The sequence below is a fragment of the uncultured Streptomyces sp. genome (assembly GCF_947488945.1).
In the GTDB taxonomy this organism is placed as follows: domain Bacteria; phylum Actinomycetota; class Actinomycetes; order Streptomycetales; family Streptomycetaceae; genus Streptomyces.
The window spans coordinates 1-57671 of the sequence record NZ_CANLBS010000016.1; the positions used below are offsets into that span (position 1 = coordinate 1).

Consider the following 57671-nt stretch of genomic DNA (forward strand, 5'->3'; position numbering starts at 1 on the left):
TTCTCCCGCAGATGGTGGTCCTGGAGCAGGACAGGACCGCGCGGACCGGCCTTGAGCGAATGATCCGTGTCGTACAGGCGGGCACCCTGCGCCGTCGTCAGATACGCCCCGCTCTGCGCGTTCCGCGCCCGGTCCGCACCCGTCGGCTGCCCCGTCGGACTCACCGTCTCCGGCCCCGACTGATCCGCCTTCGGCGGCAACGGCTCACGCGGCTCCACCGGCTCCGACACCGACGGCGAGACCGGGGCGGGCTTGCCGGGCACGCCCTCCTCGGGTGCGTCGGCACCTGTCAGAGCGTCAGCGGCCTTCTCGGCCACTGCTTTCAGAGGGTTCTTCTTCTCGTTCATGCATCCTCCTTTAGCCGGAAAACACGGTGCAAAACGACATCTGCCAAGGAAAAGAAAGAATGGTCCGATTGTCGCATTCGGTGTGGAGGTGTGTACGGCCGGATCGTCGTCCGCGCGTCCATCGCCGACCTGCCGTCGCCCACAGGGCATCGGCCGCGACATCGGGGGTCCTTCGGAGGGTGGCCCCGGCCACCCCCTTGTGCCCCTGGCGCCGGACCGTATGTCTCCCCGGCCGAGAAAGATCGCGCCTCTGCCGACGGTGGTGCCCGTGCGGAGACGGCGCCGGGCAGGTCCGCGCGGGCGGGTGGTGCTGCCGGGAACGCGGGGCCCGCCTCCGTGCGCGGGGCGGCACGCGGCCGGACGGGGTGGCGGCCCGCACCGCGAGGCGGCAAGGGCGGTGGCGGCGTTCCGGTCGCCGACCCCGCGAAGGGCGCCAAGCCGTTCGCAGCCGGCACGGGGGCGTGGGGAAGTCAGGGATCCACCGGCCGCTCCGTCATCGTCCGCGCATCCGTCATCGCCCGCGAAGAGGGTGTCCGCCCCGATGCGTCGGGGGGATGAGGGCGCCGCGCTCAGGTACAGGCCGGGCAGAGGCCGCGGTAGGTGATCTCCACCGAGCCGACGGCGAATCCGAAGCGTTCCGCTTCGGGCAAGTCGCCCAGTGCGTCGCCGGACGGGTGGACGTCGCGGACCGTGCCGCAGCCGGAGCACACCAGGTGCTGGTGGGGCCGGCGCGCGTTCGGGTCGTAGCGCTTGGCCCGGCCCACGGTCGAGACCTCCAGCACCTCGCCGAGCGTGACGAGTTCCCCCAGCGTGTTGTAGACGGTCGCACGGGAGATCTCGGGCAGCCGTGCGGCGGCCCGCAGGTGCACCTCGTCCGCCGTCAGGTGCACGTGGTCGCCGTCGAGGACCTCCGCGACGACACGTCGCTGAGAGGTCAGACGCCAGCCACGGACCCGCAGTCGCTGGAGGAGGTCGCTCATCCCGTTCACCCGTTCCGCTTCGCGGGGAGCGCGGCGCGCCGGACGTGTCCGACGAGGCCGAGCCCCGGTCGATATGGTTTTAGCGCACTTCTTGACTTGGACGAAGTCCATTGTAGGATCGATCACGGCGACATCCAAGAGACAGGAAGGCTCCGGTACGGCAGCAGAGACACGCGACGCGGCACCGCTCGCCGAGCGCACAGTGACGCCGGTGGCCGAGTACCTTCTTTGTCGCACCGCCCCTGGTCCGGCCGCTCCGTCGACCCGCACGACGTTCGGGCGGCCCGCGGCGAGACCGGCGTGCCCCTTCTGCACGGCCCGCATCCTCCTCCCCCGTTCAGTGCCCCACGACCCGCCGGGGCCGGAAGGATTACTCATGACCGAGAACCACGAGTCGCATGTCTACGACCCCGTCGTCCCGGATTCGCCCGAGACGGCCGTCCCCGAGGCGCCCGCGGCCCAGGCGGGCGGCTGCCCCGTCGCCCACGACCGCGCGCCGCACCCCACCCAGGGCGGCGGGAACCGCCAGTGGTGGCCGGACCGCCTCAATCTGAAGATTCTCGCCAAGAACCCGGCCGTGGCCAACCCGCTCGGCGAGGACTTCGACTACGCGGCCGCCTTCCAGTCGCTCGACCTGCCCGCGGTGAAGCGGGACATCGCCGAGGTGCTCACCACGTCGCAGGACTGGTGGCCGGCCGACTTCGGCAACTACGGACCGCTGATGGTCCGGATGGCCTGGCACAGCGCCGGCACGTACCGCATCAGCGACGGCCGCGGTGGCGCGGGCGCCGGTCAGCAGCGCTTCGCGCCGCTGAACAGCTGGCCCGACAACGGCAACCTCGACAAGGCCCGCCGGCTGCTCTGGCCGGTCAAGAAGAAGTACGGCCAGGCGCTGTCCTGGGCCGACCTGATGATCCTCACCGGCAATGTCGCGCTGGAGACCATGGGCCTGAAGACCTTCGGCTTCGCCGGTGGCCGCGAGGACGTCTGGGAGTCGGAGGAGGACGTCTACTGGGGCCCGGAGACCACCTGGCTCGACGACGAGCGCTACACCGGCGACCGCGAGCTGGAGAGCCCGCTCGGAGCGGTCCAGATGGGCCTGATCTACGTCAACCCCGAGGGCCCCAACGGCAATCCGGACCCGGTCGCGTCCGCCCGCGACATCCGCGAGACCTTCCGCCGGATGGCGATGAACGACGAGGAGACCGTCGCCCTCATCGCCGGCGGCCACACCTTCGGCAAGACGCACGGCGCCGGCCCGGCCGAGAACGTCGGCGCCGACCCCGAGGGCGCCCCGATGGAGGAGCAGGGCCTCGGCTGGCGCAGCTCGTACCGCACGGGCAAGGGCGGGGACGCCATCACCAGTGGCCTGGAGGTCACCTGGACCAGCACCCCCACCCAGTGGGGCAACGAGTTCTTCCACAACCTCTTCGCGTACGAGTACGAGCTGACCGAGTCCCCGGCCGGCGCGAAGCAGTGGGTCGCCAAGGACGCGGAGGAGACCATCCCGTTCGCGCACGACGCGTCGAAGAAGCACAAGCCGCAGATGCTCACCACCGACCTGGCGCTGCGCTTCGACCCGGCCTACGAGCAGATCTCGCGCCGCTTCCACGAGAACCCGGACCAGTTCGCGGACGCCTTCGCGCGCGCCTGGTACAAGCTGACGCACCGCGACATGGGCCCGATCCAGCGCTACCTGGGTCCCGAGGTCCCGTCCGAGGTGCTGCTGTGGCAGGACCCGCTGCCCGCCCGCACCGGTGAGACGCTGGACGCGGCGGACGTCGCCGCGCTCAAGGAGCAGGTGCTCGCCACGGACCTGACGGTGTCGCAGCTCGTCTCGGCCGCCTGGGCTTCGGCCGCGTCCTTCCGCGGCAGCGACAAGCGCGGCGGCGCCAACGGCGCCCGTGTCCGGCTGGAGCCGCAGCGTGGCTGGGAGGCGAACGACCCCGACGACCTCGCCCAGGTCCTGCGCGTCCTCGAAGGGGTGCAGCAGTCCTTCAACTCCAAGGGCGGCAAGCAGGTCTCGCTGGCCGACCTGATCGTCCTCGCCGGTGGCGCGGCCGTGGAGCAGGCGGCCAGGGACGCCGGCGTCGAGGTCCAGGTGCCGTTCACGCCGGGCCGGGTCGACGCCACGCAGGAGCAGACGGACGTGGAGTCCTTCGCCGCGCTGGAGCCCGCCTACGACGGCTTCCGCAACTACGTCGGCAAGGGCACCCGCCTGCCCGCGGAGTACCTGCTGCTCGACCGTGCCAACCTGCTGACGCTGACCGCCCCGGAGACCACCGTCCTGGTCGGTGGTCTGCGTGTGCTCGGCGCCAACTCCGGAGGTTCCAAGCACGGCGTCCTCACCGACCGCCCGGGCACGCTGACCAACGACTTCTTCGTGAACCTGCTGGACCTGGACACCACCTGGAAGTCGACGTCGTCGGCGCAGGACGAGTTCGAGGCCCGCGACGCGAACGGTCAGGTCAAGTGGACCGGCACCCGCGCCGACCTGGTGTTCGGCTCCAACTCCGAACTCCGTGCCCTCGCCGAGGTGTACGCGAGTGACGACGCGCGGCAGAAGTTCGTCACGGACTTCGTCGCCGCGTGGGCCAAGGTCATGGACCTGGACCGCTTCGACCTGGTCTGACCGCCCCCGGGCCCAGCCGTCCGCCGTCGGTCGTCCGTGGGTCCCGTCGGCCCCCGCGTCCGCCCCTCACCGCCGTTCCGGGTGAGGGGCGGACGCGCGTGCGGCGTTCACCGTGCGCGGTCGGCGGGGACCGACCGGTCCGCCGTCCGGTGGTGGTGCCGGCAGTGCGGACCTCCCCCGCGGGGACGGGACGGCGGCCGTCGGCGCCGGCAGCCCGTACTGGGCCGCCTGGGCCGTGAACATGCCACGGTACAGGCCGTCTTCGCGCGCCATCAGCTCCGCGTGCGTGCCGTCCTCGGCGACGAAGGGCCGGGTGCAGCGACGCCACCACGACCGCGGCCGCCGCCATGCCGATCAGCGCGTTGCCCACGCCCACCGACAGGCGAAGCATGTTGCGCGCGGAGTCGGTGCCGAACTTCCTGGCACCAAGGATCCGTTGGACGTCGGGCCGTTCGGTCGCCGCCACCTCGACGTCGGTCACAGCCGTGTGGTAGCGGGCGGAGAGAGGCACCCCGCGCGCGGCGGTGCGCACCGGGGGCACCGCGGCGCTCACGTGGCGTTCACCCGGCGGAGAGCCCGCATTTTAGCCATGTTCCTGTCAATCCGATGGGGTGGCGGCATGGGACACCACCACGGACACCGTCATGACCACGGACACGCGGACACCCACCAGCACGACGAGGCGGAACCGCGTGGCACCGCCAGTCGGCGCACGCTGCTCGCCGCCGCGGCCGGCGGCATGCTCTTCACGGCCGCGGCGCCGGGAAGCGCCCGGGCCGCCGTCACCGGCACCGCGGCCGCCAGGGGCACGGCCGCCCTGGCGGCGGGCGGGGCGGCCCGCGCCTCGCTGATCACCCAGGGCACCACCCTGGTCCACGCGGACCTGCACAACCACACCGCGATGTCCGACGGCGACGGCGACCCCGCGCTCGCCTTCGCGTCGATGCGCAGCGCCGGACTGGACGTGGCGGCACTGACCGACCACAGCGGGGTGTTCACCCTCGGGGGCCTCAGCTCCTCCGAGTGGAAGCGCACCGGGACGCTGGCCGACGCGGCGTACGTCCCGGGCGTCTTCACGGCCGTCCGCGGCTTCGAGTGGACCCACGCGCTGCTCGGACACGCCAACGTCTGGTTCTCCGACTCCTACGTCGACATGTCCCTGGCCCCCGGCATGAACGCCTTCTTCGGCTGGCTGGACGACCAGGACGCGGTGGCCGGCTTCAACCACCCCGGCCGCGAGGTGCTCCGGTTCGAGAACTTCCGGCACAACTCCGCCGCGCACGAGCGGATGGTCAGCCTGGAGATGTTCAACCGCACCGACGACTACCTCTTCGAGGGGTGGTCCTCCGGTATGACCTCACCGCTCGTCGCCTGCCTGAACGCCGGCTGGCGCACCGGACTCACCGGCGTGACCGACGAACACGGCACCGAGTGGGGGCACCCGGAGGGCAAGGGCCGCAGCGGCCTGTGGGTCACCGAGAACACCCGGGCGGGCGTCCTGGAGGCGATGCGGGCACGCCGCTTCTTCGCCACCCGTGTCTCCGGACTCCGCCTGGACGCCACGGCGGCCGGCGTCCGGATGGGCGGCCGACTTCCCTTCACCGCGGGCGACGTGCGCTTCCGGGTGGACCTCGACCGGGGGCCGGAGTGGGTCGGCAGGCCGCTGGACATCCAGGTGCTGCGCCCCGGCACCTCGGCGCCCGAGGTCGCCGACGTCATCACGACGACCGCCGGACGGATCACCGAGTTCACCGTGCCCCTGGACACCGCGGACGGGAACTGGGTGGTCCTGCGCGTCTCCGACCCGACGCGGCCCAACGGTTCACCCGGCCCGACGGGCCACCCGTCCAACGACTGGGGCGTCGCGTACAGCAGCCCGTGGTGGCTCCAGGGGTGAGCCCCGCGGGAGTGCCGGACAAGTCGGCCGCGGCGTCCGTCGGGGGGAGGATCCGCACCCCGCCGCACGCGTCGCTCGGCTGCTTCTCGCCCCCCAGGACGATCAACGGATACGTACGTAAGGCCAGGTCAACCGGCTGTTCACCTTGATCGGCCGATGTTGCGCGAAGTCCCGGTAAAGGGGTGACAGCACCTCGTTCCCCTCGTAGTCTCAGCCTGCCGACGCGGGGCCCGGGGGGGACCCACCGTCCGGTGTCAGGACGGGTTGTACGCGGTCGCGGGCGGGAAACGCCGGCGTCGACCGGGGTCCGGGCGCCGTCGGCCTTCTTCTCTGTACTGGGGGCAACATCATGAATTCCCGAACACGTCGCCGCGCGCTGCTTCTTGCCACCGCGACCGCCGCGACGGCCGGACTCCTCGGCACCTCGGTGCCCACCGCCGCCGCCGCCGACGCCGCACCGGGGCGCATCGCCCTGGGCGGCGAGACCGGCGTGAGCCTCGCGACTCTGGACGGCCCGGAAGCGGGGACCTTTCCCGGCCTCCGCAACCCGGGCACGGCCAACCCGGCCTGGGCGCCCGACGGCAGCCGGGTGGCGGTGGCCGACGGCACCGTCTTCTCCAGCCATGTCTCCTACGACGCCTCGCCCCTGGTGATGCCGCTCGGCGGAGCGGACGCCACCTCCGTCACCTACTGGCAGGACGGCGCCTTCTACCTCTTCACGCAGGCCGGCCGCCTGTGGTACAGCGCCTCGGACGGCACCTGGTCCGAGCCGGCGCGGCTGCTCACCGACGCCCAGGAACCGTCGAACGTGCAGGACTCCGACCCGTCGGTCACCTCCGACGGCCGGGTCTTCTTCACCCGGCACGCGGGCTCCACCGACTCCGTACAGGTCTTCGACCCGGCGGCCGGAACCGTCACCAAGGTCCTCGACGACGCCGCGGATCCGGCCGTCCTGGAGGACGGCTCCCGCCTCGCCTTCACCCGCCCCGACGGGTCCGGCCGGTCCGTCCACACCGCCGACGCCGACGGCGGCAACGTCCAACTGGTGCACCGGAACGTCCTCGACGACTACGCGCCCGCCTGGGACCCCTCCGGCCGGTACCTGGTTCACACCAGCGACGGCGAAGGCTCCACGCACGACGTCGTCTCCCACGACCTGTCCACGGGCGAGAGCAAGACGATCACGTCGACGACGGGCACCAACTCCTACCAGGCGTCCTGGCAGCCGCTGCGCCGCAACAGCATCACCCGCGTGCGGGCCTCCGGCTCCACCACCCTCGACCAGGCCGCCTCCAAGTGGACCTTCGACACCAACGGCAGCCACGTCGAGGGCCTCGTCCGCGCCCGCAGCGCCGTCCTCACCGACAAGGCGGCCCCCACCTACGCCGCCACCGGCATCACCCTCGCGCCCAACAAGCAGGGACCGCTGCTCCACACCTCCGCCGGCACCCTGGACCCGGGCGCGGCGGCCGAACTCAAGCGGATCCTGGCCCCCGGCTCGACGGTCTACCTCAACGGCAACACGACCCGGCTCAGCGCCGCGGTCGCCGACCAGGTCGAGGCCCTCGGCTTCCACCCCCTGCGCATGGACGCGCCGAACCTCGGCGCCCTGTCCGTGCGGGTCGCCAAGCAGATAGGCACCCCCAGCTGGGTCTTCCTCGTCGACGGCGTCGACTACCACGACGAGTACGCCACCGCGGCCGCCGCGGGCGCTCTCGGCTACCGGGGCACCGGTGTCGTCCTGACGACCACCGACGGGAAGATGCCGACGGAAGTCCAGAACTACCTCAACTCCCTCCAGGCGAGCGGCACCAACCTGGTGACGGTCGGCTCCCGCGCGCAGAAGGCGTTGCTCGACTCCTCCCTCGACCAGGAATGGAGCTACTACCCCCTCGTTGCCACCAGCTTCGAGACCACCGCCGTGGCCCTGGCCAAGTTCTGGTGGACCTCTCCCTACTGGTCCACCGTCAACGACATCGGCTCCTCGGCCAACTCCGCGCCCGGCACTGCCGCGACGGCGACCTACGGTCCGGTGCTGTGGGGCGACCGCACCCAGCTCTCCGCGGCTACCGAGGTGTACCTGCGGGGGACGTCGGCCAGCATGTGGGGCGTGCAGACGTTCGGTGACGCGACCTCCTACCCCCAGCCCGTGATCACCTCCCTGGTCAAGGCGATCGGTGCCGGGCCGGAATGGACCACCGCCATCGACGCCCCCGGCGGCGCCCTGCCCCCGGCGGCCCCGGCCGCGCGCTCGCTCGGCACGGGCGGCACCGCCTCCGCGCCGGTGCGCCCGCAGGACCTGGAAAGCACCCACGCCGCGCCGGGCACGTACGTGCCCGCCCCGGTGGGCCGCACCCGCGACTGACGACGCGGCAGCCACCTGCGGGGCGGCGGTACGGCTCCCCGGAGCCGTACCGCCGCCCCGCGGTCGGGGCTCCGCCGTCCGAGCACGCGGAACCGAGGGGGACGTCGTGTCGGGGCAGGGGGCAGGGGCTCAGATCGCGACGGAGAGTAGGTCCACCACGAAGACGAGGGTCGAACCGGCCGGGATCAGCGACGAGGGCGACTGCTTGCCGTAGCCGAGACGCGGAGGAACGATGATCTCGCGCCGGCCACCGACCCTCGTCCCCCTGACCCCGCGGTCCCAGCCCTTGACGACCTTGCCACCGCCCACGGCGAACTTGAACGGCACGCCCCGGTCCCAGGAGGCATCGAACTCCCTGCCGGACTCGAAGGTGATTCCCACGTAGTGGACCTGGACGACCCTGCCCGGCTTCGCCTCCTGCCCGTCCCCGACCACGAGGTCCCGGACCGTCAGCTCCGTGGGAGCCGCACCCTCCGGAAGGACGACCTCGGGCTTCACCGGTTCACTCATTCCCGCCTCTTTCACTCGCCGCCGAAGGCCCTCGTACGGACCCACCGGCGCTCGGCCACCCTACGCGGCGGGTCGCCCGCGGACCGCGACGGCGGTCGGCCCGGCCCGCGTCCCGAGCCGTCGCGCGCGGCGCGCCCGGCCCGCCGAGGAACCGGGCCGGGCGCGTGGCAGTGCACTTCAGACCTGCGCGTCCTGCGGCGTCAGTCCGCGCAGACGCCCGTCGAGTTCGCGTCGGTAGAAGTCGATGAAACCGTCCGGGTCGGGACCGGCGTTCTGCATGACCAGCCGGTCGAAGCCCGCGTCGACGAACGGCTGGGCGACTTCGACGTACCGCGCCGGATCCGGGCCGCAGGCGAACTTCTCGAGGATGTCCTCCTCGCGCACGGTGGTGGTCGCGGCCTCGAAGTTCACCGGGTTCGGCAACTCGCTCATGACCTTCCACCCGGTCAGCGCCCACCGCGACGTCTCCAGCGCCGCAGCGGCGGCGGTGTGCTCGTCGGCCGCCCAGGCCATCGGAACCTCCGCGTACCGCGGACCCGTGCCGCCGGCTTCACGGTACCGGCGTACGATCTCCGGCTTGTCCTCCGTGGCGAACAGGCCGTCGCCCAGCTCCGCGGCGATACGGGTGGAGACCTGGCCGCTGGCGGCCACGGCGATCAGCGGCAGGGTGTCGGGGAGGTCGAACACGCGGGCGTCCTCGATCCGCAGGTGCTTGCCCTCGTAGGACCGGTAACCGCCGCTCCACAGCAGTCGGATGATCTCCAGGGCCTCCCTGAGCAGCTCGTGCCGGGTGCGGACGGCGTCGGGGAAGCCGTGGCCCATGACGTGCTCGTTGAGGCGCTCGCCCGAGCCGACGCCGAGGACGAAGCGGCCCTCCGACAACAGGGCCAGGGTGGCGGCGGCCTGCGCGATGATCGCCGGGTGGTAGCGCACGGTCGGACAGGTCACGCCGGTGGCGAGTCCGATCCGTGAGGTCTTGGCCGCGATGCTCCCCAGCACCGTCCAGGCGAAGGGCGAGTGCCCCTGGTTGTCGAGCCAGGGGTGGTAGTGGTCGCTGATCTCGACGAAGTCGAAGCCCGCCTGCTCGGCCAAGACCGCTTGCCGTACGAGCTCCGCCGGGCCGAACGCCTCCGCTGCCAGCTTGTAGCCGATCTCCATGGTGTTCCTCGCTCCGTTCCTCGTGCGTGTGGGGCTACCCCGTGCGTCCGCACAGAGGTACCCGTCCCGCCCGGTGTGTAACGGGAGGTCGTCGCGCCCACCTCGGGCCGCCGTTCGCGCGGACCGTGGGAACCCGGTCATCGGGGGCCCGGAGCCGTCGGCCGAAGGGGCGCGGGCCGTCCGGCGCCGCGCGGCGCCCCGGTGCCGGCTCGTCGTCACCCGGTGCGCAGCCGGCCGCGACGCGTTCCCCCGCGTGGAGGCGGGGGAGGGCCCTGTCAGTCCTCGCTGCGCACTATGGTGCCGTCGTCTTCCGAGCCGAGCCGGTGATCCGGCTCCCACTTCGAGTCCGTCGTCGCCGGCCGACAGGTGCGGACCCGCTCGTCCAGGTGCGCCGCGCTCTCCGTCGACCCGAACCGCATGCTCATGTCCATGACTGTCTCTCCCGAGTGAGTGGTCCTCCCGTCCGTCCGTGGCGCTCCGAACGGGTGATCTATGCGGACAAACGTGTACCCGCGCACGCGTCGGCCATGCGGCACCCCGGACGGAGCACGGGTCCTCGGGCCCGCCGGTGTGCGCCGCACGGGTTCGGGACCGCGGGATCGGACGGGGCGGCGGACAAGTGTGGCGGGCCCGGTCGGGGGGTGCCGGTCCGAGCCGCCGGTCCGGTCCTGACACGGACCCATGGGTCGATAGGTGTACCCGCCAATCTCCTGGGTACCGGGAGGGCGTCCGACGTCCGGGTCGCCGTCCCGGCCGCCCGGGGCGAACCTGGGGGAGGAGCCGGCCGGCTCCGAGCCGGCGGCGCCGCCCCGGTTCCGAGCCCGCAGCCGGAGGTGGAGAGATGGGCCTGCGCACCTGGATCACCGAGTGGCCCGTGTACCGGCAACTCACCGGTGACGACCCCCTCGGACGCGGTCTCGCCGCGCGGTCCGCGCAGACCGAGGCGCTGCGCCCGCGCACGGACACCGCCGACCGGACCGTGCGGTCGATCTGCCCCTACTGCGCCGTCGGCTGCGGTCAGCAGGTCTACGTGAAGGACGACCGGGTCGTCCAGATCGAGGGCGACCCCGACTCGCCCGTCAGCCGCGGCCGGCTCTGCCCCAAGGGTTCCGCGACCCTCCAGCTCACCACCGGCTCCGGCCGCGAACACCAGGTGCTCTACCGGCGTCCGCACGGCACGGACTGGGAGACCCTGGACCTGGAGACCGCCATGGACATGGTGGCCGAGCGCGTGGTGAAGACCCGCGCGGACACCTGGGAGTGGGAGCGCGACGGCGTACGCACCGCACGCACGATGGGCATCGCCAGCCTCGGCGGAGCGACCCTCGACAACGAGGAGAACTACCTCATCAAGAAGTTGTGGACCGGGCTCGGCATCGTGCAGGTCGAGAACCAGGCGCGGGTCTGCCACAGCTCCACCGTCGCGGGTCTGGGCACCTCCTTCGGGCGCGGCGGCGCCACCACCTTCATGCAGGACCTCCAGCACTCCGACTGCATCGTGATCCAGGGCTCCAACTACGCCGAAGCCCACCCCGTCGGGTTCCAGTGGGTCATGGAGGCCAAGGCGCGCGGCGCGAAGATCATCCATGTCGACCCGCGCTTCACCCGCACCAGCGCCCTCGCCGACCTGCACGTCCCCATCCGCGCCGGCAGCGACATCGTCTTCCTCGGCGCGCTCATCAACCACGTCCTGACGGAGGAGAAGGACTTCCGCGAGTACGTGCTGCGCTACACCAACGCCGCGTCCCTGGTGTCCGAGGACTTCCGGGACACCGAGGACCTGGACGGGGTGTTCTCCGGCTACGACCCCGAAACCGGCACCTACGACCCCGTCAGCTGGCAGTACGAGGGCATGGACGTCCAGGCCCCCGCCGGGGACCCCGACCAGCGCTACGCCGAACGGGTGGAGGAGGCCGGCGGCTCCGAGACGCACGGCTCCGGCGGCGCCCAGACCGAGAGCGTGCCGCCACGGGACGAGACCCTGCGGCACCCGCGCTGCGTGTACCAGGTCCTCAAGCGCCACTACGCCCGCTACACCCCCGAACTCGTCGAGGAGACCTGCGGAGTCCCGCGGGCGACCTTCCTCGAAGTGGCCGACGCCCTCACGTCGAACTCGGGCCGCGAGCGCACCAGCGCCTTCTGCTACGCCGTCGGATGGACCCAGCACACCGTCGGATCCCAGTACATCCGGGCCGCCTGCATCCTCCAGCTCCTCCTCGGCAACATCGGCCGTCCCGGCGGAGGCATCCAGGCGCTGCGCGGCCACGCCTCCATCCAGGGGTCCAGCGACATCCCCACCCTCTACAACCTGCTGCCGGGCTACCTCCCGATGCCGCACGCGCACTCCCACGAGGACCTGGACTCCTTCATCGCGGCGAGCCGCACCGAGAAGGGCTTCTGGGGGAACATGCGGGCCTACTTCGTCAGCCTCCTCAAGGCCTACTACGGCTCCGCGGCGACCGCCGAGAACGACTACTGCTTCGACCACCTGCCACGCCTGACCGGTTCCCACAGCACCTACGAGACCGTCATGGCCCAGCTCGACGGCGAGTGCAAGGGCTACTTCCTCATGGGGGAGAACCCCGCCGTGGGCTCCGCCAACACCCGGCTCCAGCGCCTCGGGATGGCGAAGCTCGACTGGCTCGTCGTCCGCGACTTCTCCCTCATCGAGTCGGCGACGTGGTGGAAGGACGGCCCGGAGACCGAGACCGGCGAGCTGCGCACCGAGGACATCGCCACCGAGGTGTTCTTCTTCCCCGCCGCCGCGCACACCGAGAAGTCCGGGTCCTTCACCAACACCAACCGCTGGGTGCAGTGGCACCGGGCCGCCGTCGAACCCCGCGGTGACGCGCGCAGCGACCTGTGGTTCATGTACCACCTGGGCCGCCGGATCAAGGAACGTCTGAAGGACTCGACCGACCCCAGGGACCGGCCGGTCCAGGACCTGACCTGGGATTATCCCGTCGAAGGCCCGCTGCGCGAACCCGTCGCCGCCGCCGTGCTCGCCGAGATCAACGGCCGCGGGCCCGACGGCGCACCCCTGTCCGCCTACACCCAGCTCGCGGACGACGGCTCCACCTCGTGCGGCTGCTGGATCTACTGCGGGGTGTACGCGGACGGCGTCAACCAGGCCGACCGCCGCAAGCCGCAGGCCGAACAGAGCTGGACCGCCCTGGAATGGGCGTGGGCCTGGCCGGCCAACCGCCGCATCCTCTACAACCGGGCGTCCGCCGACCCCGAGGGCCGCCCCTGGAGCGAGCGGAAGGCGTACGTCTGGTGGGACGCCGACGCGGGCCGCTGGACCGGGCACGACGTGCCCGACTTCATCCCCGACCTCGACCCCGCCCACGTACCGCCCGAGGACGCCACCGGGCCGGATGCCCTGCGCGGCGACGACCCGTTCATCATGCAGGCCGACGGCAAGGGGTGGCTCTACGTCCCCGCCGGTCTGGAGGACGGTCCGCTGCCCACCCACTACGAGCCGCAGGACTCGCCCTTCACCAACCTGCTGTACCCCGGCGTGCCGCGCTCACCGGCCCGCGAGCTCCTGCCGCGGGAAGGCAACCGCTACCACCCCAGCGGCGACGAACCGGGAGCCGAGGTCTACCCCTACATCGTCACCACCCACCGCCTCACCGAGCACTTCACCGCCGGGGGGATGAGCCGGTGGTCTCCCTACCTGAGCGAACTGCAGCCCGAGTTCTTCTGCGAACTCTCCCCGCAGCTCGCCGCCGAGCGCGGTCTGGAGCACGGCGGCTGGGCCACCGTCATCACCGCCCGCAACGCCGTGGAGGCCAGGGTCCTGGTCACGACCCGCATCAAACCGCTGATCGTGCACGGACGGACCGTCCACCAGATCGGCATGCCCTTCCACTGGGGGCCCAACGGCGTCGTCACCGGCGACGCGGCCAACGAGCTGATGGCCATCTCGATGGACCCCAACGCCCACATCCAGGAGGACAAGGCGCTCACCGCCGACATCCGGCCCGGTCGCCGGCCCCGCGGGCCCGCACTGCCGGAACTCGTCGCCGAGTACCGCCGTCGCGCGGGCATCACCGAGCACACCGGAAGGAACCCGCAGGCATGACCACCGACGACACCTCCCGCGCACCCGCGGGCAAGGACCACCCGTCCCGTCCTCGCCACCTCCTCTCGGGCCCCGAGGCCGACCCGGCGGCCGACGCCGGCTACCCGGACGCCCCGGACCGCGTCGGATTCTTCACCGACACCTCGGTCTGCATCGGGTGCAAGGCCTGCGAAGTGGCCTGCAAGGAGTGGAACGCCATCCCCGAGGACGGACTCACCCTGAGCGGGATGTCGTACGACAACACCCAGGGGCTCGGCGCCTCCACCTGGCGCCATGTCGCCTTCGTCGAACAGGACAAACCCGTCCGCACGGGCCCGCCGGAGCCCGAAGGGCGCGCGCTGCTCCCGCTCACCGCCGACGCCCCCGCGCAGGAGGCCGCCCCGGAGGCCGGCTCGACCCGCTGGCTCATGTCCTCCGACGTCTGCAAGCACTGCACCCACGCGGCCTGTCTCGACGTCTGCCCGACCGGTTCCCTCTTCCGCACCGAGTTCGGCACCGTCGTCGTCCAGCAGGACATCTGCAACGGCTGCGGATACTGCGTCCCGGCCTGCCCGTACGGGGTGATCGAGCAGCGCCCCGACGACGGGAGGGCCTTCAAATGCACGATGTGCTACGACCGGCTGGGCGCCGGGCAGGAGCCCGCCTGCGCGAAGGCGTGCCCGACCGACTCCATCCAGTTCGGCCCCCTGGACGAACTGCGCGAACGCGCCGCCCTGCGCGTCGATCAGCTGCACGCGACCGGCGTCCCCGAAGCGCGCCTCTACGGCCACGAACCCGACGACGGTGTCGGCGGCGACGGCGCCTTCTTCCTCCTTCTGGACGACCCCGAGGTGTACGGGCTGCCCCCGGACCCCGTCGTCACCACCCGCGACCTCCCCGCCATGTGGAAGCACGCGGGGGCCGCGGCACTGTCGCTGCTCGCCGCCGCAGGCGCCGCGCACGTCGTACCCGCCCTCCTGGGCCGCCTGTCCGGACACTCGAAGGGATCCCGATGACCGCCTCCGCAGACACCCGGGGACCGCGCGGCGGCGGAGGAGGCCGTCGGCGACGGGGCGAGGAACTCATGGTGCCCCGCGCCGAATTCCGCTCCTACTACGGACGGCCGGTCATCAAGGCGCCCTCCTGGGCCGCCCGTGACATCGCCGGCTACTTCTTCCTCGGCGGTCTCGCCGGCGCCGGCTCCGTCCTGGCCGCGGGCGCGCACGTCACCGGCCGTACCACGACCGCGACAGCCCTGAAGCTCTCCTCGCTCGGAGCCATCGGCCTGTCCGTCGCCGCCCTCGTCAACGACCTCGGCCGCCCCGAGCGGTTCACCCACATGCTGCGGGTGTTCAAGCCGACCTCCCCGATGAGCGTCGGGTCCTGGCTGCTGGGGCTCTACGGTCCGGCGGCCGGGGTCGCCGCGCTGACCGCGGTCGGAGGCCGGCTGCCGCGTACCGGTGCGGCCGCCACCGCCGCCGCCGCCCTCACCGGCCCCGCGGTCGCCACCTACACCGCCGTCCTCGCCGCCGACACCGCGGTCCCGGCCTGGCACGGGGCGCACCGCGAACTTCCCTATCTCTTCGCCGCGTCGGCCACCGCCGCCGCCTCCGGCATGGCGCTCGTCCTCGGACCGGTCCGGGAGGCCGGCCCGGCGCGGGCCGCCGCCGTCCTCGCCGCCGCGGCCGACCTGGCCGCGGGCAACGCCGCCGAACGCCGCCTCGGTCTCGTCGCGGAGACCTGGCGCGAAGGCCGTGCGGGAACCCTGCTCCGCGCCGCCCGCGCCCTGACGGTGGCGGGCGCGGCTGCCGCGCTCTCCTCCGCGCGCCCCGGTCGTGGCTCGAAGCCGCTGGCGGTCCTCGGAGGCTGCGCGCTTCTCGCCGGATCCGCCTGCACCCGCTTCGGCGTCTTCTCCGCGGGCGTCGCCTCGGCCGAAGATCCCCGCTACACCGTGCTGCCCCAGCGTGAACGCCTCGCGGGGCGGGGGACGGAGGAGGAGCCGGCAGACAGCCCTTAGCGGCCGGCAGCGTCCGGCGTCCGGCGTGACGCCGGGTCCAGCCGGGCCTCGACACGGTCGCCGACGAGCCGTGTCCCGAAAGCCGGCTGGGGTGCGGTGGCGGGGCCAGCGACGTTCCAGCCGTCGCTCAGCCGGAAGACGCTGCCGTGCCAGGGACACCGCACGCACCCGTCGCCCACGGTGCCCGCGGAGAGCGGACCGCCCAGGTGGCTGCAGGAGTCGGCGAGGACATGCACGGCCCCGGCGCCGTCGCGCACGACGACGACGGGCACGCCGTCGACCTCGCGCCTGACCGGCTCGCCGTCGGGGAAGCCGCTGAGGGGTCCGACATCGTGCCAGCCGGGCGCGACCAGGTCGGGAACCGCTGAAGCGTGGTTGGCCCCCGACGCCAGGCGGTAGGCCATGTGACCGCCGATCGCGCCGCCCACTCCCACCACGGACAGGCCCGCGAAGGCGAGCACCCTGCCACGTCCCGTGCGTCCGCCGGACCGGGCGACGAACGAGGCGCCGTACAGAACGGTGGCGGTGATGTTCGCCGCCGCGTGGACGAGTCCGACACGCTGCTGCCGCGGCTGCCCTTCCGCCCAGTCGGTCCAGCCGCTCAGCGCGGCGGGCACGGCCGCGCCGAGCCCCATGCCGACCAGCGCGTGCGCCGCCCGCCGTTGGCCGGGAAGACAGTCGAGCACCGCCGCGGAGAGCCACGCGCCCAGGGGAACCTGCGCCAGCAGTGGGTGGAGGGGATGGCCGAGCCAACGGCCGTGCAGCACGTCCCGGCAAGGACCCAGGGGAAGCGCCCGGACCCCCGCGCGCAGGACGGCGACGGGACGGTCGAGTGCGGTGGCTCGTTCCAGCCGGTCCATCCCGCGCAGGACGCGGCCCGGTCCCGAGGGGGAGGGGAGGACGCGCTTCAGCGCCCGGGAGAAGGCGGCCTCCGCACCATGGCGGTCGGTGTGCGAGATTGAGTTCATGAGGGGCGGGGTAACCGGTTCGCGCCGGAGGAAACGCGGCTCGTCGCGCCGCCCCCCGAACGAAGGAGGGCTACGTGGAGGCGTGCGGGCGGTGCCGGACGCGCTCGGGCCGGAGCGTGTGGAAAGCCCGGACACGGGTACCCAGCGATTCATGATCACCCAAGTGCTGAAGCAGGGACTGCTGGCGGGCGCCGCCGGAAGCGTCGTCATGACCGTCGGAGAGAAGATCGAACAAGCGGTCACGCGCCGGCCCGACTCGCACGTGCCGGCGCGGGTGCTGCAACGCCTGACCGGTCTGCCGGAACAAGTGGGTGGCCGGAGCCTGTTGCTGAATTGGGCCATGCACTTCGGCCAGGCCACCGTGCTCGGTGTGCTGCGCTCCGGCATGGCACACGCCGGGCTCCGGGGGCCACTGGCCTCGGCGCAGTTCGCCGTCGTCCGGCTCACCACCGACCAGATCCTGGAGAACGCCACCGGGGTCGGTGCACCACCTTCCACCTGGCCGCGTGGAGAACTCGCCGTCGACCTTCTCCACAAGGCGGTCTACGGCTTCGCCGTCGGCGCCGTGGCCGACGCACTCGCCGCGCGCGGCGGTCCCGGGCCCGGACAGCGCCACGCCGGCGTCCGCCCGGGTCGCCACTCCGGTGTGGGACCGGTCCGCAGCCGTGGCCCGAGGCACACTCCACCGTCCCACTGAGGAAGCCGGTCGCACGCGGCGGCCCCCGGCCGTCGGCCAGCCGGACGACGAGGTTTCCCCCGGGGCTCGGCGTGCGGCGAAGACGGAGGGCGGCACCGCGGCCGGGCCCGGGGCGTGTCCCCGAACCTGATGGAAGGCTTTCAGGGTTCCCGCGTGAGTGTCGCACCCCGTAACTCGTCCTTCGGGCGCCCCCGGTGCGGTAAGCAAGAGTCCGCACGGAGACGTGCCGCTTTCCCGTTGCCGATGCGTGAGGGTCCCATGACTGCGTCAACCACCGAACCGCCGACCCTGGTCCCGGTCGAGAAACGAGGTCGTGGCAGTGTCGTCGTGACCTGGCTGACCACGACCGACCACAAGAAGATCGGGCATCTGTATCTCGCCGCCTCGTTCTTCTTCTTCATCGTGGCAGGACTGATGGCGCTGCTCATCCGCGCCGAACTCGCGCGTCCGGGACTGCAGATCCTGTCGCCCGAACAGTACAACCAGACATTCACCATGCACGGCACGATCATGCTGCTGTTCTTCGCCACTCCGACGTTCGCCGGATTCGCCAATGCCATCATGCCGCTGCAGATCGGCTCCCCCGATGTGGCGTTCCCGCGCCTCAACATGTTGTCGTTCTGGCTGTTCCTCTTCGGCGGACTGATCGTCCTCGGGAGCCTGCTCACCCCGCAGGGGGCGGCGGACTTCGGCTGGACCGCCTACACCCCGCTCAGCGGCGGCGAACGCACGCCCTACACCGGTGGCGACATGTGGCTCATGGGGCTCGCGCTCTCCGGCTTCGGGACCATCCTGGGCGCCGTCAACTTCATCACGACGATCATCTGCATGCGCGCGCCCGGCATGACCATGTTCCGGATGCCCATCTTCACCTGGAACATCCTGTTCACGTCCGTGCTCGTCCTGCTCGCCTTCCCCGTGCTCGCGGCGACGCTCTTCGCGCTGGAGGCCGACCGGCGCTTCGGGGCACAGATCTTCAACCCGGAGAACGGGGGCGCCGTGCTGTGGCAGCACCTGTTCTGGTTCTTCGGGCACCCCGAGGTCTACATCATCGCGTTGCCCTTCTTCGGCATCGTGACGGAGATCATCCCGGTCTTCTCGCGGAAGCCGATCTTCGGCTACGTGGGACTCGTCGGCGCGACCATCGCCATCACCGGACTCTCCGTCACCGTGTGGGCCCATCACATGTTCGCCACCGGTGCCGTGCTGCTGCCGTTCTTCTCGTTCATGACGTTCCTCATCGCCGTGCCGACCGGCGTGAAGTTCTTCAACTGGATCGGCACCATGTGGAAGGGGTCGCTGTCTTTCGAGACCCCCATGCTGTGGAGCACGGGATTCCTCGTCACCTTCCTCTTCGGAGGGCTGACCGGAATCATCCTGGCCTCGCCGCCCCTCGACTTCCACGTCACCGACAGCTACTTCGTCGTGGCGCACTTCCATTACGTCGTTTTCGGCACCGTCGTCTTCGCCATGTTCGCCGGCTTTCACTTCTGGTGGCCCAAGATGACCGGAACGATGCTCGACGAACGTCTCGGAAAGATCCACTTCTGGACGCTCTTCGTCGGATTCCACACCACGTTCCTCGTCCAGCACTGGCTGGGGGCGGAAGGCATGCCACGCCGCTACGCGGACTACCTCGCCGTGGACGGGTTCACCGCTCTCAACACGCTTTCCAGCATCGGCGCCTTTCTTCTCGGCGCCTCCACGCTCCCCTTCTTCTACAACGTGTGGAAGACGGCCAAGACGGGCAAGAGGGTCGACGTGGACGATCCTTGGGGCTACGGACGTTCGCTGGAGTGGGCCACCTCCTGTCCGCCACCGCGGCACAACTTCGTCACGCTGCCGCGTATCCGTTCGGAGTCGCCCGCGTTCGACCTGCACCACCCGGCCATCCGGAAGATGGACCAGGCGCACGTCACCGGCCGCCGCGACGCGTTCGAGCCCGATGAGGGAGCCGCCTCGCCCCTGGGCGGCGACGAGAACGACAAGGCGTGACCGTCCCGCCGCCGGAACGGGGCCCGTCCGCACGAGCGCGACGGGCCCCGTTCGCTTCCCGAGCGCGAGGCGGAGCGCCGCGTCGCCCGACGTGGAGCCGTGCGCGCCTCGACCGGAGGCGTCACGCCACGTGCACGTCCGCGGACCCCGGCGTGAGGGTCGCTTCCTGCCCGCGGCCGCAGTGCACGACCCTCTCCCCGAGGCCGCGCCGGTCCATCTCGTCCAGGAACGCGCTCAGCGGCGACTTCATCACCGTGTAGTCGTCGTAGTGGACGGGCAGCACGCGGCGCGGGCCCAGCCGCCGGGCGAACTCCGTGCCCTGCCGTCCGTCCATGGTGACCACCAGGCCCCCCGGCAGCGTCGTGCCTCCCAGATGCAGGACCGCCAGGTCGGTGTCCGGGTAGCGGCGGGCGATCTCGTCGACACCGTCGAACAGCAGCGTGTCGCCGGACACGTAGACGCGCAGGCGCGCCGGCCCGCCCGCGGGCCCGAACTCGAGGATGCTTCCCATCACCCGCGGGAGCAGAGCGCGCAACGGTCCGAGGGCATGACGACCGGGCGTCGCGGTCAGGCGGACCTGGTGGCCGCTCCTGACGAGCACCCGGTCCTCCCAGGTACGTAGCCCGGTGGCACGGCGGAAGCCCTGGAACGTGCGCAGCGTCCGCGCTGCCTGCGGGGTGGTCAGGACGGGAAGGCCACGGTCGAGATTCCTGCGGGCCACCCGGTCCCAGTGGTCACCGTGCAGGTGGGACAGGACGACGGCGTCGAGGTCGGGAAGCTCCCCGACGGTCAGAGCCGGTTCTCGGAGCCGCTTCGTCAGCAGCCCGTAACCCAGGTGCGCGTGCCGGCCGCGATGCAGGAAGTTCGGGTCGGTCAGCAGGGTCAGCGGCCCGTACCGCAGGAGCAGGGTCGCGTTGCCGATGAAGCGGATCCGTACGGGTGTGTCCACTGCCGGCGTCATGATGCCCCTCTCGTACGGTGTTGTCCGGTAGTCCTCCCGAGTAACCCGTACGCGGCGGTCCACACGGACGGACCCGCAACCGCAGCGCGGAGCGGGTGCCCCTACCGTGGAGCGGAGCACGCCCGCACCACCGTCGACGCCCCGCAATCCCGGAACGGAGCACCGCATGGACCGTCTTGATCGCTTCGCCTTCCGCGCTGCCCGTACCTCGGCCCACCGACGCGGCAGCCGCCCGGCTCTGCACCCCGACGGGGTGATCATGGCAGGCCGACTGGACCTGCCCGCGCGAGCGACCCGCTGGGACGTGCCGTGGCTGGACACGCCGGGCTCGCACGAGGTGACGGCGCGCTGGTCGCGCGCCGCCGGCTTCCCCCGGTCCTGGCCCGACGGCGCGGGGCTGGCGCTGCGGGTGGCGTGCGCCGACGGGCCCGGCCACCACCTGGACCTCCTCATGACGTCCAGCGGCCGCGGCCGCTGGACCCGCCACCTGCCTTTGCCTCGCGGGTCCGCCACCGCCGGTCCGTACTCCACGCTGCTGCCCTATCTCGTCGCCGGGCGGCGCGGTGTGCTGGCCCTGTTTCCCGAGCCGGGCACTCCGAGGATCAGCACCGACCCCGCGGCGGTGGGGGCGGCCGTCGCGCAACGGCCCCTGGCCTTCGCGCTCTGCTTCGGGACGGGAACGGCCTGGCGGCCTCTGGCCCGGTTGATCCTGAACGGCACCGACGTCTCCGCGGGCTCCCGCGAGGGTCTGGCGTTCGACCCCTATCGCAACCGGCTGCCCGGTCTCCGCCCCGTGGGTCTGCTGGGGGCGCTGCGCGTCGCCGCCTACGCGGGCTCCCGTGCGGGGCGTCGTGCCGGGCCGCCCGTGTGACGGGCCGGCCGTGTGGCGGAGACGTCCGACCCGCCGCCCTCCGGCTGCCGGGTTCCGGCCGGCCGCCACGGGTTCCGCCCGACCGGGGCCTTCTCCGGGCCACGAGGCAGGGGGCGGACGGCTCAGACCGCGACGGAGAGGAGGTCCACCACGAAGAGCAGGGTCGAGCCCGCCGGGATCGAGGGCGCGGGCGACTGCTTGCCGTACCCGAGCCGCGGAGGAACGATGATCTCGCGCCGGCCGCCGACCTTCATCCCTCTGATCCCGCGGTCCCAGCCCTTGATGACCCTGCCACCGCCCACGGCGAACTTGAACGGCCTGCCCCGGTCCCACGAGGCGTCGAACTCCTTGCCCGACGCGAAGGCGACTCCGACGTAGTGGACCTGCACCACTCTGCCCGGCTTCGCTTCCAGTCCGTCCCCCACGACCAGGTCGCGGACGGTCAGCTCGGTGGGAGCGTCACCTTCCGGAAGGTCGATCACGGGTTTCACCGGTTCAGTCATCGAAAACCTCATTCGTTCGCGGTCTCACGCGTTCGGCATCCGCGTCCCGGTTCCACCCGGTGGGGCATCGTCCCGGGAGGCAGCCGGCGGTGGTGCCGGGCCGGGGCCCGGACTTCACCGGTCGGCTGCGGCGCGGCGGTTCAACGGGTGTTCCCGCGTGACTTCAGCCGGGTCGTGGGGAGCTGCGGGGCGGGGATGCGGTCCCCGTCGTACCCCTCGACGGCGCCGAAGCGGTCGGAGTGCGCTTCCCACTCCTCGCGGGCGCGGACGACGTCCTCGTGGGTGCGGCCCACGAAGTTCCACCACATGACGATCTCCTCGCCGAACGGCGTCCCGCCCACCAGGACGGCGCGGGCCGGGGTGTCGGTGTCGTTGGCGAGGGTGAGGGTGGGGGCGCCCGGGGCGAGGTAGCCGAGGTCCGAGCGGTGCAGGAGGCGGTCCTGGAGGCGGATGTCGCCGGTGTCGACGAGAAGGGCGTGCTCGAAGTCCGGGTCCACGTCGAGGGTGAGGCCGGCGCGGGGCTCCAGGACGATCTCGGCACCCAGCAGCGGGGTGAAGGTCGGCACCGGAGAAGTGTCGCCGGCCAGGGAGCCGAGGAAGACGCGGAGCGTCGCGCCGTCGCGCCGGACGGGTACGGGGGAATGGTGGCGGAAGTCCCGGCCCGCGTTCCGGTGCTCCTCGGGGAGCGCCACCCAGAGCTGCACGCCGTGCAGGACCGTGGTGTCCGGCGTGGAGACCTCCGTGTGGCTGATGCCGTGGCCACCGGTCATCAGGTTGAGTTCGCCGGGGCGGACGAAGGCGTGGCTGCCCATGCTGTCGCGGTGCTCGATCTCGCCGCTGAACAGCCAGCTCACCGTCTGCAGGCCGGTGTGCGGGTGGGGCGCGACGTCCATCCCGCCGGTCTCCGCGACGTCGTCGGGGCCGTAGTGGTCGATGAAGCACCAGGCGCCGACGAAGGTACGGGCGCGCTGCGGCAGCGTGCGGCGGACCGTCATGGCGCGCAGACCGCCGAGCGGCACGTCGCGCGGGGTCAGCACCTCCACTTCGCCCCCGGGGACCGGGGTCCCGAGGACCTCCGTCCCGGTGTGGGGTGTGACCGGCCCCATGCCGATGCCGTTCATCGCCGGCCTCCCTTTCCCGCCAAAGGTGCTTTCATGTTTAACGATCATGCTCGATACTAGTCCGTCCCCTTCCAGGGTGCACGGTACGACCTGGGACCGTGCGTCCCGGTGAGGAGTCCGCAGTGAACGGCACCGAGGCGGGCCGCGCCCCCCAGCGGGTCTACGTCGACAAGCGCAGCCCCGAGGCGTTCCGCGCCATGACCGCGACCGCCGAAGCGGTGCGCGGGGTCGCCGCCTCGGCGGGCCTCGACCGTGTCCTGGTCGAACTGGTCAACCTCCGGGTCTCCCAGATCAACGGCTGCGCCTACTGCCTGGACGTCCACACCCGCGCCGCGCTGCGCGAGGGCGAGACGACCCGGCGGCTCGGGGTCCTGGCCGCCTGGCGCGACACCGAGCTGTTCACCGGGCGGGAGCGTGCCGCCCTCGCCCTCGCCGAGGCGACCACCACCCCCGCGGACGCCGTGCTCCAGGAGGGCGCCTACGCGGACGCGCGGGCGGTGCTGACCGACGAGGAGATCTCCGCAGTCGTCTGGGTGGCGATCACCATCAACGCGTTCAACCGGGTCTCCATCATGAGCAAGCACCCGGTGCGCGGCCTTCCCCGGCAGTAGGAGTCCCGGCCGGAGCCCGTCGGCCGCACCGTCACACCCGCGCCGCCCGTGCCCGCGCACGGTGGCGCGGGCACGGGCGGCACAGCCGGGCCCGTCAGCGGCCGAGCAGTCCCGGCGGGACGAACCCCGCCGCGGCCAGCCGGTCCCACAGCTCGTCGGGGACCGGGAAGCGGGACGCGGCGGCGTTCGCGGTCACCTCGGTGGCGGTCCGGCAGCCGAGCACCACCGAGTCGACGGCCGGATGCAGGAACGGGAACTGCACCGCGGCCGCCGCCGGCGGGACCCCGTACTCCTCGCAGATCCGTCCGCAGAGCCGCGCCCGCTCCAGCACCTCGTCCGGAGCCGGGTGGTAGTTGTACATGGCACCCCGCGAGGGATCGGCGAGCAGACCGGTCGCGAAGACGCCGCCGACGACCACCTCGGTGCCCGTCCGCCGGCACAGCGGCAGCAGGGTCCGCAGCGCGCCGTGGTCGAGCAGCGAGAAGTGCCCGGCCACCAGCACCACGTCCACGTCGAACTCGGACACGAACCCCGTGAGCGCGGCCAGCCGGTTCATGCCGAAGCCGATCGCGCCGACCAGGCCCTCGTCCCTGAGCCTGCACGCCGCGGCGTACGCGGTGGCCCTGACCTCGTCGGCGTAGTCCTGCGGGTCGTGGAGGTACAGCACGTCCACCGAGGAGCGGCCGAGGCGCTCAAGGCTGCCCTCCAACGAGGTGCGGATACCGCGTTCCGTCCAGTCGGTGATCCAGTGGGGCTCCGAGCCGGCCCCCTCCCGCAGCAGCCAGCCGGCCTTGGTGGAGATCACCGGCCGGGCGGTCCCCGCCGGTAGCAGTCGGCCGAGTCTCTCCTCGGCGAGACCGTTGCCGTAGCGGGGCGCGGTGTCGAACAGGGTGATGCCCTCGGCCGTCGCGGCCTCCAGCGTGGCGGCCGCCTCCCGCTCGGTCACCTCCTCGAAGAGGCCGCCCAGCGGGGCGGTCCCGATGCCGAGCCGGGGGAGTGCCCGGCGCGGTTCCGGCAGGGATCCGGCCGGCGGGTGCGGGGCGGTCACGCGGTCACCTCCCACGGGGACAGATACGTGGCCCCGGCGGCGCGGAGCGTCATCGTCAAGGTCAGCCGCACCCACGTCCCGGCGGGCAACTCCACCGCACAGTAAGGGCCTTCGACCGGCCGGACGTCTTCCTCGTCCACCTGGACCGTGTGCAGCAGGTGCTCGGCGTACGTCCCCGCCTGCACCACCAGCGACCGCACGGCGGTGCCGAGGTTCACCAGCTCGACCACCGTGTGCTCGGGGCGGATGTCGGACACCAGGGCGGCGACGTCCGTCGGCAGCCCCGGCCGGCGGCCCTCCGCGTCGAAGTACCGCAGGTGCAGTTGGGCCAGCCCGCCGTTGTACAGGACCTGCGGCGCGCCGGTGGTGAGCTGGAGCAGCGCCTCGGTGACGACCGGGTTGAGGTGCTGCCAGTGGTGGATGCCGAGGGCGTCGGGTCCGACAGCTGGGTCCACGGTGTCGTTCCCGATCGACTCGACCCGCTGCGCGCAGGAGGCCAGGGCGCAGCGCAGCATCTCCTCGGGGAATCCGGAGTTGCGGCCGTGCAGGTACTCGAACCACGGCTCCTCGTGGCCGGCTTCCTCCTTGATCCGCTGGATGTGCACGGTGGACCAGTCCCAGGCGGAGCCCTCCCTCAGCCGCTCGACGCGCTCGGCGTCCGCCCGGTCCCGGCTGAAGTGCCACAGGGACACCGGGAGCTGGCCCGGCATGACGGTGAAGTCGAACCAGCCCGAGTCGTCGTGGCGTTGCGGCACCATGAGGGTGCGGTCGGCGTCCATCGCGAGCAGGTGCGGCAGCCACCGCTCGCCCAGGGTCCCCATCTGCTCGGCGCTCTTCTGCTCGGCGTGGCGCAGGACCGCGTCGAGGGGGTTGCGGGCCAGGTCGAGGTATCCGGTGTCGCCGGTCAGCAGGGTGGCGTTGGTCGCCCCGACGATCGCGGCGGATGCCACCGAGGACAGGCCGTGCGGCCAGCACCATCCGTAGTGCGCGCCGTACCAGCGGCCCTCCAGGTACTCCCCGACCCCACCGCCCAGACCCACGTTGTCGGGCAGCACCGGGTGCCCGGCGGACCGCTCCTGCCAGGCGCCGACGTACTCCGTCACCCAGTCCGCGTACCGCTGTTCGCCGCTCAGCAGATGGGCGTTGGCGGCGAGACCGGTCGCGGCCAGGTTGACGGCGGTGTCACCGCGGCCCATCCGGTCCCACATCGCGCGCCCGTAGGCGCGGGCCCGGTCGGGGGACGCGGCCAGCTCGTCGAAGGAGGCGGCTTCGTCGATCCAGTCGAGCGGCAGCCCGTACGGCCGCAGGCTCGGGCTCCACGGGAAGTACGTGTCGTGGTCGCTGAAACCGGGGCGGGGGCCGCCGGCGCCGTTGTGCGGGGCGCGGATCACCCGGTGCCCGGGGTCGTAGTTGGGGCCGCCGGGCAGGTAGAAGTCGGCGAACCGCAGGGCCAGCGTGCGCAGTCGCGCGTCGTGCGGGTCCGCCAGGCACAGGGCGTAGAAGAAGAGCATGCCCTCGCCCTGATGGAACCAGTCGTAGCCCCGCTCCATGCCGTCGACCAGCATGCCCATCCCGGTCAGCTGGTCGCTGACCCCGTCCCAGTGGCGGCGCGACGCCGAAAGCAGGTCGGCGCTGCCGCCGAGGAGGTAGAGCGTGGGCCAGTTGAAGAACGGCTCGTAGAAGTCGTCCACACCGTCGCGGTCGTCGAGCCCCTGGCCGAGCGTGTCGCGGAAGACCAGGCGGCCGTCGGTCTCGGTGTAGCGGTCGGCGAAGATCCGCCACGCCTTGTCCTGCGCGGCGAACAGCTCACGCTCCAGCACCGCCCAGCGCGGGACGGCGGCGGGACGGCGGGCCGCCCTCACCCGGGGCGCGCCGGAGGGAAAATCGGTGTGCGTCATCGGCCGGAGCCCTCCGGGGAGTGTTCGTGCGCCCCGCCCGCCGGTCGCGCCGCCACGTCGCGGGCGCACCCCCTCGCCGCCGGTCCGCCGCCGCGCCGCTCGACACCGATCATCAAGAACACCCGTCCCCTCACTATCGCCCATCGATTACCGATTCTTAAACTCTCATAGGTGCACACCGAGGTGTCAATACGCGTCAACACCCGCGAGAGGTAAAGATCTTGATCGACTGCCACGCCCATCTCTGGGACCCGGAGCGGGGTTTCCCCTGGATCCGTCCGGGCACCCCCCACCACCGGCCCTATACCGCCGACGACCTCCGCCGCTCCGCCCCCGGCCCGGACATCACCGGGACCGTGCTGGTGGAGGCCTCGCGCGGGGATGCCGGCGAGACCCTGGCCCTGCGCGAACTGCGCCTGCGCAGACCGGAACTGGTCGCCGGGTACGTGGCCAATCTGCACGTCCACGGGGCCGGTGGCCCGGAGGCGTTCCGGGACTTCCTGGAGGGCCTCGGGGAGACCCGGCCGAACGGGACGCGGCTGGGCGGCGCTTCCTGGGAGGCGACACCGCGGGACGCCCGCGCCCTGGTCCCGGTGCTGGCCGACAGCGGGACGGTCCTCGAACTCAACCTGCACCACCGGGCCTTCGACGCGGCCGCGCGGGTCGCGCGGGCCCATCCGGGTCTGACCGTGGTCGTCGACCACCTGGGCAATCCGCCCCACCTCCACCAGGAGCCGGAGCCGCAGGAGTGGCTCCGGGACCTGCGGACGGCCGCCGGTGTCCCGGCCGTGGTGGTCAAGATCTCCGGTCTGCTCACTCAGCAGCGGGGCGTATCCCCGCACCGGACGGCCGCGTTGGTCCACCGCGTGCTGGACGCCTTCGGGCCGGACCGCTGCCTGATCGGCTCCGACTGGCCGATCTGCCTGACCGGCGGAAGCCGCGCCGCTTCCCTGGCCGCGGCGACCGGGCCGCTGCACCGCCTCACGGCAGGAGAGCGGGACGACGTGCTGAGCGCCAACGCCCGGCGGGTGTACGGGCTGCACGGTTGACAACGTTCGGAGGGCCTTGATTCTCTTCGATGATCGATAGGCGATAAGTGCTTACCAGTCGGCCGTCCGGCCGGCTCCGACCTCCTACGGAGACCGAGCATGGCTTTCTTCGACCTGCCCCTGGACGAGCTGGAGCGCTACCGCCCCGCCCTCGACGAACCCGCGGACTTCGACGACTTCTGGCGGGAGAGCCTGACCGCCCACCGGACCGGCGGGGCCCTGATCGCGTGCGAGCCGGTGCACAACGGGCTCGCCACCGTCGACACCTTCGACGTCACCTTCGCCGGCTACGGCGGCCACCCGGTGCGCGGCTGGCTGCAACTCCCGGTGACCCGCACCGGGCCGCTGCCGGTCGTCGTCGAGTACCTGGGCTACGGCAGCGGACGCGGCGCACCGCACGAGAAGCGGCTGTGGGCCTGCGCGGGGTACGCCCACTTCGTGATGGACACCCGGGGCCAGGGCGCCGAGACCCCGGACCCGGACCCCGCCACCGGGGACGTCGCGGCCCCCGGCTTCCTCACCCGCGGTGTGCTCGACCCCCGCCGCTACTACTACCGCCGCCTCTTCGTCGACGCCGTCCGCGCCGTGGACGCGGTCCGCGAGCACCCGGCCGTCGACCCGGCGCGCGTGGTCGTGACGGGTACCAGCCAGGGCGGCGGGATCGCGCTTGCCGCCGCCGGCCTGGTACCGGACCTGGTCGCCGTCATGCCGGACGTGCCGTTCCTGTGCCACTTCCCGCGCGCGACGACGATGACGGACCTGCCGCCGTACGTCGAGGTGTCGCGGTTCGTCAAACTCCACCGCCAGCACGCGGCGACCGTGGCCCGCACCCTGTCCTACTTCGACGGTGTGCTACTGGGCCGCCGGGCCGACGCACCGACCCTGTTCTCGGTCGGTCTGATGGACCACATCTGCCCGCCGTCGACGGTCTACGCGGCGTTCCACCACTACGGGGCGGACGGCGGGGTCCAGCAGTCCGAGAAGCGGATCAGCGTCTATCCGTTCAACGATCACGAAGGCGGCGGCCCCGCCCACGAGGTGGTCAAACTGGAATGGCTGGCGAAGCGGCTGAAAGGCGCGGCCTGAGACCTCTACCCGCCCCTCGTGCGCGGTGGAATCGGGCCGCTTCCGCATCGGATCGATAGACGATGAGCACGTATCATCACGAGGGGCACCCCCGGACCGCAGGATGGGAATTCATGGCAGTGAACGAGTCGGCGGGGTTCGTCTCCACGCTGGCGACCAATAAGGACCGCTTCCGCCGCACCCTGATCTCCGACCAGGTGTACGAGTTGATTCGCCAGGCCATCGTCGAGGGTGATCTCGGACCCAATGAGCGGGTGGTCGAATCAGAGATCGCGCGACGCCTCGGGGTGAGTCAGGCGCCGGTGCGCGAGGCCGTCAAGCAACTGGCCCGCGAGGGCCTGCTGATGCATGTGCCCCGGCGCGGGAATTTCGTGGTCGAGATCTCCCAGCAGGACGCGGAATACGCTCGTCAGGTGCGCGAGCCGCTGGAGCGTCTGGCCGCGTCGCTCGCCGCCGAGCGCGTCACCGAGGAGAATCTCGGCGAACTCGACGCGCTGGTCGCACGGATGCGGGCCGCGGTGGCGGAGAACGACGTCAGCCTGTTCCGTGACGCCGACATCGAGTTCCACACCGTCGTCGGCCGGATCTCGGGCAACCCGCTCCTGGTGCGCATGTGGGAGGTGCTGGAGCCGAGCCTGCGGGCGCTGCGCGCCATCGCCGACCCGCTTTTCGACGGTGACTGGCACGCGATGGCCGACGAGCACGGCCGGCTGGTGCACCTGCTGCGCGAGGGCGACCCGGACCGGGCCGCCGAGGCGTTCGCCGACCACGCGGCGGGCCGCGGACCGGTGCCGGACGCCCGCACGGCGAAGAGGAACGCGAAACCCACGGTCGCACCCCGCAAGACGGCTGCCCTGGCCGGAACCGTCCCCGCCGAGAACGGCGTGGCCGAAGCCGCGGCCCCGCGCAAGGCAGCCGCGGCCCGTAAGCCCGCCGCCCGCAAGGTCGCGGCCACCGGCAAAGCCGCGGCGCCGCGGGAGAGCTGAACCCCCGCGAGACCCGAACCCCCACGCCGAAGGCCCCGCACCGGATCGAGACGATCTCGCCGGTGCGGGGCCCTTCGCGCTGCCAAGGGGTCACCTGGGGGTCAGCGGCGGGCGCCCGCCGTCCACTTGGGTGCGCCGTACTGGTACGCGCCCAGGCTCGGGACCGGGTCGACGGAGCCGTCGTTGATGCCCGGCAGCGGGATCGCCGCGTTGCGGGCCGGGGACGGCTCGGAGAGGCGGTAGTCGTTGGCCGCGGAGTCGACGAACAGCGGATTCACGTCGGACGGAAGGTTGTTGGAGAGCACCAGTCCGCCGTTGGTGGCGTCGGTCAGCCCACGGATGGCGCCGATGTTGTTGAAGATCCGGGTGCCGGTCGAGGCGTTCGGTTCCTTCACGTAGAACAGCGTCATGCCGCCGGTGTTGTTGTGCACCTCGTTGTCGTGCGAGCCGGTGCCCAGGCCGTTGAGCATCACGGTGCCCTCCAGGTTCTTCCAGCCCACGTTGTCGGCGATCACCAGGTTGCTCTGCCCGTTGTCGGCGTAGACCCCGGCGACGGCGAACGGGGTGACGTTCGGCGTGGGCGTGCCGTCGTGCAGCAGGTTGTGGTCGATGGAGGTGCCCATCATGTCCGCGCTGCAGCAGGTGTAGATGCCGGCGGTGTCCAGGCTCAGCCGGGCGTACTGCGAGATGTCGTTGTGCGCGATGGTGTCCGGGCCGGGGGTGAGTCCCGGCGTGGTGCCCCACTGGAGGTTGATCCCGCTGCGCCCGACGCGGTAGATGGTGTTGTGGGTGACCGTCTGGCTGTTGCCCTGGACGGCGATGCCGGCCGCGTAGGTGCCGAGGTAGTCCACGTCGTGGATGACGTTGTCGGTGGCGGTGTTGTTCTGCCCGCGCAGCGCGACCCCGTTGCCCGCGCTGAGCGACAGATCGCTGTTGACGATTCTGTTGTACGTGCCGTCGATCACGATCCCCGTGTCGCCCACGCCCCGTGTGACGGAGCTGCCGCAGTCGGTCGCGCCGTCCGTGATCTCGGTGTAGTGCGAGAGGTACTTCCCGTCGATGTGGTCCAGGACGTTCCCGGTGGTGGCCGGTCCCGTCCGGATCGTCGAGGCGAACAGGCCGATGCCGCTGACCGTGGTGTGGCTGGTGCCGTTCAGGTCGAAGGCGAGCGGGCGGGTCTTCGCCTCGATGGTGTGCCCGGCCGGATCGTCGGTGCTGTACACGTACAGCTTCCGGGCGGCCGGGTCGTAGAACCACGTGCCCGGATGGGCCAGTTCACCGATCTTGCCGGACAGGGCGTACCGGGTGTCCTTGGGGACGACTTTATGCACGCACGGGGGTGCGGCGGTCAGCTCGACCTGGCCGGCCGGGGAGCTCTTCACGGTGGTGGTGGCCGAGACGTACCAGTAGCCGGTGAGGGCGCGCGCGCCGTCCCAGTAGCCGGCGGGCCTGGTCAGGTCGGCGTCCACGATGGTCGCGTCCGCGCTGCCCGCTCCGGCGTACTGGAGCGCCGGGTCGAGCAGGTCGGTACCGGGGTAGGGCCACTGGGCCTCGATGCCCATCTGCCGGTCGGTGAAGATCTGCACCGTGGTCGGGTCGGCTCCGAGGTCCACGTCGGTGGACCAGACGTCGCCCGCGGCGACCGCGTCGCCGAAGTCGGAGTCCGGGGCGTACGGGTCCTGCTGCCCGATCGCCGCGAGGTCGGCCGCGGTCACCCGCGCGAAGCCGTCGACCCGGCCGGTGCCGCTGAAGGTCACCTCGGCGCCGGGCGCCGCCTTGTACGTGATGGGCTGGGCGGCCGTGCCCGACCGGGCCGGCACCACGGTCTCGGAGTAGGTGCCGGAGGCGATCTGGCAGGTGTCGCCCGGCACCATGACGGCGGCGCAGTCCTGGACGGAGGTGAAGGCCGTGCGCGGGGAGCGGCCGGCCGCCGGTCCCGCGTGGGCGGGTGCCGCGGCGCCCTGCCACTGCGGGGCGACGTAGTACGTCCGGCCGCGGCCGGAGCCCGGATGGGCGGCGGCGGGTACGGCGGCCGCGGCCAGCACGGCCGTGGAGGCCAGCACCGCCACCGCCGCGGGCAGGAACCTGCTGCGGGACCTGGTCAGTAACGTCGTCAGCACGTGGGTGTCCTCTCGGAGTTGCCTGGTACGGATGCCGGCCCGTGCGGATGCCCCGTCCGGCAGGTGTCCGGTCGTACGGGTCCGTCGGGGACGGGGCGCGGGGGCGCCGGGTCAGCCCTTCACCGCTCCGACGGTGAGGCCGCTGATGATGTGGCGCTGCATGTAGATGAAGAAGATGATCACGGGCGCGACCGCGAGCAGCAGATTCGGGAAGACCTTGGTCAGGTCCGTCGAGTACTGGCTGACGCCTGCGTAGATCGCCGTGGTCACCGTGTAGTGCCCGGACGACGGACTGAGCAGGATCTGCGGGCTGATGAAGTCGTTCCAGATGCCGATCGAGTTGAGGATCAGCACCGTCACGACCGCCGGGCGCATCAGGGGGAAGATGATCTGCCAGAACGTCCGGAACCGTCCGGCTCCGTCGATCGTCGCCGCGTGGTCGATGTCCCTCGGGATGGTCCGGATGAACCCGGCGAACAGGAAGATGCTGACCGGCAGGGTGGACGCGACGTCGTGCGCGATCAAACCGGTCACCGTGTTCGCCAGCCCGATCTCGCGGAGTACGTAGATCACCGGAATGATCACCGCGGCGCCCGGGATGAACGTACCGGCCAGGAAGTACAGCAGGACCAGCTGGGTGCGCCGCTTGAGGCTGCGGGCGATGGCGTACGCGGCCGGGCCGGCCAGCAGGATGCAGAACACGTCCACCATGACGACGAGGAACAGGGTGAAGCCGTACCCGCCGATGACGTTGAACTCGGGGCTGTCGATCGCTGCGGCCATGTGCTCGAACGTGAGGCCGGTGAAGGGCAGCGCGAAGGGGCTGCTGAGAATCTGCTGCTGCGACTTGAAGGCGTTCACCACCAGCAGATACACCGGCACGATCATCACCACGGCCAGCACGCCCAGCATCACCCCGCGCAGCAGGGAGCGCGGCTCGCGCTCCGTCACCGACGGGCCCGCGGGATCCCCGGAGAGGTGCGGCGGGGCCTTCTTCGGGGCTTCGCGCCGTTCCCGGGCTTCGGTTTCCATGACGACCACCTTCGGCTCCTAACCTGCGGCTGCTTGGTCTTGACGGTTGCGCAGCGCGGTCACGAGCAGCGCCAGGGCCGCGGAGACGACCATGAGGAACACCGACTGCGCGGTCGCGTAGCCGACCTTGGTGCCCTCGAAGGACCGGGCGAGGATCAAGTAGGAGAACGTCTGCGTCGAGCCGGCCGGACCACCGCCGGTGAGGCTGACCACCAGGTCGTAGGCCCGGATCAGACCGACCAGGTTGAGCACGGTCGCCACCGTCACCACCGGGGCGATCATCGGCACGACGACCTTCATGTTCATCTGCCGCCTGCTCGCGCCGTCGATGGCGGCCGCCTCCAGCAGTTCCGCCGGAACCGTCTGGAACGCGGCGACGAACAGCACCACGTTGAATCCGAACCCGGCCCACACGATGACCGCGATCAGCGACACCAGCGCGAACGTCTCGTCGAAAAGGAATCCGACCGGCTCGAACCCGAACGAGCCGAGCGTGTTGTTGACCGCCCCGTTGGTGCCGAGGATCGCCGCCCACAGGTACCCGAGGATCAGGGCGCTGATGACGTGCGGGAAGTAGGCCACCGCGCGGAAGAAGGAGTTGGACCGGGACCGCCCCTTGAGGACCAGGGCGTAGGACAGACCGAGCCCGACCATGCCCACGGTGCCGACGGCCGCGATCAGCGCCGTCACGTACCAGGACTGCGTCGAACTGGGGTCGTCGAACAGGTGGCGGTAGTTCTCCAGCCCGATGAAGGCGGCGGGGGAGAAGCCGTCCCAGTCGGTGAAACTGAGGTACACCGCGACGCCCACCGGCACCACGGTCATCACCGTGTACAGGATGACCGCGGGTCCCATCAGGCCGAAGGTGACAGCGCCTTCGCGGATCCGGGCGGCCCGGCGGTCCGGCGGCGCACCGTCCTTGCGGACGGGGCCGGCCGCCGGACCGCGCCGGGTCAGCTCTGCGAGTTCCACCACTTGTCCAATCCCTTGGCGACGTCCTCGGCCGAGGAGCCGGTGTACAGGGACTGGATCTGCGTGTTCAGCTCGCTGCTGAAGCCGTCGACGGGCTGGCGGTTCCCGGCCTTCACGAGGATCGAGGGGGCCTTGTCCAGGATCGCCTGGACCTCGGTGCCGAGGCTCGACACCGGGTACGAGAAGCCCTGACGGAGATTGCCGTCGGCGGCGAGCTGGCTCTCGATCGCCTCCGGGTCGGTGACGAGCCACCGGACGAAGTCGATCGCCTCGGCCTTGTGCCGGGACTTGTTGACGACCACGTAGGGGGAGGCGATGTTGCCGAACTGCCCGGAGGGGTACGCACCGTCCGTCGGCATGGTGAAGACGCCGACCTCGTCGCTCTTCTTCGCCGCGTCGGCCGCCGGCACGAAGTACGAACCCATGATGTACATCGCGGACTTGCCGTCCAGGAACGCGGTCTGGCCGTCCGCGTACGTCAGCCCGAGGGCGCTCTTGTCGAGGTATCCCGAGTCGATCCAGGAGCGGTAGCGCTCCAGGTAGCGGAGATAACCGCTGTCGGCGAACGAGCCCTCGCCCTCGTTGCGCTCGGCGGTCCAGTCCGGGTTCTCGGTGAGCACCCCGGCGTCGGCCATCATCGAGAACTGCGACCCGGTGACCCACTGGCCGGCCGTCTGCAGGGGGGTGTAGCCGGCCTTCTTGAGCTTCTTCATCGCGTTGGTGAACTGGTCCAGCGTCTTGATCCGCGCCGCGTCCAGACCCGCCTTGGCGAAGGCGGCCTTGTTGTAGAAGACCAGCGACTGGATCTGCTCGCCGACGCCCACCATGTACCGCTTGCCGTCGATGGCGTACTCGTCCGCGAGCGGCACGTCCTTCGTCCAGGCCTGGTCCGTCAGGTCGGCGAACAGGTCCACGTTCTCGGCCGACGGGGTGATCTGCTGCGCGATGTCCGGCGGGTCGCCCGCGGCGAGGTCCTGGGTGAGCTTGGCGTTCGCCGATATGGTCCCGGTCAGTTCCAGCTTCACCGTGACATCGGGGTGGGCCTTCTCGTAGCGGTCGAAGAGCTTGTTCCAGTAGGCCTGCGTCAGGTTGGGCGAGATGTTCACGATGACACGGAGAGTGGTCTTGCCGTCGGCGTCGCCACCACCGGTGCCGCCGCCGCACGCGGCGGCGGAGGCCATCACCAGCGGAGCGACGGCCATCGCGTAGACCTGGCGCCACATTCTGTTCATTCGGACACGCTCCATTGCGTATGCGGGGATCGATGACGGCCGAGATGGAACCACAGGAATTTCGGTGCGGTCAACAAGGAGAACGCATCGGAACGAGCCCTGAGGAAATCGGAGGGATTCCGGCTCGGGCACGCCGAAAACACTGTCTGAGCGCGGCTTTTGCGCGGCCGTCAGGTCGGTGGTGCATGCCGGTCCCGCGTCCCGTGATTCCGGGCGCGGACCCGCGGATGCCGGGTTGCGGAATCGCGGGTGGAACCGCCGATCAATTCCCGGAGGGGGAATTCACCGGAGGAGAAAACGGGGTTCGGGGAGACGGACCGGTTCCGGGCGGCCTTGGGGTGACGGACCGTCGGTCCGGGGCGATCCGCAGGAGCCGTCACCTCCAGGTATGTTCTATCGTCTATCGATTACTGATGCTAGGGGTGGCCCTCCACATGTCAAGGGTCCCGTCGCAAACCCGTGCGTCCGTCCGGCGGGCGCCACCATGTGCAGCAGTGGCGGGAGTTGGGGGAGGCAGGGGGTGGGGGCAGGGCGGGAGTGCGGGCCGGGCGCCCTTCGGCCGTGGCGGGGCAGGGCCCGCACGGTGCGTCCGTATGGGGGGACCGGTGTGTTCCGGGGGTGGCGCGAGGTCGGCTTCGAGGCCCGTGAACTCGGGGCGGGCGATTGACAGTTGTCGTCGGCGCGCTGTTATCTACCATCGATAGACGATTAACGTCACCGCTGTGTACGTGCGCCGGGAGCGCGCGGAGAGGCAGGGAAATGAACCCGACCGGGGATCAGGGAGCGCCACCGACAGGGGGTCCGGCCGTCTACGAGTCGATGCTGGCGCCGGTCCACACCTCGTCCTTCACGCGGCCGACCGCACGCATGGTGTCGGCCCTGTCGGAGGTGAGCGCGGCGACCGCGTGCGCGAAGCTCCATCAGATGGGCATCACACGGACCTTCATCGACGGGCCGGTCCCGCTGCACCGCGAGCCCGACGTGAGAGTCACCGGCGGCGCCGTCACGCTCCAGTTCCTGCCGCAGCGGGAGGACGTCTTCTCCGGCAAGGACCAGGAGGACGCGGAGCGCAAGACCGCGCTGTGGGGCGTGCTGGAGTCGATCCGGCCCGGGGACGTGCTGGTCGTCTCCGCGCAGGGCAGCCACTTCACCGGCTGTCTGGGCGACATGCTGGTGCGCTACTTCCAACTGCGCGGCGGCGCGGGCATCGTGGTGGACGGCCGGGTGCGGGACGCGGCCAGGATCAGGGCGCTCGGAGTGCCGGTGTGGTGCACGGGCGTGACGCCGCACTACGCCTCGCAGACCGAGCTGTTCCCCTCGGCCTTCAACGTGCCGGTCGGCGTCGGTGGCGCCCTGGTGACGCCGGGGGACCTGATCGTCGCGGACGAGGACGGCGCGGTCGTGGTCCCGCAGGAGAACGCGGTCCCGCTGGCCGAGGACGCGCTGGCCCACCAGGACCGGGAGGAGTTCGCGCGCCGCCGGATCGACGAGGGCGGCAGGCTGTCCGACTACTACCCGCTCACGCGGGAGGGTCTGGCCGAGTACCTGAAGAGCAGGTAGCCGCGCCGTGGCCCCGGCCGCCGGCCGGAGCACCCTGCGGGCTCCGACCGGGGCCCCCGGGTCCGCCGTAAGGACCGGGCCGGCCCGCACGAAGGCGCAGGCCGGTCGCGCGACCGGGCCCCAAGCGTGGATCGCCACGGTGCCGGATTCGGTAACACGACGTACACACGAGGGCGTTGCCCCGGGCGCGCGATGATCATAGGCTCGCCCGTCGGAAGCCCTCGTCATGTGCATGCCTACGTGGGGAGGGCCCGCCGCTCGGTCCGCACCGCCTGCATCATGGCTCACCACCCACCGGAGGAGCATGTGAGAGCACGTCGCGCGGCAGCCCTGGCTGCCTCGGTCCTCGTCAGCACCCTCGCCCTGACCGGTCTCGCCGGCCCGGTCACCGCCGCCGCTGCGGAGCCGGCGCCCCACGCCGGGGCCGCTGCCGCACCGGGTTCCGTCACCCACGAGGAGAACGACCGCGTCCCGGAGGGCGCCGTCTGGACCCAGCACTACTTCCCGTCGTCCGACCGCTCCGGCACCGAACTGCACGCGGACGTCCTGCTGCCCGAAGGGCTGAAGAAGGGCGCGCGGGTCCCTGTCATCCTCTCGGTGGGCCCCTACTTCGGACACGCCGGGCAGACCGACGCCGAGGGCTGGAGCCACACCGGCCCCTCCTCCCGCTTCCAGGACTTCATCGAGGGCACCGACCTCTTCGACCAGGGCTACGCCTTCGTCATGGTGGACCTGCGCGGCTTCGGCGGCTCCACCGGCTGCCTCGACTGGGCGGGCCCCGGCGAACAGGCGGACGTCCGCGCGGCGATCGACTGGGCGGCGGACCGGCCGTGGTCCACCGGCGCCGTCGGCATGTACGGGAAGTCCTACGACGCCTCCACCGGCCTCATCGGCAACGACCTCGACCAGCGCGCGCTGAAGGCCGTGGTCGCGCAGGAGCCCGTCTGGGACATGTACCAGTACATCTACTCCAACGGCGTGCCCCGCCCCAACGTCACCGGGACCGCCAACGCGTACAACTCCATCGCCACGCTCGACGCGCTGCCCGACGACGACGCCCGCTACCGGTCCAACGCCGCCTACGAGCAGGCCCACCCCGAGTGCCTGACCCAGAACGCGGCGGGCTACCTGACGACCGACCAGGACAGCCCGTACTGGACCTCCCGCGACCTGGCGAAGAAGGCCAGGGGCAGCGACACCCCGCTCTTCGTCACCCAGGGCTTCATCGAGAACAACACCAAGCCCGAGGAGATGCAGGAGTTCCTCGACAACCACAAGGGCCCCGAGCGCGGCTGGCTCGGGCAGTGGGAGCACGTGCGCGGCGGCGACCGCACCTCCGACGGCCGCCTCTCCATGGGCCGCGAAGGGTGGTACGACGAGACCCTCGCCTTCTTTGACCAGTACCTCAAGGGCAAGCGCCCCGAGGTCTCCTACCCCGCCTACTCGGTGGAGGACTCCACCGGCGCCTGGCGCGCCCAGCGGACCTGGCCCGGTGAGTCCGTGAGGGTGGGCGTCGCCCTCGGCAGCGGTTCCTACCTGGACGACGGGGGAGCGTCGGCGCGCGCCGCGGCCACCGCGGACGGCGGCCCCGCGCTGCGGCCCTCCACCCAGCCGTCCGGCGAGTGGGACCTGGAGAACGCCCCCTCGCTGGACCCGGCCGCGCCGAGGACCCTGGCCGCGGGCGCGGCCGGACTCCAGTCCGCCGGCGAGGTCACCTCCAGCTTCTTCGTCCGCTCCGAGCCCGTCGCCCGGCCCGTCCGCCTCACCGGCACCCCACGGCTCTCGCTGACCGCGCGGGGCGAGGGCAACCTCATGGTGAAGCTTTACGACGTCGGCCCCGACGGCAAGGCCGTCATGTTTGACGAGCAGGTGTCGCTGGTGGACACCGGCCGGCTTTCCGTCGACCTCAAGTCCACCGACTGGACACTGGCCGCCGGACACGTGCTGGCCGTGGAGATCGGTTCCATCCAGACCGGCTCCTGGCGCGACACCCCGTCGGGCCGGACGATCCAGGTGAAGGACGCCCGGCTCACCCTCGCCCTGGACGACCCGTCCGACGACGTGCCCACGGCCGGTGCGCGCTCGCCGTTCCTGGACACCTACCTGCGCCAGTACACCGTGCAACTCCCCTCCGGTGACGCTTCGTTCAGACTCGCGATCGGGCGTCGCCACTGAGGTGGGGCCGGACCGGGACGGGCGGAGCGCTCGCCCGGGCGACGGCGCCCGCCGGTCCGGCCCTCCCGCCCGTCAGCCCGTCCGCCGCGCCGGCCGGTCCGCGCGGGCGGGGGTGCGCGCACCGGTCCGCGCGGGCGGGTGTGCCCATGCCGGTCCGTGGCGGCCGGCCCATGCAGCGTGGTTCGAGCGCCGATCGCCCCGGAGAGGCGCGCGGCTCAGCCGCCGGTCGCCCAGAGGCGGACGCTGCCGTCGGAGCAGCCCACCGCGAGCGTCCCGCCGTCCGGGCTGAACGCCAGCGCCCGGACCTGCTCCGAGCCCTCGGGCAGGATCAGCAACTGCGCGCCCGACCGGGCGTCCCGGACGATGACCGTGCCCCCGTGATCCCCCGAGACGAGCAGCCGGCCGTCCGGCCCGTAGGCCAGCGCGCCCACGTCCTCGGTGTGACCGGTGAGCCTGCGGTGCCCGCGACCGGTCCGGGCGTCCATCAGGAGGACCAGCCCCTTGTCCTCCGGGGCGAGCGGGGAGCAGACCGCGGCGATGCCGTGGCCGTCCGGACCGGCCGCGAGGAGGCGGACCCGCCCGTTCGGCCGGATCGACCGCGGACGGTGCGACTTGCCCGAGCGCGGGCTCCAACGGCGCAACTGGCCCTCGCCGCCGCCCGTCACGAGGAGCCTGCCGTCCGGGCTGAAGACGGCCGGCCCGGTGGCGCCCGGCAGATCCATGAGGTGTTTCGCGGTCCGGCCGTCCCACAGGCGCACCTGCGCGTCACCGCCGACGGCGAGGGTCCGGCCGTCGGGGGCGAACTCCAGTGAGACGACGGTGCCGGAATGGCCCGTGAGCTGGGCCCGCAGGGCGTCGGTCCGGCCGTCCCACAGGCGTACCACCGCACCCTCGCCCCCGGTGGCCAGGGTGCTGCCGTCGGGGGAGAAGGCCAGCGCGTGGACCCGGCTCCCGCCGCCCCCGCCCCCGGCGAGTTCGTGCCGCACCGAGCCGGTGCGGGCGTCCAGCAACCGGACCCCGGCGAGGCTGTGGCTGGTGACGAGCGTCCGGCCGTCCGGGCCGAAGGCCAGCGCGTCGACCGCGCCGCCGGTCGCGCTCGTCAGCGTCCGGCGCAGCTCGAATACGCGGCCCGCGCCCGGGTTCCGTGCCGGATGGGCCGCCAGGGTTGGGGTCGGGGGCGTGCGGGGGCGCCGGCCGCGCCCCTGCCGGGAATCCCGCAGCGAGCCGGCCGCCGCGGTCGGCAGCGCGTCCCTGGTCGCCAGCTCCGCGAGAACGGCGGCGGTCTCACGGGAGTCGGGCCGCTTGGCCGGGTCCTTGGCCAGCAGGTCCAGCACCAGTCTCTCCAACTCGCGGGGAATGCCCGGCCGCAGCGTGCCGGGGCGTGGCGGGGCGGCCTCGACGTGCTGGCGCATCAGGGCGTAGAGCGGCTGGTCGACGGGGAACGGGAGGATGCCCGTCAGCATCTCGAACATCACCACACCGAGCGAGTAGAGATCGGTGCGGGCGTCGGCCGTCTTCCCCTGATGCTGCTCGGGCGACATGTAGGCCGGGGTGCCGGGCACCGGACCGTCCGACGTCAGCGTCCCGGTCGTGCCGGCGACCCGGGCGATGCCGAAGTCGCAGACCTTCACCCGGTCGCCGGCCTGTACGAACAGGTTGGCCGGTTTGAGATCGCGGTGCACCACCCCGTGCTGGTGGGCCGCCGCGACGGCGTCCACGGTCTGGCTCGTCAGGTCCACCACCCGGGGGAACGACAGTGGTCCCTGCTCGGCCAGCAGGTGCGCGAGGTCCTGGCCGATCAGCAGTTCCATCACGATGAAGCGGTACGCGTCCTGCCGGCCCGCGTCGTGCACCACCGTGATCCCCGGGTGGTGCAGCCCGGCGAGGATCTCGGCCTCCCGCCCGAAGCGCTGCTCCGGCACGGACTCCCGCGCCACGCGCATCAGCTTGACCGCAACGTCCCGCCCCAGTACCGGATCGCGCCCCTGCCACACCTCTCCCATGCCGCCGCGGCCCAGCAGCCGCCCGAGGGTGTACCGGTCGGCCAGGGTCGTACCGGCCGTCACCATTGCAGGCTCCACCATCGGCTCCGTTTCGCGGGCTCCGTGCATCCGGACGTCGTGCGGGGCCGGACGACCGGCCGACGACCATCCAAGCGTGTGGGGTCCGGCAGGTCGAGAGCGGCGTTCCGGCGGAGCGGGCCGACCGGTCAGGAATCGAGAAGCACGGGTGGTGGTCCCGCGCCTAGCGTCGTACGCATGAACTTCATCGAGACAGTCACCCTCGGCGCGGCCGACCCCGCGGCCGCCGAACGCTTCCTCGCCGACGCCTTCGGGCTGGACGCCCGGATCGGGGTGCGCGCCTGCGCGGAACCCACGGACGGCTTCCGCGGGTTCACCCTGGCGCTCACCGTCGGCCGGCCCGCCACCGTCGACAGCTTCCTCGGCAGCGCCGTCGAGGCGGGCGCCACGGTCCTCAAGCCCGCATCCCGGTCGATGTGGGGGTACGGCGGAGTCGTACGCGCGCCGGACGGCACGATCTGGAAGGTCGCCACCTCCGCGAAGAAGGACACCGGGCCCGCCGAACGCCGGATCGACGAACTGGTCCTGCTGCTCGGGGTCGCCGACGTCGCCGCGAGCAAGCGGTTCTACGTCGGCCAGGGCCTCACCGTGTCCAGGAGCTTCGGACGGGTCTACGCCGAGTTCGAGGCCGGCGACGGCCCGGTGAAGCCGGCTCTGTACCGGCGCCGGGCCCTGGCGAAGGACCTCGGCGTGGCACCGGAGGGGACCGGGGCCCGCCACATCTTCCTCGGCTGCGCCGGCGGGCCCTTCACCGACCCGGACGGCTTCGCCTGGGAATCCGCCGCCCCGGTCCGTACGGCCTGAGGGCCTCCGGGCGAGCCGGCCCGGCCCCGTGAGATCGCTGGGCGGACGGGCGGGAAAAGGGTAAGGTCACGGAAGCTTGGTTAAGTAACCCTTACCTAACTTGAGGAGTGTCGATGGCCAATCCGTTCGAGGACGAGGACGGCACCTTTCTGGTGCTCGTGAACGACGAGGGGCAGCACTCCCTGTGGCCCGCCTTCGCGGAGGTGCCCGGCGGCTGGACCGTGGCCCACCCCGAGGACAGCCGCCAGGCCTGCCTCGACTACGTGGAACGACACTGGACCGACCTGCGGCCCCGGAGTCTGACCGCCGGCACCACGCCCGCCTCCGCCTGAAGCTCCGCCGGTGGCCCTCGGGGTGATGCCGAATCAGCCTCCGCCGTGACTCCGGTCGAAAGCCCCCGTGACCGGCTGCCCGCACGTCGGTGAGCCCCGTACCCTGCGTCACGAACGCCGGGTCCGGGGCTCGGGCGCGGTCGGCCCGCCTCGTGGGCGGGCCCGGCCGGCACGGAGTCAGGAGGCGACGAAGTCGGCGATCCTGCCGAGCGTGATCGTGTCCGTCAGGTACCCGATGTGGGTCTGGCAGGCGACGTTGTTGTTGGTCGCGCCGTCCAGCTTGGTGCTGGTGTACGGGAGGATGATGCCGTCGCACGCGGAGTACCAGGTGGCGTACTTGGTCGCACCGGGCGTCTCGTCGCCCGAGGTGATGGTGGAGATGTACGAGGAGCCCGGGTACATCTGCTGGCAGGTGACGTAGATCAGGCACGCGCTCGCGTACGTGGTCCCGTGGTTCGCGCCGGCGATGGAGGCGAGGTGGCTGACGCTGGTGTTCCCGCCGAGGACCTTCAGGTAGTACTGGCTGACGAGCCCGCCCATCGAGTGGTTGACGATGGCGACCTGGCTCGCGCCCGTCTGCGACTTCACGTTGTTGACGAACGTGGCCAGGCCCTGGGCGTTGGTGATGTTGTTGCCGTACGAGTTGTACTCGTAGGTGAACAGCTTGGACGAGGCCCAGCCCTTGGCCTGGAAGACGGTCTTGGCGGTGACCCAGTTCGACGCGCTGCCCGTGTACCCGTGGACGAAGACGACCGGGGTACTGGTCGACAGCGGCGCCACCGCGGCGGTGGTCCTGGCGGCGGGCGCCTGGTCGGCGGCGCCGGCCGCCGACGCCGAGGAGAACAGGGTGAACGCGGCAGCGGCGGCCGCGAGAACGCCGAGCAGACGGCGCGGGGAACGACGACGCATGGGAAGCTCCTGATGCGGAGAAGGGGTTGACCCGATCAGAGTCGTCCCGCCCGATGACTGTCGCATCGGTGAAAACACCGGCGTCCGTACCGGCTTCCGCGCTCGCGCGGCGCGTGGCGGACGTGGGGTCCCGCACCGCGCCCCCAGGTGGGCATCGGCGCCCCCGGACGGCCTGGGCACGGCGGTCAGGAGACCGTCATCGGCGCTCCACGCCCGGCACCGTCGGTGCTTCGCGGGCGGAGGAAGTCGGTCGGCGGCAGGCCGCCTCCGGCCGGCCTCGCGGACCGGACGGCCGCGGGATCGGTCGAGACGAAGGGATCACCGGCTCCGCCGCCGTCCCAGCTGTTCCCCGAGGAGCGGACCCCGTGACCGAGCACGGCGTCGCGGCCGTTGGCGACCGCGGTGTTGGCGGTCGCCTCCGCGGCCGCGGTGGGCAGGTGGAAGCCGTCGACTCCGTTGCGGTAGGCGGTGTTCCGGGTCAGTGTGATCCGTCCGGTGTTCCCCTCGTCGTTGAAGCCGAGCCCGGTGTTGCCCCAGGCGGCGTTGTTCCGCACCACGTGTGCCACCGGAGCCCGGATACCGCCCCCGCCGAGGGTGAACCCGTTGCCGTTCCCCTGCCAGTCGCCGTCCCGCCACCGGTTCACCCCGTTGCCGAAGGACCAGTTGCCCTCCACGGTCACCGGGCCGGTGAATCCCCCCAGGTCCAGGCCGTCGTTGGCGTTGTCGTAGGTACGGCAGCCCCGCACCACGTTGCCCTCGCCGGAGCCGAACTTGATCGCCAGACCCACCCCGCTGCGGCCGTGGTCCTCGACGCCCCGGTTGGCGTAGAAATCGCTGTCGAGCACCGCGTTGGCCACGGTGCCGCCGCCCCGCAGCGTCAGGCCGGACTCCGCGTTGTCGTGCAGCGAGAGCCTGTCGAACACCATGTGCGCGCACCCGACGCAGACGTACGCATGGCTGGCGGAGCCGTGTATCTCCAGACCCCGCACGGTCCACCAGCTCGCCGTCTGGGTGATCGCCCAGGACGAGGCGGGCAGCGCGGAGGCGTCCAGCACCGGCCGTTCACCCGGGTAGTTGGTCAGGGTGATGCGTCGCCGCTCGGTGCCCGTGACGGAGATGTCCACCGGTTCGGTGAGCCGGTAGGTCCCGCCGCGCAGATAGACGGTCCGGCCCGGCCGCACCCGCGAGACCGCCGCGCCCAGCGTGGCGAAGGGCCGGCCGATGCTGCCGTCGCCGGAGTCGGAGCCGTCCGGCGCCACGTATAGGTCCTGGGTGGCAGGGGCGTTCCCGGCCCGCGCCCCCGCCCCGGGCACCGCGGACACGGTGGCCCGGGGCGACGGGGACGACTCTGGCGGGGACGCCGGCGACTGCCACAGCAGGAGCCCCAGCGCGCCGGTCGCGAGGACGGCCGCGGTCGCCGCGGTCGCCTTCGCGGCCACCGGGTGCAGCGCCTCGCGGACCCGGTCGAGCAACGGCGCGGCGAGGGACCCGGCGGGCCCGGTGGAGACCGCGGCGTCCCGGAGTCCGGCGAGCAGGACCGCCGGGACCGCGACGAGTCCGATGCCGGGCAGCAGGTTCTCCGGCGCGACGAGCCCGTGCCCGTGCGCCCCGCACTCCGCGCAGGTGCGCACATGGCGGGTGAGCCGCTTGCGCCACAGCGCACTGCTCGTGCCGTCCCAGCCCTTCGTCTCGGCGACGAGCCGGGAACATCTGGGCGAGGCCGACAGGGCGTGCACCAGGAGGCGCGCCGCGTCGAGCCGCTCCTTCATCCGCTGCAGCCGTACCGCGGTGTGGCTTCGGTCGAGCCCCAGCGCCCCGGCCAGCTCGGACCGGGTGAGGCGGCCCGCCGCCTCCTCCCAGTACAGGGCGAGCAACCGGCGGTCGTCGGGATCCAGCCACCGGCCGGCGAGGGCCAGGTGCCGGCGCTGACCGGTCAGTGCCAGCTCGGCGACGGTCCGTTCGGTGAAGTCGGGCAGCGGATCGGCCACGTTCTCCACGTCCCGGCGCAGGGGTGTGCGCCCCGCGCCCCGCCGCTGGTACTGCTGGATCTCGCGGTAGGCGATGGTCACCGCCCAGGACCGGAACCGCTCGGGCTCGCGGAGCTTCGGCAGGCCGCGGACGATCCGCAGCATGGTCTCCTGCACCAGGTCGTCCACGTCCGTGTGCCCGTCCAGCGCCCGGCCCACGATCCCGTAGAGCAGGCCCAGGTGCAGGGCGACCAGCCGCTCCATCGCCGCCGCGTCGCCCGCCTTCGCCGCCTCCACCAGCGCGGTGACGTCCTCCGTGGCGTCGGAACGGGGCTCTGCCATGGTTTCCGCCCCACCGGTCATTCGATCCGATCGATCTTGCCGAGGGCCCGCATCGTGGCACAGCGCCGGGACACTGTAAAGATCTCGTTGCGGCCCCCGCTCGAGGAGTGCGACCGGCCAGTTCCCGTTGCGCCGAGGTCTAGTCGGGGAACCGTGGTGCGGAGCAGCGGTGAGACGTGGTGCGGGCGGCGGCCCCGACACCGGCGACGGGGCGGTCCGCCCCATCCGAAAGATTTCCCGGAGATTTCTGTTATCCCCTTCCGCCCCACGCATCTACCAGGGCACCGCGGCCTCTCCTGCCGCGGCCGGTGAGGGGCGACGACGCCCGTCGCCGTACCCGCTGTCCGAAGGAGCATCAGATGTGGCGAGACCCGGAGAACCGGCCCGGCCCCGAGCGGGGGCACCGGCGGCACGGAGCCGCGACCGGTTTCGGTGCGGTGGTAGTGGCGTTCGTGCTGGGGGTGTGGGGGGTGCTGGCCGGTGGGTCGGTGTCCTCGGCGGCTGCGGCGGCGTTGCCGGCGACGGGTGGGGTGTACCAGCTGGCGGTGACGAAGAGCGGGAAGTGCGTGGACGTGCCGGGGGGTTCGACGGCGAACGGTGCGTTGTTGCAGCAGTGGGGGTGTACGGCTGATTCGCCGTGGCAGCAGTTCACGCTGGCGTCGGCGGGTTCGGGTGTGTACCGGCTGGTGAACGTGCGCAGTGGTAAGTGTGTCGATGTGCCGGACTTCTCGACGGCGAGCGGGACCCGGCTCCAGCAGTACGGCTGCGCGGGGCAGACGAACCAGATGTGGACGCTGACGCCGAGCGGTTCGGGGACGTACCAGATCGTCAACGTCAACAGCGGCCTGTGCGTCAGTGACGAGGGCGCCTCGACCAGCAACGGCACGGCGGTCATCCAGGAGACCTGCACCGCCAACACCAACAAGCAGTGGGCGTTCAAGCCGGTGTCCGCGGGCAAGGACACGGTCGCGGCCGACGGCACGGGGACGTACACCACCGTGCAGGCGGCGGTGGACGCCGTGGGCTCCGGCAACGCGAGCCGGGTGGTCATCACCATCAAGCCGGGCGTCTACCGGCAGCCGGTGAAGGTCCCCGCCGACAAGCCCTACATCACCCTCCGGGGCTCCGGCGACTCGCCCGACGACGTCGTCCTCGTCGGCAACCGGAACGCGGGGGACTACGGCACCGCGGGCAGCGCCACCGTCGTGGCACTCGGCCACGACTTCGCCGCGGCCAACCTCACCCTGTCCAACGACTTCGACGAGAACAGCTCGGACACCGGCGACCAGGCCCTCGCCCTGTACCTCGACGCCGACCGCGCCGTCCTGGACGACGTGCGCCTGCTCGGCGACCAGGACACCTTCCTGGTGAACAACAACGCCCGTGTCTACGTGTGGAACTCGTACGTCGAGGGCACCGTGGACTTCATCTACGGAGGCGGGATCGCCGTCTTCCACAACAGCCGGATCCACGAGAAGCGGACCACCGGAGGCCCGATCACCGCGGCCAGCACGCCGGCCGAGCGCGCCTACGGCTTCCTGTTCTACAAGTCCTCCGTCACCGGCGCGGTCTCCGGGACCACCCAGCTCGGCCGGCCGTGGCGCCAGGACGCCCAGGTCCTCTACCGCGAGTGCACCCTCTCCGCGGCGGTGGCCACCGGCCAGCCGTGGACGAACATGTCAACGAGCACCTGGCAGAACGCCCGGTTCCGCGAGTACCGCAACACCGGCGCCGGAGCCAGCGTCAACGGCAACCGCCCGCAGCTCGCGGACGCGCAGGCCGCCGCCCACACCCCGCAGAAGTACCTCGCGGGCGTTGACGGATGGAACCCCGTCCGATGAACCCGGCTTCGGCCTTCCCGATGTACGAGACGAAGGAGACGATCATGACGAGGCGCAGGACGACCGGTTTCGGTGCGGTGGTGGTGGCGTTCGTGCTGGGGGTGTGGGGGTTGCTGGCCGCTGGGTCGGTGTCTCCGGCGGCTGCGGCGGCGTTGCCGGCGACGGGTGGGGTGTACCAGCTGGCGGTGACGAAGAGCGGGAAGTGCGTGGACGTGCCGGGGGGTTCGACGGCGAACGGTGCGTTGTTGCAGCAGTGGGGGTGTACGGCTGATTCGCCGTGGCAGCAGTTCACGCTGGCGTCGGCGGGTTCGGGTGTGTACCGGCTGGTGAACGTGCGCAGTGGTAAGTGTGTCGATGTGCCGGACTTCTCGACGGCGAGCGGGACCCGGCTCCAGCAGTACGGCTGCGCGGGGCAGACCAACCAGATGTGGACGCTGACGCCGAGCGGTTCGGGGACGTACCAGATCGTCAACGTCAACAGCGGCCTGTGCGTCAGTGACGAGGGCGCCTCGACCAGCAACGGCGCGGCGATCATCCAGGAGACCTGCACTGCCAACACCAACAAGCAGTGGGCGTTCAAGCCGGTCGGCACCGGGCGGGTCTGGTCCGACAAGGCCGACGGGTTCGCCTCGACCGGCGGCGGCACCACGGGCGGCGCGGCCGGCGCCACCGTCACCGTGACCACCTTCGCCGACCTGGTGAAGTACGCCACCGCCGACGCCCCCTACGTCATCAAGGTCGCGTCGGCCGTCACGGTCAGCCCGTACGGCCACGAGATACCGGTGAAGTCGAACAAGACGATCGTCGGTGTCGGCACTCGGGGCGAGATCGTGCACGGCGGCTTCTTCCTCGGCACCGGCGTGCGCAACGTCATCATCCGCAACCTCACCATCCGTGACGCCCGGATGGCCGACGACGACCCCGACGACAAGGTCTACGACTACGACGGCATCCAGATGGACACCGCCGACCACATCTGGATCGACCACAACCGCATCGAGCGGATGAACGACGGTCTCATCGACAGCCGCAAGGACACCAGTTACCTGACCATCTCCTGGAACGTCATGGGATCGGAGAACAAGGCGCTCGGCATCGGCTGGACCGACAACGTCACGGCCCGGATGACCATTCACCACAACTGGATCCACGACACCAACCAGCGCAACCCCAGCATCGACAACGTCGCGTTCGCCCACCTCTACAACAACTACCTGCAGAACGTGACGTCCTACGGGAACCTGTCGAGGGGCGCTTCGAAGACCGTCGTCCAGAACAGCTACTTCGAGAACGTCGCCAACCCGTTCTACGTGGACACCACGGCGGCCTCCCTGACGCAGTCGGGCAGCATCATGGTCGGCTGCACCGGCAAGCAGGTGACCAACGGGACGACCTTCGACCCGGCCGCCCACTACTCCTACACCCTCGACCCGGCGCAGGACGTCCCCGCCCTGCTCAAGCAGTACGCCGGACCGCAGGGCAACATCGGCGGCTGAGCCCCCGCCGCCCTCCGCCCCGCCCGTCCGCCGCGGCCCGCCAAGACGACCGCGACGGACGGGCGGGGCCCCGGTCGGGCCCCGCGAGCCCGACCGGCCGAGGCGCGGCCGGGTCAGTCGTGCGGAGTCCCCGCGAGGAAGGCCGTCAGACCCTCCAGCAGCCGGTCGACGTCTTCCTCGCTGCTGTACGGGGCCAGGCCGATCCGCAGCCCGCCCGCGTCGCCCAGCCCCAGGTGGCGCGAGGCCTCCAGGGCGTAGAACGAGCCCGCGGGCGCGTCCACCCCGCGCTCCGCCAGGAACCGCGAGGCGTCCGCCGCCGACCGGCCCCGGAAGGTGACCAGCAGGGTCGGCGTGCGCACGGCCGCGCGGGAGTGGACGGTGACGCCGTCGAGCGCGGACAGGCCCTTCTCGACCCGGTCCCGCAGCGCGTCCTCGTGGGCCTCGATCTCCTCGAACGCCGCGGCCAGCCGCTCCCGGCGGGTGCCCTCCACGCTCGGGGCGAGCGAGGCGAGGAAGTCGACCGCGGCCCGTGCCGCGGCCAGGAACTCGTAAGGCAGAGTGCCCAGTTCCAGCCGCTCGGGGATGGCGTCGGTGGACGGCAGCAGCTTGTCCGGCCGCAGCGTCTCCAGCAGTTCGGGACGGCTCGCCAGCACGCCGAGGTGCGGACCGAGGAACTTGTACGGCGAGCAGACGACGAAGTCGGCGCCCAGTGCCTCCAGACCGACGGACGCGTGGGCCGCCAGGTGCACCGCGTCCACGTGCAGCAGCGCGCCCGCCCCGTGCACCAGCTCGGCGATCGCGGGCAGGTCGGGGCGGGTGCCGATCAGGTTGGACGCCCCGGTGACCGCCACCAGCCGCGTCCGCGCGGACAGCACCCCGGCGAACCGGGCGGCCGGCAGCTCCCCGCCGTCCGGATCGAAGTCGACCCACCGGACCGTCGCGCCCACGGCCTCGGCGGCCTGCGTCCAGGGGCGGATGTTCGCGTCGTGGTCGAGCCTGCTGACCACCACCTCGTCGCCCGGCCCCCAGCCCTTGGCCAGCGTCCGCGCCAGGTCGTAGGTGAGCTGGGTCGCGCTGCGCCCGAATACGATGCCGCGCGGCTCCGCCCCCAGCAGGTCCGCCAGCGCCGACCGCGCCCCCGCCACGATGGCCTCGGCGTTCCGCTCGCCCTCGTTCTGCGTCCCCCGCACGGCGAGCGGCCGCGACAGCGCCTGAACGACCGCGTCGATCACCGGCTGAGGGGTCTGGGTGCCACCGGGGGCGTCGAAACGGGCCGACCCCGCCGTCAGGGCCGGGAACTGCGCGCGGAGCGCGGGAACGTCGAGGGGCATGCCTTCTCCTGGGCGTGGTCGGTCCGGGCCTGGCCGGCCCGGGGGCGGCCGCGGCGGCGCCCGGGAAACGATCCTGCCCTGTGCGCGCCGGAGCCGCGCGCCCGGGTCGCCGGCCCGCGCGTCCATCACCGGCGGTCTGCTCCCGGGAGCAGACCGGAACCCCCGGTCGAGGCCCCGGACGCCCCGTTGTCGTACCGGCGTGATACTCAATTGCCCGGGGAGGTGATCACGGTTCCGCCCGCGGATCACCACGGAATACACACAAGGGGGGCGACATGGGGTTGTTCGGGCGTTTTTCCAGAACCGCGCCGCGACTGGACGCCGACGGATGGGACCCGGAGCTGGCGCGCGTGCGCGCCGCCGCCACGGACCGGAAGTGGCCCGCGATGCGGGCGCAGTTGTCCGAGGCCGATCCGGGCACGCAGCTGAGCCGGCTGGTCGGGCACGCCGCGGACGTCACCGGGCTGGAGAAGTGGTTCGACCAGGTGGTCGCGGCGGAACCGGACTCGGCGCTCACCCTGCTGGTCTCGGGCGCGCGCCGGGTCAGCTGGGGGTGGGAGGCCCGGACCGCGCTGCGCGCGCAGCACGTCTCCCGGGAGCAGTTCCGTACGTTCCACGAGCGGCTGCGGCTCGCCGAGGAGCAGCTGTACGCGGCGGCCGAGCGCGAGCCGGAATGGGTCGCGCCGTGGTACTTCCTGCAGATGTCCGGCCGCGGACTCGAGGTCGGGCAGGAAGTCGCCCGGCGCCGGTTCGAGGCGGCCGTGCGGCGCGCACCGCGCCATCTCGGCGCCCACCAGCAGCAGTTGCAGCAGATCTGCGCCAAGTGGGGCGGCTCGCACGAGGAGATGCACGCCTTCGCGCGCGCCGCCATGCTGGACGACGTCCCCGGCGGCCCGCTGGGCAGCCTGGTGGCGATCGCGCACCTGGAGCACCGGGGTGAACTCGACGGCGCCGAGGAAGCGGCGTACCTGCGCGCACCCGAGGTGGTCGCCTCGCTGCACGAGGCCGCCGACCGTTCGATCCGGCACCCTTCGTACGGGCGCCCGCCCGGCTGGACGCACACGTACAACGTCTTCGCGATGGCCTTCGCGCTCGCCGGCGAGAAGAAGGCCGCGGCGGAACTCTTCGACACGCTCGACGGGCGCGTCACCGAGTTCCCGTGGCAGTACATCGACGGCGACGCCGCCAGAGCGTTCCGGACCTGGCGCGCCAGGTCCGGCCGCTGACCCGGCGCGTCCGGCGCCCACCGTGCGGCGCCCGCGCCGATCCGGTACGCGCCGGCCCGGTACGCCGGTCCGCCGCGTGCCGACCGCCGATCGGGTCCGCCGGTCCCCTCCGCGTCGTGCGGGCCGTGCTCCGGCCCGTACGCACCCGCCCCCTCCTTCACCACACATCGAGGAAGCCTCTCAGGTGTCCCGCTCCGAGACAGCGCACACGTTCCAGGTCGACCTGCGTGGTCTGGTCGACCTGTTGTCCCACCACCTCTACTCCAGCCCCCGCGTCTACCTCCGCGAACTGCTCCAGAACGCCACCGACGCGCTCACCGCCCGGCAGTCCCGCTTCCCCGGCGCCCCCGCCACCATCACCGTCCGCACCGGCGCCACCGTCACCGTCACCGACACCGGCATCGGCCTGACCGAAGCGGACGTGCACACCTTCCTCGCCACCATCGGCCGCAGCTCCAAGCGCGCCGCCGAGGGCGAACTGGAAGCCGCGCGTGGGGACTTCATCGGCCAGTTCGGCATCGGTCTGCTCGCCTGCTTCGTGGTGGCCGACGAAATCACCGTGGTCAGCCGCTCCGCCACCCACCCGGACGCCCCCGTCGTCGAGTGGCGCGGCCACTCGGACGGCCGCTACACCATCCGCACCCTGCCCGCGCACGCCCACCCGGAGCCCGGCACCACCGTCACGCTCACCCCGAGGGCAGACGGCACGCAGTGGACGACCCACGACCAGGTCACCGCCCTGGCCCGGCACTACGGCGCCCTGCTGCCGTACGAGGTCACCGTCGCCGACGGCCGCTCCGCGCCCACCCGGATCAACGACACCCCGCCCTGGGAGCGCCGGCACGGATCCCCGGCGGCGCGCCGCGAGGCGCTCGCCGAGCACTGCCGCGCCACCTTCGGCTTCACCCCGCTGGACACCATCGACCTCGACCTGCCGGCCGCGGGGCTGCGCGGCGTCGCCCACGTGCTGCCCACGGCCGTCAGCCCGTCCGAGCGCGCCGGCCACCGGGTCCACCTCAAGGGCATGCTGCTGTCCGACCGGGCGGCCGAACTGCTCCCCGACTGGGCGTTCTTCGTCCGCTGCGTCGTGGACACCACCAGCCTGCGGCCCACCGCCTCCCGCGAGGCGCTGTACGAGGACGAGACGCTCTCGGCGGTCCGGGACGCGCTCGGCGCCCGCATCCGCGACTGGCTCACCGGTCTCGCCGCCAGCGACCCCACCCTCCTGCACCGGTTCATCGACAGCCACCACCTCGCGGTGAAGGCGCTCGCCCGCTACGACGACGCCCTGCTCGGCATGCTGCTGCCCTGGCTGCCGTTCGAGACCACCGACGGCAACGTCACGCTGGAGGAGTTCTCCCGCACCCACCCCACGGTCCTGGTGACCCGCAGCGTCGAGGAGTTCCGGCAGGTGGCTCCCATCGCCGCCGCGGCCGGTCTCGGCGTCGTCAACGGCGGCTACACCTACGACCGCGACCTGGTGCACCGGCTGCCCGAGATCCGGCCGGGGACCTCCGTCACCGACCTGGACCCGGCCACGGTCACCGCCCACCTGGACGCCGTCGACCCGTCGGCCGAGCTCGCCGCCGCCGGATTCCTGACCGTCGCCCGCGAGGTGATCGGCGCCCACGACTGCGACGTGGTGCTGCGCAGCTTCCACCCGGTGACCGCGCCCGCGCTGCTGCTGGACAACCGGGACGCCCGCCACGAACGCACCCGGGCCGAACTCGCCGACGGCAGCGACCGGCTGTGGGCCGACATCCTCGGCTCGCTGCGGTCCGAGGCGCCCCGGGCCCAGCTCGTCCTCAACCACCTCAACCCGCTGGTCCGCCGCGCCGCCACCCTCACCGAGCACGGACTGGCCTCCGCCACCGCCGAAGCCCTGTACGGACAGGCGCTGCTGATGACCCGCCGCCCGCTCCGGGCCGCGGAGAGCGCCCTGCTCAACCGGGCGTTCATCGGACTGCTCACCCACGCCATGCACGACCAGGGCACCGCGCCCGAGCCCCGGAAGGAGCCGTAATGCTGGAAACCCCGGACGCCGTCGTCGAGGCGCTGCGCGAGAACAACCAGCGTCCCTACGGTCTGCACCGCACCGTCACCGCCGAGGAACTGGTGGACGCGGCCGAGCAGTTCGAGGAACCCGACGTCCTGGTGACGGCCCTGCTGGAGCTGATGTCGGCCTACGAGTACACCGGCGAGCACCGCAAGGCGCCCGTCACCTTCGCCCGGCTGCTGAAGCTGTGGGACAGCAGCCCCGAAGCGTTCAGCCGGGGCGAGGTCCACCAGTTGCTGTGGCGCTTCAAGTGGGTGACGACCTCGCTGCTCCAGGTCCCCGAGGTGCCCCTGGACGCGGTCCGGGGCTGGACCGAGGAGATGCGCGAGCGGTACCGCGACGCCGGGCACGGCATGCAGCCGGTCGCCGCCATGCGCTACCTCGTCGCCGCCCACACCGGAACCGGAGCCGACCACGCCCACGACCTGTGGGTGACCCGTTCGCGCGAGGAACTCAGCGACTGCGAGGCGTGCGAGACCCGGCACCGCGCCCTGTACCACCTGCGCGCCGGCGACGACGCCGCCGCGCTGGACGTGTGGCGGCCGGTGCTCGGCGGTGAGCAGGGCTGCGCCGAGGAGCCCTTCATCAGCCAGGCCCACGCCCTACTGCCACTGCTGCGCCTGGGCCGCACCGACGAGGCCCGCTCGTACCACCTGGTGGGCTACCGCTTCGCGCGAGGCAAGTCCGGCATGGCCGAGGAGGTGGGCCTGCACCTCGAATTCTGCGCACTGTCCCGCAACGAGGGCCGCGGTCTGGAGATCCTGGCGGAGAACCGGGCGCTCTTCGACGTCACCGGCGCACCTCTGTCCCGGCTGCACTTCCTGACCGGGGCCGAGGTGCTGCTGACCCGCCTGGAGGAGAGCGGACACGCCGACACGGCCGTCGCCGGGCCGCTCGGGCGGAACTGGACGGCCGGCACGCTGCTGGCGCGGGTGCGCGACGAGGCGGACGGCCTCGCGGCCGCCTTCGACCTGCGCAACGGCACCACCGCCGTCTCCGGGCGGCGCGTCGCCCGCGTCGCCCGGCAGCCGCTGCTCGCCGAACCGCTGCCGCTCGGACTGCGCACCGCTTCCGCGGTCCCCGCCCCGGCCCCGGCCGCCGCCCGGGAGATCCCCGACGACTTCGTCACCCTGGTGACCCGGGCCCGGACCATGACGTCCGAGGGTCACCCCGGCGACACCGCGTGGTGGGAGCGGATCGCCGAACGCGTGGCCGCGGACGGCCACGCGCACGACCCCGCGCTGGGCCCGGAGGCCCGGCTGCGGGCCGAACTCGCCCGGCAGCGGGCCTTCGCCGCGTACGAGGACGAGCACTGGGCCGACGGGCACGCCGCCATGTCCGAGGCGGCGGAGCTCTTCGCGGGGGAGGCCGCGATGCCGTGGCACGCCCTGGGCGCCCGCGCCCGCGTCGCCTGCATCGCGGTCCCCGCCTCCGAGGGCACGGACCAGGAGGAGGCGACCGAAGCGGTCGGTCCGTCGTGGAGCGACCTCGACGCCGTGCTGCGGGAGGCGGAACAACTGCTCGCCGCCGCCGGCGACGGTGACGGCGCGCCCGCCGACGCGGCCGACGCCGCCGACACGTACCTGCTGATCCTCCAGTGCCGGGCCTTCGCCGCCCACGGCGAACTCGTGGCGGAACTCCCCGAGCCCTCCGAGGCGACCCGCGAGAGGTTCCTGGCCCTCGCCGCCACCGTGGTCTCCGAGGCCGACCGGCTCGGCCAGTCCCACAAGTCCGTCGCGGTACGCACCTACCGGGCCGACGCGGCGGCCCGCGCCGGTCGCGCCGAGGACGCGGAGGCGGAGCTGCGCACCGCGCTGGAACTGCTCGACGCGGCCGACCGGCCCTGGCGCAAACCCCGCCTGGAGGCCCAGCTGGGCCACCTGCTGCTCCAGCGGGGCGAACCCGCCGAGGCGGTGGAGCACCTGCGCCGGGCCCTGGCCGGAGCCCTGCACCACGCGGACGCCTCCTTCCCCGTGTTCCAGACCCACATGCTGCTGGGCCACGCCTGCACCCACTCGGGAGACATGCCGGGAGCGGTGCGCCACCTCACCGAGGCGGCCGCGCGACTGGACCGGGAGGAGCCCGACGAGAACGCTTCGGCCGAGGTCCGGCTGCAACTCGCGGACGCCCTCGCCCGGTCCGGCCAGGAGGCCGACGCGGTCGCGATCCTGGAATCCCTCGTGCTGGACGAGGCCGCGGCGGCGCTCGACGAGCGGCTCCTCGCCCAGATCCGCCTCACCCTGGCGCGCGGGCTGCGGGACCTGGACGAACACCAGGCCGCCGCGGAACAGTTCCTGGTACTGGCCGACGCGGTGGCCGGCTGGGAGGAGCAGCACACCCACACCCTCGTCGCGGGCGAGGCGGCCGTCGCCCTGGCCCGCGCGGACCGCTGGGACGCCGCCCGCGCCGCCTACGACCGCGCGCTCGCCTCGCACCGGGTGGCGCCCGAAGCCCACGTGGTCGCGGAGATGACGCGCGAGTTCGCCCTTCTCACCATGGCGGCCGAGGGCCCGGACGGAGTGGAGGCCGCGCTCGCCCACCTGCGGACCGCCGACGGGATCCGGGCCGGTGTGCCGGCGGACGACGAAGAGTTCGCCCACTGGTACCACGCCGGGGCCACCCACTACCAGCGCGGGCGGGTGCTCGCCGGCGCGGAACGCCACCAGGAGGCCCTGGCGGAGATGGAGCGCGCCGTCGCCGCCCACGAGGAGGGCGGCCCGGACGGCGAGGCCCCCCGCGCGGAGGCGGTCCGCATCGCCGCGCTGATCGAGGCGAACGGTCTGGAGCGGCCCCGTGCGGCGGTGACCCGGCTCGACGCGGCGATCGCCCGGTGCGAGGCGGCCGGCATCCCGCACGCCGCGAAGATACTCACCGGGCTGCGGGACGACTTCGCGGCCCGCTGAGCGACGCCCCGGCCCGGAAGCGTGTCGCACGCTTCCGGGCCGGGGCGTCCTCGGTCGCCCGCGGTCTCAGGCCCCGTCGTCCCCCGGCCGCTGCCACCGGCGCGACCGGTGATCGTCGGCCGTGTGGGACCCGCCCGAACCACCGGACCCGTCACCGTGTTCGTACTGCGTACGGTCCGCGTCCCCGCGTCCCGCACGGTCGGAAGCGTCCGTGTCCCGTGCCGGGACCGGACGGCCGCGCGGAGCGGTGCCGCGAGGCTGCGACTGCGGCGGAGCGTCGGCCGGGGGGCGGCCGACGTCACCGGAGCGGGCACCGGACCCCCCGCGCTCCCCGAACTCCTCGCGGCCCCTGCCGCCCCGGTCGTCCTGCTCGCGGGCCGCCATCCCGTAGGGAGCGTCGGCCCGCGCCCCACTGCGTTCGCGGTCCTCGGCCACCGCCTCGCGCCGCTGCTTCTCGTCGTGCTCACGGCGGACCGCCCGGCTGACGCGGCCGCCCATGACGGCCGCCCCGATCAGCATCAGCAGACCGCCCAGCAGCGCCAGCCCCACCCCGCTGCCGAGGCCCTGGCCGTCGCCCGAGACCGTCAGGCTGCCCTCCGCCTGCCCCTGCCGGACCATCCACAGAATGGCGAAGCCGAGGGCGACGACGCCGGCCAGCGCGACCAGGAGCCGCGAACGCAGCACCACACCGATGACGGTGAGCACGGCGGCGACGAGCAGGGGAAGGAACAGGGACGCGAACAGGCCCGCGCCCGAATTCGTCACCCCGGCCCCGGTGAACAGCTCCCACACCCGGAAATCGTGCCCGAGCCGGCCGGCGTACCAGTTACGGAACGGAGCCCAGAGCGCGGCGGCCGCGCCGATCAGGGCCAGGATCAAACCGATGGTGTTGCGGATACCCCGTACCATGCCGTGCCTCCCGGCAAGTCGGATCGGTGCACGCGTGACTCCGCGTGCCGAATCTCGCCCCCGTGCGACGCTACGCCCGACGGGTGCGCACCGCCACGCGGGTGACACGGCGCGGCGGACACCATGGGTGACCGGCCTGTTTCCGCAGGTGAACAGGGCGGCACCTGCCCTTGTCCCTCGCCCGGACGGAGCCGTACGGAATAAGCCCGCCGGGTCCTGGGGTTCGCGCTGGAGGTACCTGCACGAGTCCACCGAAGGGCATGACATGAAGATCGGCATCATCGGCGCGGGCAACATCGGCGGCAACCTCACCCGCCGTTTCACCGCCGTCGGACACGACGTCCGCGTGGCCAACTCGCGCGGCCCCCAGACCCTCACCGCGCTCGCCGAGGAGACCGGCGCCACCCCCGCGACCATCGAGGACGCGGTGCGCGACGCCGAGGTCGTGGTCGTCACCGTCCCGCTCAAGGCCGTACCGGACCTGCCCGAGGGCTTCCTCGACGGCGCGGCTGACGGCGTGACCGTCATCGACACGGGCAACTACTACCCGCAGCAGCGCGACGGGAAGATCGCCGAGATCGAGGACGGCCTGACCGAGAGCCGCTGGACGGAGCGGC

The 57671-nt window shown here is 72.2% G+C and carries 42 protein-coding genes and 1 pseudogene (1 of these 43 running past the window's edge); 23 read left to right on the forward strand and 20 right to left on the reverse strand.

What is annotated here, in order from left to right:
- Nucleotides 1–347 (reverse strand): annotated as a pseudogene (locus Q0994_RS23205) (catalase HPII); the annotation flags it as partial.
- Nucleotides 348–916: 569 nt separating this feature from the next.
- Nucleotides 917–1327, reverse strand: a complete 411-nt coding sequence (locus Q0994_RS23210) for a Fur family transcriptional regulator (protein WP_299537992.1) — start codon at nt 1325–1327, stop codon at nt 917–919.
- Between the two features lie 376 nt (nt 1328–1703).
- On the opposite strand from Q0994_RS23210, the gene katG reads away from it, so the two are divergent.
- The 3 genes from katG to Q0994_RS23225 all read left to right on the forward strand — a co-directional run bounded on the left by katG (nt 1704) and on the right by Q0994_RS23225 (nt 8221).
- The gene (gene katG, locus Q0994_RS23215; RefSeq protein ID WP_299537993.1) at nt 1704–3959 is read left to right on the forward strand and encodes a catalase/peroxidase HPI; all 2256 of its coding nucleotides are present in this window, start codon (nt 1704–1706) and stop codon (nt 3957–3959) included.
- 619 nt (nt 3960–4578) lie between these two features.
- The gene (locus tag Q0994_RS23220) at nt 4579–5856 is read left to right on the forward strand and encodes a CehA/McbA family metallohydrolase (protein ID WP_299537994.1); all 1278 of its coding nucleotides are present in this window, start codon (nt 4579–4581) and stop codon (nt 5854–5856) included.
- A 349-nt stretch (nt 5857–6205) separates the two neighbouring features.
- Nucleotides 6206–8221: a hypothetical protein gene (locus Q0994_RS23225; protein WP_299537995.1), complete on the forward strand. Its 2016-nt coding sequence runs from the start codon at nt 6206–6208 to the stop codon at nt 8219–8221.
- A gap of 129 nt (nt 8222–8350) precedes the next feature.
- On the opposite strand, the gene Q0994_RS23230 is transcribed toward Q0994_RS23225, so the two are convergent.
- From Q0994_RS23230 to Q0994_RS23240, 3 genes are all read right to left on the reverse strand, one after another.
- Nucleotides 8351–8731, reverse strand: coding sequence for an FKBP-type peptidyl-prolyl cis-trans isomerase (locus tag Q0994_RS23230; RefSeq protein WP_299537997.1), 381 nt, complete (start codon nt 8729–8731; stop codon nt 8351–8353).
- 177 nt (nt 8732–8908) lie between these two features.
- On the reverse strand, nt 8909–9889 hold the full coding sequence (locus tag Q0994_RS23235; protein ID WP_299537998.1) for a TIGR03557 family F420-dependent LLM class oxidoreductase: 981 nt from the start codon (nt 9887–9889) through the stop codon (nt 8909–8911).
- Between the two features lie 275 nt (nt 9890–10164).
- Nucleotides 10165–10314 carry a hypothetical protein gene (locus Q0994_RS23240; protein ID WP_299537999.1) on the reverse strand — a complete coding sequence of 50 codons (150 nt, stop codon included), beginning with the start codon at nt 10312–10314 and terminating at the stop codon, nt 10165–10167.
- Between the two features lie 416 nt (nt 10315–10730).
- Here Q0994_RS23240 and fdh point away from each other — a divergent pair, with 416 nt between their 5' ends.
- The 3 genes from fdh to nrfD all read left to right on the forward strand — a co-directional run bounded on the left by fdh (nt 10731) and on the right by nrfD (nt 15972).
- Nucleotides 10731–13976: a formate dehydrogenase gene (gene fdh / locus Q0994_RS23245; protein WP_299538000.1), complete on the forward strand. Its 3246-nt coding sequence runs from the start codon at nt 10731–10733 to the stop codon at nt 13974–13976.
- A complete protein-coding gene (locus Q0994_RS23250; RefSeq protein ID WP_299538001.1) occupies nt 13973–14971 on the forward strand; it encodes a 4Fe-4S dicluster domain-containing protein in 999 nt (332 codons plus the stop codon). The genes fdh and Q0994_RS23250 overlap by 4 nt, the downstream gene beginning before the upstream one ends.
- A gap of 68 nt (nt 14972–15039) precedes the next feature.
- The gene (gene nrfD, locus Q0994_RS23255; protein ID WP_299538176.1) at nt 15040–15972 is read left to right on the forward strand and encodes an NrfD/PsrC family molybdoenzyme membrane anchor subunit; all 933 of its coding nucleotides are present in this window, start codon (nt 15040–15042) and stop codon (nt 15970–15972) included.
- Here the strand turns inward: nrfD and Q0994_RS23260 are convergent.
- Nucleotides 15969–16832, reverse strand: coding sequence for a Rieske (2Fe-2S) protein (locus tag Q0994_RS23260; RefSeq protein WP_299538178.1), 864 nt, complete (start codon nt 16830–16832; stop codon nt 15969–15971). The genes nrfD and Q0994_RS23260 overlap by 4 nt on opposite strands.
- A 259-nt stretch (nt 16833–17091) precedes the next feature.
- Here Q0994_RS23260 and Q0994_RS23265 point away from each other — a divergent pair, with 259 nt between their 5' ends.
- Together Q0994_RS23265 and ctaD are read left to right on the forward strand one after the other, a co-directional pair.
- The gene (locus Q0994_RS23265) at nt 17092–17637 is read left to right on the forward strand and encodes a hypothetical protein (protein ID WP_299538002.1); all 546 of its coding nucleotides are present in this window, start codon (nt 17092–17094) and stop codon (nt 17635–17637) included.
- Nucleotides 17638–17895: 258 nt separating this feature from the next.
- Complete coding sequence (ctaD, locus tag Q0994_RS23270) at nt 17896–19632, forward strand: cytochrome c oxidase subunit I (protein ID WP_299538003.1); 1737 nt, start codon at nt 17896–17898, stop codon at nt 19630–19632.
- A 121-nt stretch (nt 19633–19753) separates the two neighbouring features.
- Here ctaD and Q0994_RS23275 read toward each other — a convergent pair whose 3' ends face one another.
- On the reverse strand, nt 19754–20593 hold the full coding sequence (locus Q0994_RS23275; RefSeq protein ID WP_299538004.1) for an MBL fold metallo-hydrolase: 840 nt from the start codon (nt 20591–20593) through the stop codon (nt 19754–19756).
- A gap of 166 nt (nt 20594–20759) precedes the next feature.
- Here Q0994_RS23275 and Q0994_RS23280 point away from each other — a divergent pair, with 166 nt between their 5' ends.
- Nucleotides 20760–21464 (forward strand): phosphodiesterase, encoded by a 705-nt coding sequence (locus Q0994_RS23280; protein WP_299538005.1) that lies wholly within the window; start codon nt 20760–20762, stop codon nt 21462–21464.
- 122 nt (nt 21465–21586) lie between these two features.
- On the opposite strand, the gene Q0994_RS23285 is transcribed toward Q0994_RS23280, so the two are convergent.
- On the reverse strand, nt 21587–21967 hold the full coding sequence (locus Q0994_RS23285) for an FKBP-type peptidyl-prolyl cis-trans isomerase (protein WP_299538006.1): 381 nt from the start codon (nt 21965–21967) through the stop codon (nt 21587–21589).
- A 140-nt stretch (nt 21968–22107) separates the two neighbouring features.
- On the reverse strand, nt 22108–23073 hold the full coding sequence (locus Q0994_RS23290; protein ID WP_299538180.1) for a pirin family protein: 966 nt from the start codon (nt 23071–23073) through the stop codon (nt 22108–22110).
- Between the two features lie 137 nt (nt 23074–23210).
- Between Q0994_RS23290 and Q0994_RS23295 the strand changes: the two genes are divergently transcribed.
- Entirely contained in the window at nt 23211–23699 is a 489-nt protein-coding gene (locus tag Q0994_RS23295; protein ID WP_299538007.1) for a carboxymuconolactone decarboxylase family protein, read from the forward strand.
- A gap of 94 nt (nt 23700–23793) precedes the next feature.
- Here the strand turns inward: Q0994_RS23295 and Q0994_RS23300 are convergent, their stop codons facing one another.
- Together Q0994_RS23300 and Q0994_RS23305 are read right to left on the reverse strand one after the other, a co-directional pair.
- Nucleotides 23794–24747, reverse strand: coding sequence for an aldo/keto reductase (locus tag Q0994_RS23300; protein ID WP_299538008.1), 954 nt, complete (start codon nt 24745–24747; stop codon nt 23794–23796).
- Entirely contained in the window at nt 24744–26645 is a 1902-nt protein-coding gene (locus tag Q0994_RS23305; protein WP_299538009.1) for a hypothetical protein, read from the reverse strand. Before Q0994_RS23305 ends, Q0994_RS23300 begins: the two co-directional genes overlap by 4 nt.
- Nucleotides 26646–26866: 221 nt before the next feature.
- Between Q0994_RS23305 and Q0994_RS23310 the strand changes: the two genes are divergently transcribed.
- The 3 genes from Q0994_RS23310 to Q0994_RS23320 all read left to right on the forward strand — a co-directional run bounded on the left by Q0994_RS23310 (nt 26867) and on the right by Q0994_RS23320 (nt 29766).
- Nucleotides 26867–27694 (forward strand): amidohydrolase, encoded by an 828-nt coding sequence (locus Q0994_RS23310; RefSeq protein ID WP_299538010.1) that lies wholly within the window; start codon nt 26867–26869, stop codon nt 27692–27694.
- Between the two features lie 99 nt (nt 27695–27793).
- Nucleotides 27794–28780 (forward strand): acetylxylan esterase, encoded by a 987-nt coding sequence (locus Q0994_RS23315; RefSeq protein ID WP_299538012.1) that lies wholly within the window; start codon nt 27794–27796, stop codon nt 28778–28780.
- A gap of 113 nt (nt 28781–28893) precedes the next feature.
- Entirely contained in the window at nt 28894–29766 is an 873-nt protein-coding gene (locus Q0994_RS23320; RefSeq protein WP_299538013.1) for a GntR family transcriptional regulator, read from the forward strand.
- 101 nt (nt 29767–29867) lie between these two features.
- Here the strand turns inward: Q0994_RS23320 and Q0994_RS23325 are convergent, their stop codons facing one another.
- The 4 genes from Q0994_RS23325 to Q0994_RS23340 form a co-directional block, all read right to left on the reverse strand.
- Nucleotides 29868–31886, reverse strand: a complete 2019-nt coding sequence (locus Q0994_RS23325; protein WP_299538015.1) for a right-handed parallel beta-helix repeat-containing protein — start codon at nt 31884–31886, stop codon at nt 29868–29870.
- 111 nt (nt 31887–31997) lie between these two features.
- The gene (locus Q0994_RS23330; protein WP_299538016.1) at nt 31998–32918 is read right to left on the reverse strand and encodes a carbohydrate ABC transporter permease; all 921 of its coding nucleotides are present in this window, start codon (nt 32916–32918) and stop codon (nt 31998–32000) included.
- Between the two features lie 18 nt (nt 32919–32936).
- A complete protein-coding gene (locus Q0994_RS23335; RefSeq protein ID WP_299538017.1) occupies nt 32937–33893 on the reverse strand; it encodes a carbohydrate ABC transporter permease in 957 nt (318 codons plus the stop codon).
- On the reverse strand, nt 33872–35122 hold the full coding sequence (locus Q0994_RS23340) for an ABC transporter substrate-binding protein (protein WP_299538018.1): 1251 nt from the start codon (nt 35120–35122) through the stop codon (nt 33872–33874). Before Q0994_RS23340 ends, Q0994_RS23335 begins: the two co-directional genes overlap by 22 nt.
- 819 nt (nt 35123–35941) lie before the next feature.
- Here Q0994_RS23340 and Q0994_RS23345 point away from each other — a divergent pair.
- Both Q0994_RS23345 and Q0994_RS23350 read left to right on the forward strand, forming a co-directional pair.
- On the forward strand, nt 35942–36682 hold the full coding sequence (locus Q0994_RS23345; protein ID WP_299538182.1) for a ribonuclease activity regulator RraA: 741 nt from the start codon (nt 35942–35944) through the stop codon (nt 36680–36682).
- A 306-nt stretch (nt 36683–36988) separates the two neighbouring features.
- Nucleotides 36989–38857 carry a CocE/NonD family hydrolase gene (locus Q0994_RS23350; protein ID WP_299538019.1) on the forward strand — a complete coding sequence of 623 codons (1869 nt, stop codon included), beginning with the start codon at nt 36989–36991 and terminating at the stop codon, nt 38855–38857.
- Nucleotides 38858–39072: 215 nt separating this feature from the next.
- Here Q0994_RS23350 and Q0994_RS23355 read toward each other — a convergent pair whose 3' ends face one another.
- Nucleotides 39073–40941, reverse strand: a complete 1869-nt coding sequence (locus Q0994_RS23355; RefSeq protein ID WP_299538020.1) for a WD40 repeat domain-containing serine/threonine protein kinase — start codon at nt 40939–40941, stop codon at nt 39073–39075.
- Between the two features lie 174 nt (nt 40942–41115).
- Between Q0994_RS23355 and Q0994_RS23360 the strand changes: the two genes are divergently transcribed.
- Together Q0994_RS23360 and Q0994_RS23365 are read left to right on the forward strand one after the other, a co-directional pair.
- Nucleotides 41116–41742 carry a glyoxalase gene (locus Q0994_RS23360; protein WP_299538021.1) on the forward strand — a complete coding sequence of 209 codons (627 nt, stop codon included), beginning with the start codon at nt 41116–41118 and terminating at the stop codon, nt 41740–41742.
- 113 nt (nt 41743–41855) lie between these two features.
- A complete protein-coding gene (locus tag Q0994_RS23365) occupies nt 41856–42074 on the forward strand; it encodes an MbtH family protein (RefSeq protein WP_299538023.1) in 219 nt (72 codons plus the stop codon).
- Nucleotides 42075–42251: 177 nt separating this feature from the next.
- Here the strand turns inward: Q0994_RS23365 and Q0994_RS23370 are convergent, their stop codons facing one another.
- Nucleotides 42252–42983: a triacylglycerol lipase gene (locus Q0994_RS23370; RefSeq protein ID WP_299538024.1), complete on the reverse strand. Its 732-nt coding sequence runs from the start codon at nt 42981–42983 to the stop codon at nt 42252–42254.
- A 185-nt stretch (nt 42984–43168) separates the two neighbouring features.
- Nucleotides 43169–45292 (reverse strand): sigma-70 family RNA polymerase sigma factor, encoded by a 2124-nt coding sequence (locus Q0994_RS23375; RefSeq protein ID WP_299538025.1) that lies wholly within the window; start codon nt 45290–45292, stop codon nt 43169–43171.
- A 359-nt stretch (nt 45293–45651) separates the two neighbouring features.
- Here Q0994_RS23375 and Q0994_RS23380 point away from each other — a divergent pair, with 359 nt between their 5' ends.
- Entirely contained in the window at nt 45652–47133 is a 1482-nt protein-coding gene (locus Q0994_RS23380) for a pectinesterase family protein (RefSeq protein ID WP_299538026.1), read from the forward strand.
- Nucleotides 47130–48629 (forward strand): RICIN domain-containing protein, encoded by a 1500-nt coding sequence (locus Q0994_RS23385; RefSeq protein ID WP_299538027.1) that lies wholly within the window; start codon nt 47130–47132, stop codon nt 48627–48629. The genes Q0994_RS23380 and Q0994_RS23385 overlap by 4 nt, the downstream gene beginning before the upstream one ends.
- Nucleotides 48630–48742: 113 nt before the next feature.
- Here Q0994_RS23385 and Q0994_RS23390 read toward each other — a convergent pair whose 3' ends face one another.
- Complete coding sequence (locus Q0994_RS23390; protein WP_299538028.1) at nt 48743–49960, reverse strand: cysteine desulfurase-like protein; 1218 nt, start codon at nt 49958–49960, stop codon at nt 48743–48745.
- A gap of 275 nt (nt 49961–50235) precedes the next feature.
- Here Q0994_RS23390 and Q0994_RS23395 point away from each other — a divergent pair, with 275 nt between their 5' ends.
- From Q0994_RS23395 to Q0994_RS23405, 3 genes are all read left to right on the forward strand, one after another.
- The gene (locus Q0994_RS23395; RefSeq protein ID WP_299538029.1) at nt 50236–51186 is read left to right on the forward strand and encodes a hypothetical protein; all 951 of its coding nucleotides are present in this window, start codon (nt 50236–50238) and stop codon (nt 51184–51186) included.
- 184 nt (nt 51187–51370) lie between these two features.
- Nucleotides 51371–53209, forward strand: a complete 1839-nt coding sequence (locus tag Q0994_RS23400; RefSeq protein WP_299538030.1) for an HSP90 family protein — start codon at nt 51371–51373, stop codon at nt 53207–53209.
- On the forward strand, nt 53209–56145 hold the full coding sequence (locus tag Q0994_RS23405) for a hypothetical protein (protein ID WP_299538031.1): 2937 nt from the start codon (nt 53209–53211) through the stop codon (nt 56143–56145). Before Q0994_RS23400 ends, Q0994_RS23405 begins: the two co-directional genes overlap by 1 nt.
- A gap of 66 nt (nt 56146–56211) precedes the next feature.
- Here the strand turns inward: Q0994_RS23405 and Q0994_RS23410 are convergent, their stop codons facing one another.
- Nucleotides 56212–57054: a hypothetical protein gene (locus tag Q0994_RS23410; RefSeq protein ID WP_299538032.1), complete on the reverse strand. Its 843-nt coding sequence runs from the start codon at nt 57052–57054 to the stop codon at nt 56212–56214.
- Here Q0994_RS23410 and Q0994_RS23415 point away from each other — a divergent pair.
- Nucleotides 57053–57671, forward strand: partial view of an NADPH-dependent F420 reductase gene (locus tag Q0994_RS23415; protein WP_299538034.1) — the 5' portion only. 308 nt of this gene lie beyond the right edge of the window; 619 of the gene's 927 nt are visible here — the first part of the coding sequence; its start codon is at nt 57053–57055; its stop codon lies off the right edge, out of view. The genes Q0994_RS23410 and Q0994_RS23415 overlap by 2 nt on opposite strands.

Bases quoted from the DNA above. Each gene is read 5' to 3' on its own strand.
- Q0994_RS23260 (WP_299538178.1), bottom strand. From the start codon at position 16,832: ATGGACCGGCTGGAACGAGCCACCGCACTCGACCGTCCCGTCGCCGTC.
- Q0994_RS23265 (WP_299538002.1), top strand. From the start codon at position 17,092: ATGATCACCCAAGTGCTGAAGCAGGGACTGCTGGCGGGCGCCGCCGGA.
- Q0994_RS23410 (WP_299538032.1), bottom strand. From the start codon at position 57,054: ATGGTACGGGGTATCCGCAACACCATCGGTTTGATCCTGGCCCTGATC.
- Q0994_RS23360 (WP_299538021.1), top strand. From the start codon at position 41,116: ATGAACTTCATCGAGACAGTCACCCTCGGCGCGGCCGACCCCGCGGCC.
- Q0994_RS23290 (WP_299538180.1), bottom strand. From the start codon at position 23,073: ATGGGGCCGGTCACACCCCACACCGGGACGGAGGTCCTCGGGACCCCG.
- Q0994_RS23305 (WP_299538009.1), bottom strand. From the start codon at position 26,645: ATGACGCACACCGATTTTCCCTCCGGCGCGCCCCGGGTGAGGGCGGCC.
- Q0994_RS23210 (WP_299537992.1), bottom strand. From the start codon at position 1,327: ATGAGCGACCTCCTCCAGCGACTGCGGGTCCGTGGCTGGCGTCTGACC.
- Q0994_RS23220 (WP_299537994.1), top strand. From the start codon at position 4,579: ATGGGACACCACCACGGACACCGTCATGACCACGGACACGCGGACACC.
- Q0994_RS23370 (WP_299538024.1), bottom strand. From the start codon at position 42,983: ATGCGTCGTCGTTCCCCGCGCCGTCTGCTCGGCGTTCTCGCGGCCGCC.
- Q0994_RS23345 (WP_299538182.1), top strand. From the start codon at position 35,942: ATGCTGGCGCCGGTCCACACCTCGTCCTTCACGCGGCCGACCGCACGC.
- Q0994_RS23365 (WP_299538023.1), top strand. From the start codon at position 41,856: ATGGCCAATCCGTTCGAGGACGAGGACGGCACCTTTCTGGTGCTCGTG.
- Q0994_RS23320 (WP_299538013.1), top strand. From the start codon at position 28,894: ATGGCAGTGAACGAGTCGGCGGGGTTCGTCTCCACGCTGGCGACCAAT.
- Q0994_RS23380 (WP_299538026.1), top strand. From the start codon at position 45,652: ATGTGGCGAGACCCGGAGAACCGGCCCGGCCCCGAGCGGGGGCACCGG.
- Q0994_RS23225 (WP_299537995.1), top strand. From the start codon at position 6,206: ATGAATTCCCGAACACGTCGCCGCGCGCTGCTTCTTGCCACCGCGACC.
- Q0994_RS23385 (WP_299538027.1), top strand. From the start codon at position 47,130: ATGAACCCGGCTTCGGCCTTCCCGATGTACGAGACGAAGGAGACGATC.
- Q0994_RS23235 (WP_299537998.1), bottom strand. From the start codon at position 9,889: ATGGAGATCGGCTACAAGCTGGCAGCGGAGGCGTTCGGCCCGGCGGAG.
- Q0994_RS23285 (WP_299538006.1), bottom strand. From the start codon at position 21,967: ATGACTGAACCGGTGAAACCCGTGATCGACCTTCCGGAAGGTGACGCT.
- Q0994_RS23280 (WP_299538005.1), top strand. From the start codon at position 20,760: ATGGACCGTCTTGATCGCTTCGCCTTCCGCGCTGCCCGTACCTCGGCC.
- katG (WP_299537993.1), top strand. From the start codon at position 1,704: ATGACCGAGAACCACGAGTCGCATGTCTACGACCCCGTCGTCCCGGAT.
- Q0994_RS23340 (WP_299538018.1), bottom strand. From the start codon at position 35,122: ATGAACAGAATGTGGCGCCAGGTCTACGCGATGGCCGTCGCTCCGCTG.
- Q0994_RS23355 (WP_299538020.1), bottom strand. From the start codon at position 40,941: ATGGTGGAGCCTGCAATGGTGACGGCCGGTACGACCCTGGCCGACCGG.
- ctaD (WP_299538003.1), top strand. From the start codon at position 17,896: ATGACTGCGTCAACCACCGAACCGCCGACCCTGGTCCCGGTCGAGAAA.
- nrfD (WP_299538176.1), top strand. From the start codon at position 15,040: ATGGTGCCCCGCGCCGAATTCCGCTCCTACTACGGACGGCCGGTCATC.
- Q0994_RS23330 (WP_299538016.1), bottom strand. From the start codon at position 32,918: ATGGAAACCGAAGCCCGGGAACGGCGCGAAGCCCCGAAGAAGGCCCCG.
- Q0994_RS23230 (WP_299537997.1), bottom strand. From the start codon at position 8,731: ATGAGTGAACCGGTGAAGCCCGAGGTCGTCCTTCCGGAGGGTGCGGCT.
- Q0994_RS23240 (WP_299537999.1), bottom strand. From the start codon at position 10,314: ATGAGCATGCGGTTCGGGTCGACGGAGAGCGCGGCGCACCTGGACGAG.
- fdh (WP_299538000.1), top strand. From the start codon at position 10,731: ATGGGCCTGCGCACCTGGATCACCGAGTGGCCCGTGTACCGGCAACTC.
- Q0994_RS23375 (WP_299538025.1), bottom strand. From the start codon at position 45,292: ATGGCAGAGCCCCGTTCCGACGCCACGGAGGACGTCACCGCGCTGGTG.
- Q0994_RS23395 (WP_299538029.1), top strand. From the start codon at position 50,236: ATGGGGTTGTTCGGGCGTTTTTCCAGAACCGCGCCGCGACTGGACGCC.
- Q0994_RS23405 (WP_299538031.1), top strand. From the start codon at position 53,209: ATGCTGGAAACCCCGGACGCCGTCGTCGAGGCGCTGCGCGAGAACAAC.
- Q0994_RS23275 (WP_299538004.1), bottom strand. From the start codon at position 20,593: ATGACGCCGGCAGTGGACACACCCGTACGGATCCGCTTCATCGGCAAC.
- Q0994_RS23250 (WP_299538001.1), top strand. From the start codon at position 13,973: ATGACCACCGACGACACCTCCCGCGCACCCGCGGGCAAGGACCACCCG.
- Q0994_RS23390 (WP_299538028.1), bottom strand. From the start codon at position 49,960: ATGCCCCTCGACGTTCCCGCGCTCCGCGCGCAGTTCCCGGCCCTGACG.
- Q0994_RS23315 (WP_299538012.1), top strand. From the start codon at position 27,794: ATGGCTTTCTTCGACCTGCCCCTGGACGAGCTGGAGCGCTACCGCCCC.